The following is a 57,671-nucleotide window of genomic DNA, read 5'->3' as shown; positions in this document are numbered from 1 at the left end:
AAGTACAGCGTGATATCGGTATCATGCCATTCAACATCGTAAAAGCAGACAACGGTGATGCTTGGGTTGAAGTACGTGGCGAAAAGCGTGCTGCACCACAAATCTCTGCTGAAGTTCTTAAGAAAATGAAGAAAACAGCGGAAGATTACCTTGGTGAAAAAGTTACAGAAGCAGTAATCACAGTGCCTGCTTACTTTAACGATTCTCAGCGTCAAGCGACTAAAGATGCTGGCCGTATCGCAGGCCTTGAAGTTAAACGTATCATTAACGAGCCAACAGCGGCTGCACTTGCCTATGGTATGGACAAAAAGCAAGGCGACAACGTTGTTGCTGTATATGACTTAGGTGGTGGTACATTTGACATCTCAATCATCGAGATTGATGAAGTAGAAGGTGAACACACGTTTGAAGTACTGGCAACCAATGGTGATACACACCTTGGTGGTGAAGACTTCGACAACCGTGTAATCAACTACTTAGTAGCTGAATTCAAAAAAGATCAAGGCATTGACCTAAAAACTGACCCGCTAGCGATGCAGCGTGTTAAAGAAGCAGCCGAAAAAGCAAAAATCGAGCTTTCTTCAGCGCAGCAAACAGAGGTTAACCTACCTTATGTCACTGCTGATGCAACAGGTCCTAAGCACATGAATGTGAAGCTAACTCGTGCCAAGCTTGAGTCTCTAGTTGAAGATCTAGTTGACCGCTCAATCGAGCCGCTTAAGCGTGCACTTGCTGATGCTGACTTATCAGTAAACGACGTAAATGACATCATCCTAGTTGGTGGTCAAACACGTATGCCGCTGGTACAGAAGAAAGTAGCTGAGTTCTTTGGTAAAGAAGCGCGTAAAGATGTTAACCCTGATGAAGCGGTAGCTGTAGGTGCTGCGGTTCAAGGTGGCGTACTTGCGGGTGACGTTAAAGACGTATTACTACTAGACGTTTGTCCTCTGTCTCTAGGTATTGAGACTATGGGTCAAGTGATGACAGCTCTTATTGAGAAAAACACGACTATCCCAACCAAGAAGTCGCAAACTTTCTCAACAGCTGAAGATAACCAGTCTGCAGTAACAATACATGTACTACAGGGTGAGCGTAAGCGCGCTAGCGATAACAAGTCACTAGGCCAGTTCAACCTTGAAGGTATTCGCCCTGCTCAGCGTGGCGTGCCACAAATCGAAGTAACATTCGATGTTGATGCTGACGGTATCTTACATGTATCGGCGAAAGATAAGGATACAGGTAAAGAGCAGAAGATCACAATCCAAGCTTCTTCAGGTCTAAGTGACGATGAAGTAGAAAAAATGGTACGTGACGCGGAAGCGAATGCTGAAGAAGATAAAAAGTTCGAAGAGCTAGTTGGTTCACGTAACCAAGCGGATGCACTAGTACATGCTACTCGCAAGCAAATTGAAGAAGCGGGCGAAGAGCTTCCAGCGGATGACAAGACAGCGATTGAAGCGGCATTGTCAGAGCTAGAAACTGCTATTAAAGGCGACAGCAAAGAAGAAATCGAAGCGAAGACACAAGCGCTTGCTGAGAAATCTCAAAAGCTGATGGAAATTGCCCAAGCTAAAGCGGCGCAAGCGCAGCAAGCAGGTGGTGATGCCGGTGCTCAGCAAGGTTCAGCGAAAAAAGACGACGACGTAGTTGACGCTGAATTTGAAGAAGTAAAAGACGACAAGTAATTGTAAGTCTTTGAGCAGGGCGCGCTGGCTGTATGGCTTGACGCGCCCTACGTGTTTATAAAGTTTGACTCGGTAGAGTTTGCAACGACTTTCGTTGCCCAGAAAGAGTAGTGTGATAAAAATGTCTAAACCTGACTATTACGAAGTATTAGGTGTTGCTAAAGACGCCAGTGAACGAGACATTAAAAAGGCGTACAAGCGTCTTGCGATGAAGTATCACCCTGATCGTACTGCCGGTAACGCCGAACTCGAAGCAAAATTTAAAGAAGTAAAAGAAGCTTACGAGATCTTGACTGATAGTCAAAAACGCCAGATGTATGATCAATACGGCCATGCAGCTTTCGAACAAGGCGGTGGTGCTGGTCATGGTGGTTTTGGCGGCGCTGGCGACTTTGGTGATATATTCGGGGACGTATTCGGTGATATCTTTGGCGGTGGTGGCCGTAGACAATCACGTCAACAACGTGGTGCAGATTTAAGATACAACCTAGAACTCAGCTTAGAAGATGCGGTTCGTGGTAAAGAGGTTGATATCCAAGTACCAACTTGGGTGAGCTGTAAGCCATGCGACGGCAGTGGTGCCAAAGCCGGTTCAAAACCAAAAACTTGTACAACCTGTCATGGTGCGGGACAAGTGCAAATGCGCCAGGGCTTCTTTGCGGTTCAACAGACTTGTCCAACCTGTCAAGGTACTGGTCAAATCATCTCTGATCCTTGTGATAGCTGTCATGGTCAAGGTCGAGTTGAAAAAACTAAGACGCTTAACGTTAAAATTCCAGCTGGTGTTGATACGGGTGACCGTGTTCGCTTATCAGGTGAAGGTGAAGCTGGCATGCATGGTGCGCCAGCAGGTGATCTGTATGTTCAAGTGAGTGTACGAGAGCATCCTATCTTCGTTCGCGATGGCAACAACCTATACTGTGAAGTGCCAATTAGCTTTACTACAGCAGCGCTTGGCGGCGAGATCGAGGTACCAACGCTGGATGGTCGAGCTAAGTTGAAGATCCCATCTGAGAGCCAAACAGGCAAGATGTTCCGTATGCGCGGCAAAGGTGTTAAGTCGGTTCGCAGTGGTGCAGTTGGAGATCTAATCTGCAAGGTTGTCATCGAAACGCCAGTTAATCTAAATGACCGCCAAAAAGAATTACTACAAGAATTAGAAGAATCAATGGGTGGCAATAACGGTAAAAACCGTCCAAAAGCCCAAGGTTTTTTTGATGGCGTGAAAAAATTCTTTGACGATTTAACTAAGTAACAAACCTGCTATTTTATAGCCCACGCATGTCGTGGGCTTTTTTATATCCGCATATTTAATACCAATCCGCAATAACACGTAATCATTTTGAAAGATTAAACCTGCCGATAGCTGCGTTAAAAATTTCTCATTTAGAACAACTAAATAACGAAATTTTTGCCTTGCCTACACGGAAGTAGGTACCTTAGCGGTAGCAGGACGCGATAGCGGAACTATCGACAAGGTTTTCTTGCTTCAAAATAGACCACTTAGTTAAGCGGTTTGGTATAAAAGTAAATCATATAGTTAAATTTTTTTTCTAATTAAATTTCTAGCGTAATTACGAAATAAAATACCGCGCTACTTTTTGGTGGTTAATATATATAATTCTTTAAAATAAAGTTCACTTTTGTTTATTTTTATTCGTGTTAATTATTAATAGCTCACTGAAGGAGCATCGAGCGATTACGCTTAAAAACACGTCCTCAAGATTATACTAATGCTGTTAATTAAGTAGCCAATTTTGAGAGTATCTATAGAAATAATTGGGAATGATATCGAGATGAAAAAACTCGGATTAATAATACTTGTAATAACCTACTCTATGTTTGCGAAGGCTGAGACAGTCAATTTTGGTGATTCTGACGTTGCGGATAGCACCCGTTTCGGGCTGCAAAGCATAGCGCCTCCTGCTGAAAAGGATAAGTTGTTCGATTGCTCTGACATTGAAGTTTATGATGAAAATAAAGTATATCGATACTACCGTTGGGTTCAGCATAAAGGCCGCGTATTTTATAAACACGAATATTTCAGTGCTCCGGGTGTTCCGGGACAGTACCACACCGTTTACAGGGGATGGAGAGTCATCTATTGGACATTACTCGGTCAGTGTGAGCGTGAGCCTACACCGACTGCTGATTTTATTTTCGCGACGCATCAGTTAGAAGTGGACTTTATGGACCGTTCTCTTGATGATGAAGGTGTGAATACCATGATGTACCACTGGAACTTTGGTGATGGAAATACCAGCACAGAAAGACATCCGACACACAAATATAGTTTAGCTGGAGAGTACACTGTATCGTTAACTGTCACAGACAATAGTGGCTTACAAGATACTAAAACTGCCTCGCTCACTTGTCTGACAGAAGGTGGCTGTCAGGGCGCTAAAGCTTGGCGTAATGAAGCGATATATCAACAGGATGATGAAGTGCTGTATCAGGGTTATAAATTTAAAGCGCGATTCTGGACGCAATATCAAAATCCTGAGCAAAACTCAGGCTGGCAAGATGCTTGGGCGCAAAGAGGTTATATTTATTAATCTGCACTCTAAGGTAGGAAAGAGCTTCACGTGACTGGGAGCTCTTTAAGACTCTACGATTTGCACATGCATTTCACTTTCACCACAAAAGCAGACAGAATCACTATTGCACTGTACTTGGTTATTTTGTTTGCTTCCCAGTAGTTCACACTTTTGGTCGCATAATTTTCCTATTTTCCAGTCGGTATATTCTGCACTAAGAAAGGCACTAAATAACAATAAAGTGGTTGAGAAAAGTACTAATTTGATGTGAACTAGTCGCATGATGAGCACCACAGAGCGATACAGCGGGTAACGTATAAGCTTAGCCTAGTTTGAGATATTAGATATCGCACTTGTTCTAAAGTAGGTGCAATACTGCGTTGATACATCAATAACCAAATAATTGGAATCCTGACTATGACACCTGCGATAAATCTGCTCAAAAAATCAAATGTTAACTTTACCGTATTGCAATTTGAACATGATCCGAATGATCAAGATTTTGCTAACGAGGCAGCAAACAAACTGGGACTGAATAAAGAGCAAGTGTTCAAGACGTTACTGATAGAAGTCGACGGAAAATTACATGTCGCGGTTTCACCAGCAACTCAGCAAGTCGATCTAAAGGCGTTCGCAAAGCTATGTCATGGTAAAAAAGCAGCGCTTGCAGATCAAAATCAAGCACAAAAAGTGACAGGGTATTTAATCGGTGGAATAAGCCCTTTTGCACAAAAAAAACAGCTTCCTACTAAATTGCACAGTAGTGCCGAGCACTTCGATACTATCTACGTCAGTGCTGGCAAAAGAGGTGTTGAGGTTGCAATCTCTCCTAATGTGCTAATACAAATATGCGCGGCAAAGCTTGGGCAGTTTTGACTATTAACTTAGCTTATTCATAATTTGTTGAATACCCTTAATTAGCATCGTAATCGCCAAACACATCACGGATGATATAAATAGGTTTTCAAAGACGTCAGCAACAAAAGAATTATCATTGCGATAGTAATGAAAAGCATACACAACAGATGCAAAGAGAGTCATATTTGAAAAATTATGTACTTGGTCAGTGCTTAGCGTTTTATACTTAATAGCAAAAGCTTCGCTCAGTAGTAAAAAGAGCACACCGTACACAGGTACATAAAGGTCTGAGGATTGCGCGAATAAAGTCAGAATATAAAATAGTGTTACAAAGAAAAAGAAAAATATACTGATACTTTGACCAAGGATAAACGCTGATGCTAAGTAACCAGTAAAAATACTAATAAAGAGTAATAAAGTCATAACTTTCCATTTTTATGTATATCAGTAACCTACGCAGATATCCCAGAACACACATGTAGGTTTTAACATCGGAACGATGAAGTTGTTTCTTAGGGGGCCTGTTATGTATCAACGCTCATTTTTACGATAGTTTAAATAATGAGCAGATTTATACCCTTCGCCGTAAACCAAAGCAAGCAAAATATTTCCTTTTTATGACTCATAACGGTGGTTTTAGTCAGAAAGGATATGAGCACTAATCACACTCACTGGAGTATTAAAAGTTTTAGTATTATTGCTACCTAGTATGCCTGTGTATTTTCTAAGGGGACTTTTTACAATTCAAAAAATATAAAAATTACGAGAATATTACAATAACTAACTCTGAATTTTAGTCCTTGAAGAGCGCTAATTTTGATGCCACAGGTTTAAAAAGAATCACTTTTTAAACCTAGGTTCAATCATAAGTTTGCACCTGAATTGGGTCCCCTTAGTGAGTCGTTGATGTTTTTATCCCAATTAGCTTACTAGCTTATTCTTAATTTAGACTGGCTTTTTCAGCTAACACGTGTAAGCCATTAATTTTTCGACTTTTTAGTTTAACGAAACGCAACGGCAGTAAAAAAACCGTTAAAAAGTCGAATTGAACAATTGATCTAAAGCGATTTTTATGACGTAATGTAGGTATATCTATCTGGTCGGATGAGTTAATTATGAGCCTGAGAACGAATTTAAGAAAAATCCTCCCTAGCATTTCAATTACAGAACAAGAAGCCCTCGATGCGGGTGATGTTTGGTTAGAGGGATCGATATACCGTGGTAAACCCGACTTTGCGGCCCTACGCGATGTCACTGAAGCCAAGCTAAGTGCGGACGAACAAGCCTTTTTAGATGGCCCAGTGAAAGAACTAATGGCGATGATTGATGATTCGGTTATCCAAAATAGCAAACACCTGCCTGAGCACATCTTAGAATTCTTGAAGAAAGAACGTTTCTTTTCGTTAATTATTCCAAAAGAATATGGCGGTTTGGAATTTAGTCCTTACGCAAACTCGACAATAGTTGGCACCATTGCAACCAAGTCATCAGCGGTCGCTGTAACGGTAATGGTTCCAAACTCATTGGGGCCGGGTGAACTCCTTTTACATTACGGCACTAAAGAACAACAAGCGCATTATTTGCCTCGTCTTGCTAATGGTCGTGACATTCCTTGTTTTGCACTCACCAGCCCAGAAGCGGGTTCTGATGCGGGTGGTATTCCGGATCAGGGGATTGTTAAAAAAGGTCAGTACAACGGTGAAGAAGTACTCGGTCTGGAAATTACTTGGGACAAACGCTACATCACACTGGCGCCAATCGCTACGGTACTAGGTTTAGCTTTTAAAGTGCGCGATCCTGATGGCCTACTTGGTGACAAGCAAGACTTAGGTATTACCTGTGCGCTAATTCCACATGATCATCCAGGTGTTCAGCTTGGTAATCGCCACGATCCCATGGGTATTCGTTTTTACAATGGTACTACTCGCGGTGAGAAAGTATTTATTCCAATGGACTTTATCATTGGTGGTCAGAAAAACATTGGCCGCGGATGGCAAATGTTGGTTAGCTGCCTAGGTGCTGGTCGAGGCATTTCACTTCCTGCTTTAGGTGTTTCAACCAGTCAAGTAGCCCTTAAATCAGCATCGGAATACGCTGCAGTGCGTGAGCAGTTCGGTTTATCTATTGGTCAATTTGAAGGTATTCAAGAAAAGTTGGCTGATATTGCGGGTAAAACGTATCTACAAGAAGCAATGCGCGTGCTAACCACCGAAGGGCTAGGCATGGGCTTAAAACCTTCTGTAGTGACAGCGATTGCTAAATATCACATGACCGAAACAGGCCGTGATGTACTCGATTCTGCAATGGATATTCTGGCAGGCAAGGCAATCCAGAACGGTCCACAAAATACTTTAGCAAGTGGATACGTGGCGCAACCAATCGCGATAACGGTAGAAGGTGCAAACATTCTGACTCGTAACCTGATGATTTTTGGTCAAGGTGTCATGCGTTGTCACCCATATCTGCAAAGCATGGTTGAGTCGATCCACAGCGAAGATAAAAACGCAGATAGCGAATTCCGCAGTATCCTAACAAAGACGGTATCTTATAGTGTTGCCAACAGCTTGCGTGCATTTAAATACGGGATGATGCCATTCACCGCTGAAGCCAAATCTTCGCTTCCTGAAGTTCGTAGCTACGAAAAAGCGGCACATCGTTTGGCGGCTAAACTTGCAGTATATGCAGATTTTTCATTATTGGTACTTGGTGGAAAATTAAAGCAAGCAGAAATGTTATCAGCGCGCCTCGGCGATGTAATGAGTCATTTGTATGCTGCAATGGCTTCAATTAAATATTACGAGCAGAAAGTGGCTGTAGCGCAACGCGAGCAGGCGGCGCCTTATTTCCATTATGCAACGCGCCACGCTTTGATAAGTGCAGAAGAAGCACTGCATAAGTTTTTAGATAACTTCCCAGCGTCAGGTGCGCGTAAGTTGATGCGTGTGATCACCATGCAATTTAGTGGTAAACAGATGCCAAAAATCACTGATGACATGATCCGTGAACTGGCAGCTGCGGCGCAAATGGATACACCGTTTAAAGCGCAGTTGACTCACCTTGTTAAACCGACAGCCGGTGACGGTCACGACATCAATGAACAAGCTTATAAAGCTAAAATGGGTTGCTTAGAATTGCTCGCGAAGGTTAAAAAAGCGCTTCGCAAACGCGAAATCCAAGCCGGAGTTCGCTTTAGTGAAACACTTGATAATGCGTTAATCGCGAACCTAATTAATAAAGATGAGTATGCGAAGCTGATTGATTATAACCGTAAGCGTGAAAAAGCGATTCGAGTGGATGAGTTCGATTTCGACTTAAATCTACTTGATGAGCAGAGCGCGAAAGAGCAAACCAAAGCGGTAAGCTAATTAGCTATCTTCTAATTAAAAAGCACTTAGTAACATAAGTGCTTTTTTTATTTGCACCGTCCTGAAGTAAGTTGACGGGACATACTCATTAGCGATTAAAAGACTCTGTATTTATTGACTCCGGCAAACTATATACACCAGTTGCAGTAAAGGAAGGGATCGCTCCATGTTGTTCTCGGTAACGGTCTAGTATGCTGGTTTCAGGAGTTAACTCATTACAAATGGAGCGTAACAAGTCACAGGTTTTTGGTGCGCTCGACTCATAGTAGTTAGCAAACATTGAGAGATAATCGAGCTCTTTAGTGATCATCCCCGGAATGTGTTTCAGCTTTTCGATATACGTTTGAAATAAAGATTCTACCGAAAGCTGACTTGTAATTGGATAGTCGGCGAGTTGAGTGACCTGACTAAACTGCTCGTTAATGTGCGCTACTTTATGTGTTAAGAAAAGCGGGTGTACACCCTTTGAAGTAATTGCATCTTCGACGGTGCCGACAAATTTGGATAACCGCCTTAGTTCTACCGAAAGATCATCAAGTGCCGTGTTAAATGAACCAGTTTGATCGTCAACGCGAAATTGAGAGTCAATGGCTTGGAAAAAATCGTTAATGTGCTCGTTGCCTTTCTTATGAAACGTTTTTACCGTCACATTATTTGCACCAAACGCTTCTGCATATAGAGCATAAATCTGATATTGTCCCAAAAGAGAACTATCTACATCGTTGAAAAATCTTATGAAATTCATGGTTACTACTTCACCGATGTTGCGTTGGCAATACCATGATTTTAAAAATGATAAGGGTTCACGAATATAAAAGATAACTTTTATTTGGTAGTCTGAGAGCTGTTTCGCAAGTGCTGTTAACGCGTCTTTAGCGCAATATTTTATTGTCCCTACCCGAGAGAAGTCCTCGGACGAGATCAGCACTCGTTGATGGGGGGAGGTGTCTATTTCGTTGCGGAGCTGCATACATTCTTGTTCGAATGAGATAGCGCTACCGTCAGGCTTTTTGCCATTGTACCACCAAGGTGGTGTAACACCATGCTCATCAATAAGGGCTAGCGCTAAATCACTATGACACGTGTTATAGAGATTTTTTCCTGTATTTGGATATAAAAAATCAAGCTGTTGTTTGTGCTCATCACAAATAATTTGTAATGTGGTTGTTGCTGTTTTGAAATTACCAATATGAAGATAAACGGTTTTCATTGTTATTGCTCCTTTAACTGAAAAGGGCCAAGTCAGGTAATAGTTAGATATAACGAATCAATTAAGCCTTCCTATTTCTGACAGACCAAGTAGTATTCGTCCGCTATGTCCATAACAGCGACTTGAATTCATTATATGTTGATGCATGGTATGCATGTCCCTTAGGCAAGATTCTAATTCACACCCTTTGAATACGGATGCAACACCTCGAGCGTGGAAGCAAAGTTCCACAGCTTCTAAGCACATTTTAGATACGTGCGCGCTGAACACACTCAGTTGGAACTTTTGCGTTTTGGATAGCGGTTTTCCTAGTTCGTACGCTTGCCAAACATTTGCGATGACTTGATGTAAATACGCATCCGCAGCATCGGTGTTGGCCTGTGCTCTGCCAATAGCATCTTGAACATGAGGTTCATCTCTTAGCTCTGGCAGTTGTTGAGGCTTACCTTCAACAACAAATAACTGTCCACGAGCAAGACGCGAGTCTATTAGTGCATCAATCGCTTTTTGGGCAATACCAACCGCAACAGCCGCTAAATTGAGCTTGTAACCATTTGGGATCTGATAAAGTACTCCCGGTTGGTAAACCTTATGATGTTGTAAACTAAAGCTATGGGATTGAGGAACGAATATGCCGTCGGTCGTGAAATTATGACTGCCTGTTCCTTCCAGTCCAAGCGCATGCCATGAGTCTAATATGGTGACTTTTTCGGTTGGAATTAAGCACTGTATCGTAAGGGGCAGAGCGCTTTGTTCATCAACATAAACGGGTTTGCCCTGATTATAAACCATGCAACCCGCTGCTAACCATGTTGCATGTTCACAGCCACTAGAAAAATACCAACTGCCGCTGATTTGATAGCCACCTTCTGTTATTTCAGCTTTCCCTGTTGGTGCAGCGGCCCCCGCCGTAATTGTTGATATGTCTTTAAATATTTGTTTTGCAACAGGTTCCTCTAAATAGCTTGCAAAGTAGCCATTGCCTGTTCCTGTTTTTACACACCAACCCACAGAGGGAGATACAGAAGAAATCAGGCTGATAATCCTCATTTGCTGATTGATATCTAACTCTGCACCACCAAAGCTCGCAGGCATGGTCATGCTTAACACACCTGCATTTTTCAGTCCGCACAATATGCTTTCAGGAATAGCTCTGCTTTTAGATATTAGGTCTGATTGCGCTTTTATTGACGGTAGCAATTCTTGTACATTGTGTAAAATAGAATCATAACGTGTATATGATTGCATCTTGCACTCCTTATGTATTAGTTATGGTGTTCTCGTTTGAGCCTTAGGCTTATGAGGGCAATAACTATAGGACTGCACAGATTGAAATCTGTCCCTTGCAATTAAACCGGTCAACGCATCAAGCCGGGAAGTAACAGAAGTCGGGCTGGCATTTGTTTGAAAAATACAGCCTTGAATATGATAGGTTGTCATCGAAAGGCCTCTGGCCTCATATAGGCGGCATAACGCGGGGTCATGGTTAGCTTTTTCACGCATTGAGTAAACAGCTTTTAAGGCATCCGGCATACCAATTTTTGACTTTGTTCCACCACTACCAAGAACATTTTTTACAAGATTTAGGTGTTGGTGTCGCCATTCTTCATAGAAGTTATGAAGCTCAAATGCACAGTTAATGAATCGTTGTGCGACCCAAACATCGGTATTTTCTGCACGACCATGATGCAATGCGGCGATATTCTGCTGCATGCTTGCAGGTCCACCTAGCCAATGCTCTAGCTCTCGCCAAAAACATTTATAAAGATCCTTAAACAAATATTGCGCGATGACAATAGAGTGAGTGCCACTGGCAACGCCTAAGTTTTCTCTAAACAGGTGGTATTCTGCAGTGGTTAAACACTCGGATAACATCGCTTGGCACTTGACAACATTTTCTAGAAATACATTGCAAATATCTAATTGCTCAAAAGCGGTCGATAAATCTTCTTTTCTCAATGATCTTATCGAAGCTTCGAGATAATCATTTGCAGCTGCTGCAAACACTTCAGGAATTTGATGTAGACAGACAAATTCACCGTAGTAACTATCGACATTGAGTTGCGCTGTATTAACTGCCTCAAAGAGGTTTTCAAAAGGAACCATGACATGAAATTCTGGCATTACAGCAGAAACCGGAATGTTACTTAATTCAGCTTCCCACTTCACGGCATCATTTTGCATAAGCCGGAACAGGTGGAGAAGGCTGTAATGTAAATCGTTGTGACTGCTGTTACCAACTATCGTGTTAAGCGTTTCGGCATCCCAACTATCTACTTTTTTCAATAAAACACTTTCTAAGTGTTGGTTGGCATGCAGGTATTCTTTTAAAGCCGTTGAGCTTTCTATAGCGATGGATTTTGCAGAGTCAGGCAGGCCATAATAGGTGGCAAGTTTTTGTACCGAACGGCCAATGGACCTAAGTAATAAGTGAAGATGCTTCAGCCAACGAATATCGACAAAGGCATCGTCTAGCTGTTCAAAAGTTATTTTTTTTCGCGCTTGCTCAGTCCTGTTTGTCATGTGTAGTAAACAGATCTCAACGCCAACATAATGTTCTCTTATGGCTCTATCGTAGCCGATGGTTTCAAGTGTCCATTCATTTCTTACCGCATCCAGCAGATGAATCTTATGAATATCGCTGTAACTTTCGGCTATTTTTCCAAGCTTATTAAAACTGGGCTCAGATGAGGTCGTGACTGTAGGTTGTTTATCCATTTTATGAGTTCCATGTTTAGTTGTCCCAGTGTGGTTGAAGAATTTATGTTTATTTTTCGTTAAAAATAGTCGTGTTTTATGGTGTGTCAAACCGCGACGTGAAAAGTAAGAAGAAATATTAATTTAACTTTCTTTATTGCCAAACATATACAACGCGAGTAGTGCCGTGATAATACACAATGCCCCGAGTATCTGATAAAGGCTGAGTGATTGCTCTAAAATCATCCATGCCAACAAGGCCGCACAAATAGGTCTGAGATACAATGAAAAGGAGATAATTTCATTGCTTAAGTGGGATTGTGCGTAGATGATGGCATTGTGTCCCATGATTTGAGTTACAAATGCAAGTGCAAGTAATATTAAGTAACCATTGATTGAAGTGGGAAAAATAGCTTCGCTGTATAACAGCACCCAAGGAAAAGTTAATATCGCAACGACAAAACAGTTATAAAGCATAATTGTTTTGTAGCTTAAAAAAGAGGTTAGTCTGGCATTAATGTTCAGGTAAGCCGCATAGAATACCGCTGATATCAGTGCCATTATTTCACCAACAAAACCATGAGATAAGCTCATTCGTTCCCATAAAATTAATGAACAGCCCATGGTCGCAGTAACTACACTCAGTGCCTTACTTTTTGAAATTGAAACTTGTCCAAGCAGATACATAAACAACATTGAGAACATAGGTGCAGTATTTGCTAGCAACGCAACGTTAGCGATAGGTGCGTAAATAACTGCCCAGCTTTTCATGAGTAAATCTAAAAAACAAAGGACACAAGAGGTCGCGAGCAAGTATCTTATCTGACTTACCGAGGTAACTGTTTTTCTATTTGAAGTTGAAAGTGTTATGGGAAAGGCTAGCAGCAGAATGCAAGCGATTAACATCCGATGTAATAGGGTCGCATTAGGATCGACTTCGCTAACTACGATAAGTAACGGGGCTATGCTAACACTTGGAATGCTAAATATGAGCGCGCCGTAAGCGATGAGTTTTGTCACAGGTCAACCTCAATGTATCCTTTTGCTTCTAACTACCGCAAAACCCAGGTGCTGATATATGCAGATAGTCGCGACTCAATCGAGGATAAGCATAGCAGGAGATTAGGCTAACTTACTTTTGTGTCGTTATTTTTAGTTCCAGTCTTTCGGGGACATTTAAATTTGATTAAATCTAATAGCTATCAACGAGATGAATCACATATATACTTAGCCAAGTAGCTTGTAATAAGAGTACGGTGATAGTAGTCAAAGCATGAGGAGCAACAAGTGGTCGCAAATATGGACGTAACAAGCAATGCTTTACTGATGACGACTGACGTATTAAAAAGGATATGGCAGGCACAGGTCGAGCAGATTAATGATCCTCTCGTTAAACGACGGGGAGATAATTTTAAGCAGTTACAAGTCACTTCAGATGTTCTTGGAATAGGGACGTCGCAGTTTCAACGGGTGTTATTTGGCAACTTAAATGACTTTGACGCGTTTATCGATAGCCTTTTGGGAATCGCAAATCCTAGTGCGGAACGGTTAAGTTTATTAGCGCATCTGCATTACGGTGGGGCGTTACCTGATTGGTATCGAGACAAGCAAGAACAAGTAAGAACCATGCCTGATGTACTAAACGAGATGGATTTACAGCAATGGCGTGAAAAAGGGTATGTGGTTTTAAAAAATGCGGTTGATTTGAGGGCCGTGACTGACTCAGTTAACGCGTTATGTTCATTATTAAATATCAGTCTAGACAACCCTAATTCTTGGTACGACACAAAAGCGAGTGAAAAACTCGGTGGTATTATGGTGGACTTCATCCAGCATCAGGCACTTGAAGCAAATAGAAATTCACTACGGATCTACAAAGCGTTTAGTCAACTTTGGCAAACTGATGAACTCATATCATCCGCAGATAGATGTAGCTTTAATCCTCCCGAATCCGAGAGCTACACATTTCAAGGCCCAGATCTGCATTGGGATTTAGATTTTTCAAAGTCGCTACAATTTGGTACCCAGGGTTTACTGTATTTGACGGATACCCGCCATGACCAAGGAGCATTCACAGCAGTTCCGGGGTTTCAACATAAGCTTCATGATTGGCTCAAGGACAGTCATATTGACGCTAATCAGGTAGATCCAAATAGTTTGCAGAAGCTTGGTGCTGTTCCTATCGCGGGGGCGGCAGGCGATTTGATAATTTGGCACCAGTTTCTACCTCATGGTAGTAGTCCTAACCGAGCTGCGCGTCCTCGGTTGGTTCAATACATCAATATGTATCCATTGAAATTACATACCAGCAAATGACCGATAAATTAACCACAGTGAATCACGGTTTAGTAAGTGGTGATTCGCGTTGGTAATAGTGCCAATGTTATCATCGATTAAGCGCCTAATGATTAGTAGTTTAGAGAAACAGATAAATGGCAAGGTTGGTAAAGAGATTAGCCCAAGCGGACTTAGCGACACAATCAGTAAACCTTTGGAGTGGTTGCGGTGAAGTTACGTTTATAAAATTCGAACAGCAACACCTTGCTTTGAAGCGGGCGAGGGTGCCAAGTCAGTTGCAACATGCTCGTATCGCGCAGTCAGAAATAGCATTACGGCGCAAAGTACGGTCGTATGAGAATGAACGAAGCTTCTATCATTATTACGCATCTTCACTTCCCAATGAATGTAACGTACCCCAATACCTAGACTCCGCTATCGAAGGAAACACCAGTTATCTTCTGCTTACGGATTTTCAGCAAATGGAGTATCGACAGGAGAAAGTCGTCAATGACAAGCAGATATTGTGGGTACTAAACTGGCTTGCCGAATTTCATGCCCACTTTTTACTTCAACCAACGACTAAAGTGAATAAACAAGGGAACTATTGGCATCTAGATACACGCCCGGATGAGTGGCAGCGCATGCCAAACACGAGACTAAAACAACAAGCCCATATACTTGACCAAGCACTAAAGTGTTGTAAATGGCAAACTTGGCTGCATGGTGATGCGAAGTTGGCTAATTTTGCATTTAACTCAAAGCAAGCGCTCGGATTTGATTTTCAGTATGTTGGCGGGGGGATTGGCGTCTGTGATGTAATGCTGTTCTTTACGTCGGTGTTTAGTGGTGAACAATTAGAGCTACAGGCTAACGAATACCTTGAGCACTATTTTGCTGAGCTGTCACAGGCTATGAGCCATAAACTCACTTCGCATGAGATTGATGAGCTAACTTCGAGTTGGTTAGCGCTATGGCCGACTGTATGGGCTGATTTTCACCGGTTTTTAGTCGGCTGGAAACCGGATCATGTAAAAATTAATGCGTATATGCAAGCGCATACCGACGCTGTTCTAAGGGAGATCTGATTATGCTGTTGGCATTTTTTAGCGCGCTTTGTTGGGCTGGTTTTGATTATCTGCGCAAACGCCTTACGCTTCATTATGATGCCGCGTTAATGTCGGTGTTACTTAGCGCACTAGTATTGCCAGGCTATTTAATATATTGGCTTTATCAAGGTATATATATTCCAAAAGTTGATTACTTTTTGCCTGCTAGTATCAGTGGACTACTCGCGGCGATCGGCAGTGTTTGCTTTATAAAAGCGCTCTCATTGGGCCGGATTGCCGTGATGTTACCAGTTTTGTCTGTTACACCTGCAATTTCCGGAGGTTTTGCATGGGTGTGGCTCGGCGATAGTTTAACTATTGTGCAACTCGCGCTGTTGGCCGGTATTGTCGTAGCTTCATTTTTCTTGCTTGGAGGGAAAGTTAAACTAGAAGAACCGGGAGCGAAATATATTTTGATCACGGTTGTTAGCTGGGGAGTTTGTATTGTATTCGACAAACAAGCACTCAAACATAGTCCGGTGTTGTTCCATGCTGGTTATATTACGCTGATGGTCGTGATAATAAATTTTCTACTTTTTAGGCCAAAGTTCAGCTTATCAAAGTTAAAACCTCATCTAACTTTGTGGTTTATTGCGTCGGTTGCGTTTGCCTCTGCTGTTATTTTTCAGTTGCAGGCACTCCATGAAATACAGCCCGGATTGGTCGAAGGGATAAAACGCGCAATTGGTATTGTTAGTGCTTGTCTTGTTGGCTTTGTTTTATTCTCTGAGTATCTGACAAAACTTCAGCTGCTGATGATTGGTTTGATATTAGTCTGTACGCTGGGTTTGGCGTGGTCATAGCCAGAAATAGTGGTGCCAATGGCACCACTAAACTTTTTGAGTGTGCTTAGTTACATTTGCCCTGCTTGCTCCACACGTTCGAGAAGATATCTGGACGTGCTGAACGAGACCACCATGTTGCAAGGTATTCGTAGTTGTTGTAAGAAACACGATCACCTTGGTTGTAGTGTTTGTTTACATCCCAAGCTGCGATACCTTTACAATCGCCACCATTACCGCCTTTGGTCACTGTTACATTAGTAGACTTAGAAGCTGTCTTGTTATTAGACGTTGTAACGGTAAGCGTTACACGATAAGTGCCTTCGGCCGCATATGTGTGACTAGGACTTTTCTGTGAGCTGCTGTTGCCGTCACCAAAGCTCCAGCTATATGACCCATCAGATGAACGGTTTGTAAAGGTTGCAGTTAAGTCGTTGGTAGTCACTGAGAAATCGGCTTGTACAGGTGTTCCAGTACCAGAACAGCCGTTGTTGTTCAGGTAATCAACAGCCGCTTTCGCTTGCACGATACCATGACCGTATGACGTGTCACGACCTGCTTGGCCTTTGTCTTTTGCTGTAGCGTTTAACACACGACGAATATCTTGAGCTGAACAGCTTGGGTGTTGGCTCCAAACTAGCGCTGCTACACCTGATACGTGTGGCGTTGCCATTGAAGTTCCGCTAATGCTCTTATAAGCATTGTTATTCCACGTTGAGTTAACACCAACACCTGGTGCTGCAATTTCAACTTGGTTGTTGTACTGCGAGAACGAGGCTTTGTTTTCGCTGCTGTCTACTGCTGCAACAGAAACGACAGCATCATAAGATGCTGGGTAGCTTAAAGAACTATTGCCTGAGTTACCTGCTGCGGCAATGTGTAGAAGTCCTCGTTGATAACTTTGTTCAAATGCACTGCGCTCTGCTGTTGAGCTGCCGCTACCACCAAGGCTCATGCTTGTTACGTTGGCGCCAGATTGTTCACATTGCTCGATAGCTTTGATCAGATCAGAACCATAAGCCCAATTACCTTGGTCGTTAAACACTTTGACGATGTGTAAGCCTAACTGACCTGATGGGTTAACACCGACAACACCTTGATTATTGCCGCCAATCGCAGCGATAGTACCAGCTACGTGTGTACCGTGACCATTACCATCGTTACTCCAAACACCTGTATCGTGGCTACCATAGCCGTCATTACCAGTAATACCTGTGCTTGGTAAATCAGGGTGGCCCAACGTGTAGCCTGTATCCATAATACATACTTTACGATTACTGCTACTTGCATCGCTTACCTGATCAGCTTGAACCATTCTGATACCGTAAGGTGTAGACTCGGCAGCAATACCAAAATCATACGGCGCTACAGAGGGCAAGAAGCGCTTAGGATCAGATTCAACGTATGCTACGTCTGCTGAACCAGAAAGCAGTTTAACTTGCTCTGGTGTTGCTTCTACAACGTAAGAGTTTACACTTGGCATCGTCGTGATAGCTTCTGTGCGCAAAGTTTCAAATGCGCTTTGTGCTAATACGCTTGCTTTGTACTGGTTGATTTCGGCTGTGGTGAAGTTTGCCGGAAATACACTTGGTACAGCAGAGTCCTTTAGCGTCACGATCACTCGCTCAGCTTCAGTAGCACTGACAGTGGAGATGCTTGCACAGATCCCTGCGCTAATCATCGAAAGTTTAAGTATTGATTTGAGTGTGTTGCGTTTCATTTTAGTTACCTTCTTTTACATGTTGTTTACCTTTGTAACTAAAACAGGTGTTGGCAGCGCTGTCAATTGATTGTTTTTTAGTCTTGTATAATTGCATTAAATAGACTGGAAATATTCCTTATTTGGGAATTTAATATTCCAATCTGAGATTATCTAGATTATTCCTGTTTGTTTTTTCGACTAATCTGCTTATTTAAACTCTTTACCGAGAAATGAGTGATCGAAGGTGTGTAACGATTTGGGTCCGGTTGTTCAAAAAAGTTTCCATGGACAGCATCATACAATGGGAAGTATTCTGGAGTTAGCTCTTCAAATAGCGGTAAGACTCTCTCTCCAACCGTTTTTTCGGTATCCAAACTCGATATTAAGGTGAGTGCGTAGTTTCCTAAAAGTACATGGCCACCTATAGACACATCGAGTTGTGTGGCGATATCTTTGTCCCAATTTATTCCGCCAATGACGACTTTATCGTCGAGCGAAAGTTCTTTGGCGGCGCGCAGCGCGCCGTAGGCTATTGGGTCATTTGCAGCCCAAATTATATCGATTGAGGGTGATCTTTGCAGCCATGCTTTGGTGACTCTGTAGGCCTCTTTCTCTGACCAGTAACAGTTGACTGCTGCTACCACTTCAGCGTTACCATTTTGCTGTAATGCCTGTTGCATTCCGCTTTGCCTCATCAGCGCTGCTTCGGTGGCGACATCTCCAAGCAGCACAAGAATTTGTGCAGGGCTTTGCGGGCTGTTTGTGCTGTTTTTATGTCGAACTTTGAACAAGGAATTGAGTAATTTTAATCCAGCATAATGATTGTCTGGTTTAATTGTACCAATCACGGGCAGTCCCTGTTTTTGTAGCTTTGATAGGGTGTTGCTGTCGGGCCCATTAAATAAAAACACGATCTTTGTGTGTATTTCTGAGGTGCTTATCAGCATGTTTGTTATCACAGATTTTTCATCAACTACTATTAAGTAATCTTGTTTTACGCTTAGCTGTTGTTTAATGACGGATTTCATTTTTATGTGGTTACGATCAGCATAAATAATACGTAGATCGATATTCAGACTTTTCGCGGTCCCTTGCATTATCTTGCTGACATTACGCCAAAAATCACCAGTAGGATTGTCGGATTGGTATCCTGGGTTAATAAACGTAACTTTAAGGCGTGAAGGTTCAGTGGCAACAGCTTGGTAGCTAAAGATGAGAACAATGAAGATAAACAGTTTATGTAACATAAGCATTTGGGTAATTGAGTCAACTTCAGTGTAGCGAACAATCTGGCATCGTGCGATTCATCTAAGGAGTGAATTCACTTATAATTTGTGATGCATGAAAACTGGAGTGAAAAAATGAAGTACGTTTTCCTTTACATTTTATTGTTTGCGACAAGTGTCACAGTGGCAAGCGAAGGTAGTGAATTGAATAAAACGATGAAAGAAATGGGTCATAGCTACAAGCAGATGATGACCTCGGCTGATATAGGCGACATGCGTCAGGCATTAAGTGAGTTTAAAAATCTGGTCAATAAAAGCAAACAACTTGGCTTCGCAAATAAGCATCAAGAAGAGTCGCAACAAGGCTTGGATAAAGTGCTAGACGTGATCAACAAAGCTGAAGTAAAACTTGCTGAAGGTAAATTATCGCAAGCTAAATTATTACTTGCCGATATTGATACGTTGAGAAAACGCTATCATGAATTACACGAGCCCCCCAGCATTTGGCAGCTATTGTTCGGAAGTTGAACGAATGCGCTAATTGCCAATCAACAATTCCTGAGTCACCTTTGAAATAAATCAGCCAAAAACTTGCAATTTAATTAAAATTAATGCTCGTATCTTGAGCACTTAAACAAAAGGGGCTTACGTATTGTCCGTTTGCTTGGTATAACTACCTATCATTGGGGTTGTAACTTGTTGTTGAGCTATTTGTGCCGCGCTCAGCTTTACAAGTAGTTTATATAGATATTTCTCCATATTTTAATAGGTTAGCTAACCACTTATACCAAACTAAGGCTGACCAGATCGTTGATTTAGATGGATTGAGCAATGACAATGGATAATAAACCTGAGCTAGATAACACAATTTTAGCCAAATTACATAGCAGAGATGATTCGGCTTTACTTAAAGAGATTGATGACATCTCCTGTACTAACAGTGATATCGTGATGCTGCTGGCGCAATATCAAACATTGAGTGAACAAGACGACGAACTGTTCGATGCTTGGTATGATAGCTTGTGTGAAGCTCAATTAAGAGTGCTCAAGGCATTTGAAATTTTACGCTCACACCTTGAGCAAAGGATATAACGGCTATTTAAGCGATAAATCGTACTTTCTTATAAGTGAATCAATGTATTTACTTCTAAGTGACTGAGTCTGTTCAGCCTGAGTATCCGCGGCTAACGCTTTGTTTAAAAGCTTAATGGCGTTATACAACGCAGGGCGTTGTTCAGGCTCAATACAATTGGCGGTTCTGCCTTCGGTAATGTCATCGATGATTGAGCGACCTAAATCTATGTAAACAATTTCTTCAACTAACCCGTTTTGACTGATCACACCGTACTTACCACATAAAAACTGTTGCCATACTTGCTGGACGTGCTCACTAATATCATCACCGAAGCTAGGATCTTCTGAGCAAAAGCCTCTTTCTATACACTTACCAAGGGTGTCACAGTAAGCTTGGTAAAATAACTCGAAAGCGACAGACGACTGCTGAACTTTATGTTTGATAAGTAACTGCCCCCATGTCAGCAACCCTCTGGCGTAGTAGTTGGTATATTCTTCACACTCATACAGACCAAAATAAGAGCTACATTTTATCTGGTTATTTAAGCTGTAACTGGGGTTCGGGAATAAGCTCATTGTTTGCCATTCACCTAACAATGATTCGTCAATTCTTAAGCCAGCGCTCAGCTCATCAGTGGTATAAAAATGTGTGTTTAAAAAGTTAGTGAGACTCATAATAGAATGCTGTATATATAAACAGTATTTGAATTGTGCTGTAACTCTATACAAAACTCAAGCTTTTCTGGAATTGAGTGATAAATTTTATTGAAGCATAAGATTGAGGGTCGGATTTACTGACTTTATGTGATAAAAATAGCGATAACTATTCAAGTGCAAGAAGTACCATGGAAAATATTCAAAAGATAAAAAAAGCAAGTTTAATTACCGCCATAAAAACGCCTTACACCATGAATGGCGAAATTGATTTGGACAGTTACGATCAACTGGTTGAAGCGCAAATAGCAGGCGGTGTGGATGGTATCGTCGTTGGTGGCACGACAGGTGAAGGCCAACTGATGAATTGGGAAGAGCATTTAATGCTAATAGCCCACAGCGCAAATAAGTTTGGTGATAGGCTGTTAATTATAGGAAACACAGGTAGTAACAACACCAGAGAAGCGATTAAAGCTACAGAGTATGGTTTTGCCTCTGGTATGCACTGTGCACTACAAATTAACCCATATTATGGCAAAACTTCGACACCTGGAGTGGTGGCACATCTTAACAAGGTACTTGATGTAGGACCTGCTTTTATTTACAACGTGCCAGGGCGAACAGGTCAAGATCTTACACCAGATATTATTGAACCACTGTCTCAGCATCAACACTTTGTTGGTATGAAAGAGTGTGCTGGTGACGCTCGCATTGCACACTATGAAGCAAAGGGGATCGCGTGCTGGTCCGGTAACGATGACCAAGCGCATGATAGCCGCCATCATAGCCAGTCTCATGGCGTTATTTCGGTAGCTTCAAATTTAATTCCGGGTTTATTTAGACAGTTAATGGATGAACCAAATGCTGAACTTAACCAATCATTACAGCCATTAATGGACTGGTTGTTTTGTGAACCTAACCCCATCGCAATTAACACGGCATTGATCATGACCGGGAAAGTGAATCCTGTGTTTAGACTGCCTTATGTGCCTCTTTCCAAATCTCAGCAGCAGCAGGGCATTGCGCTAATATCGGCACTTAAAGAAAGTGATTATGTAGGACATGCGCCGAAATTAATCGACGAGACGCTTCTTAAACTTTGTTAAAAGTCCGATTGTCCATTATAATCTGCGGCCGTTCTCGATTCGGTCGCAGGTTATCATGGTAAAGTTCACAGCATTTAGTTTTTCTCAGCCGCTTTTAGATGCGTTAAAAGACATCAATTTTCATACACTCACACCCATTCAACAAGCTGCAATTCCAGCAGTGAGACAAGGTAAAGATGTACTCGCAACGGCACAAACCGGCACTGGGAAGACCGCTGCTTTTGCACTGCCAATTATTCAAAAATTACTCGAAACTCAATCTACCGGAATTCCTCGGGCGTTAATATTGGCGCCGACACGAGAACTCGCTGAGCAGATCGCTAACAATTGCATGCAGTTTTGCAAATATACAGACCTTAAAGTTGAGGCCATATTTGGTGGTGTTAACATTAATGGTCAGGCAGAACGAGTAAAAGCGGGCGTAGATATACTAGTCGCAACCCCTGGTAGGTTGTTAGACCATATTCGCTTGGGCAACGTAAACCTTAGTGGCATCAAACACCTGGTACTGGATGAAGCCGATCGCATGTTAGATATGGGATTTGTTGCAGACATGCAGCAAGTGATCGATTTAGTGGATGAAAATAAGCAGCTTTTACTATTTTCAGCGACTTTCCCTTCTGTAGTTAAACAGTTTGCTAAACAGGTTTTATCACACCCCGAATTAATCCAAGTGACGCCAGAAAACACCACAGCTGAAACCGTTCGCCACGTTGTTTATCCGGTTAAAGATGAGCGCAAACGTGAGTTACTTTCGGAGCTCATTGGCAAGAAAAATTGGCAGCAGGTATTGGTGTTTGTCAATATGAAAGAAACTGCTGATAAGCTGGTGGAAGAACTTAAGTTAGATGGTATTGAAGCAAATGTTTGTCATGGTGACAAAAAGCAAGGCGCTCGCCGACGTGCATTACGTGATTTTACCGAAGGTAAAGTCAGAGTGATGGTCGCCACTGAGGTTGCGGCGCGAGGTATAGATATCGTTGGTTTGCCAAGGGTGGTCAATTATGATGTGCCTTATCTTGCCGAAGATTATGTGCATCGCATCGGCAGAACCGGTAGGGCGGGTCAATCTGGTTATGCGATTACTTTTGTAAGCCGTGAAGAGGAAGCCGATTTGATCAACGTCGAGCAGCTCATCGGCCAGCAAATCTCTCGTTATTACTTGCCAGGTTATGAAGTTGCTAATCGTGAAAAATTGGTAGAAACCATTCAGAAAAAGCCTGCACACAAACGTAGAAAAGCGCGCACTAACAAGCCAGCCGGACAAGCGAGTGCCGAAGCAAGATTAAAAAACCGCTCTCGAATAGCCAGAGTAAGAAAACAGAGCAAATAACACTTGTTACAGCCATTTAGACAGACTTAATCGTTGTCTAAATGGTTTTCCCACAGATTATGTAACCAATCATCTCAAGTTAATTTCATATTATTAATATTTTCGAAACTATTCTTTTCTTTGTTTAATCGTGTAAAATATAGAAACAACCATCCTTTTTAGAGCTTTTCTGCGTTCTATATAATTTCATTATGGTAAACAGTGAAGTGATAAGTTGGTCACTAGCTATACGTTGTTACCAAAAAAGGTTGGCAAACACGACATAAAACAAAGCGAGATTTGGAGTTCTCAAAATGAAAAAAACAATAACAGCGCTTACAGTACTTACGATGGCAGGGTGTGCTTCTTTAACGCCTACAAAGGAGCGTTTTGAAGGTTATAAAATCTATGACATCAAGACAACTTATTCTTCTAGCTTAACTTCTAAACTTTCTTCAAGCCTGAAAAGTGCAATGCAGGGAAATGCTGATTCAGTTAGGTTTGAAAATAGCCTTCCACCAGCAACGTTGCCTAATGACGCTGCACGTTTTGAACTTGTTAATCCATTTGCTAACGCAAAAGGTTTAGCAGCGCTTGCTGGCGCGTCAGTAAAAATACCTTCTTGTGAAGGTTCGGTTATCGAAGCAACTTCAAACGATTCATTCGCTGGTGCTGAAGATACAACGTTCTTCACTTGTTTGATGCCGTATAAAGATGGTTACAAAATGAACATCTATTATAGCTTTACTAAAGTTTCAGGTGGTTTTTCTTCACAAGCACTAGGTCGTGCCTTGGCGCAATCTGTGGTAGGTGACAGCAGTCAGTTTATTCCAAGAACAATTGCTGCTTTGGAAGAAGCTGTGACGTCTAACGGAGTGAAATTAGACTTAATTGATAGCTATCCAAACTAAAAATCTTCAAGATTATTTCTATACTACTATCGGCAACCGAATAGAACGGCTGTCGATAGAGTATAACTAATTGATATTTATAACAATCAATGTTAGTTTGTTGTCGTTAAAGTGATCGATGTTGCTGATTACAATGACAAAAACAATGCAGTGAGCGCATAAAGGCTAATCCTCAATGGCCTTATTTGCAATTTGTCACTCGTTGCCAAACCTGCTTCCATTCACTTTTGCTGCTGTTGGCATTTGGTGCATCGTTATAACTCCACCAATTAGCACGATACAGCATGCTATCTTGAACCACTTCCGTGCCTTTTAAAAACGCTTTATTTCTCTGCCATTTATCAAACTGTTGGCAATCTGCACCAGTGCTTAAATTAGTGATGATGGGTGTCCAGTCGTTGTGTTGACGGGCATTATCATGTTCGTCAGCAGTGCCGATATACTTGCCGTTAAACTCTTTACGGGGCGTAGAAAAGTAATTAATTCTGGGGCACTCTTTGGGACCTTTAGCCGAACTGATACAGCTGTAAGACATAATGGTTCTAAAGGACCAATCTTCTGCGTCATAGTAACCATGCGCGTATTGGGCTCTTATTGGAACTGCACCAGTTGACTCCCAATTATGTTCAGCCCCGAATAGGTGGCCCATTTCATGTGGTAAAGTTCCGGTCTGTAAGCAGAACATATTGGTGACAGCCATAGATTTCTCACGAATATCAGCCCCAATTGTTCTTGCAATACCGCAGTAACCTTGACGAAGACTTGTGATCAACATGTCCATATCGGTACCATACTTGTTGCTTTCGGTTAGCTCTGCGTCCATTGCATTACCTGGCCAGATAAAGTCATTGTTGCCAAAAAGATCTTTAAGTTTATTGAAGTTATCACCTTCACTTAGCCAAAAATCGATAGCAGATATAAACGGATTATATTCGTTGTAGTTTACTTGTTTGATATTCGCGATTTCTACCGAAACGTTAATATCGCTATTTTTGTACGCTTGGTTTGTTTTATCTACATAAAACTCAAAATAATGTTTAGGATTGATACCCGCAGCAGACAATATGCTGGCAACATCATTGGTGTAGTATAAAGATAGGCGCAATACACCGCTGTTGTTCATTGCCGTTACACCAGAAATTGAGTTCGTTGCTCGTGCGGGCAAGGAATTTAAGCCATGGTTTAGTTGAGGCATATAATCAAGTTCTGCCTCTTCACTTAAACCCGCAGGGATCTTGTTTTCCATGATAACGAGTTTGTCTCCAATGCTGATCAGTTTGAACTCGCCTTCTGGCGTATAAAGATGTCCCTGAGTATGCCCATCTCTGGATATGCTCACAGCACCTGTGATGTTGCCTTGCGTATCTCTTAAATATAATGTGCCAGATACTTCTTTTATTTCGCTGCTATCGAATTCCAGGGTATACGTAGTTTGCCCTGGCATTGATAAACTATATTCAGTTGTTTGCAAGTGCAAAGTCTTAGCTGGGTTTTGCATAACAGAATATTGAACGTCCTCGCCACCAGAAAGTAGTTTGACGACGTTTTCAATTGACGGATTTGCCAAAGCGGTATGGCTAAAGAACAATCCTGATGTGATTAAAGCTATGGATGTTTTTTTCATTGTGTTTCCTTAGTTTGAGTGTGGTACCTGATAAAGGAAAGTACGCAAGGGTTGTGTTAACATCAAGTAACAATTTGCGATTATGAGAAAATGTACGTTAACAGTTTTGGTGTCTTTATTCCGAAATTCACAATATATATTTGGCAATATATTGTTTTATAAAATTATTATGAAATATAAAATTACTATAGTTTGATAAAGTTAGTATTTAGCGCATTAAAATTTGATGAGGAATGCCGTGTTTATTTGTATTTCTCGATGTAAATATAATTACCATTAAGAAAATCATGAAGTTGCAAATGAATTTTTTTAGACTAAAGATTAAAATCAAAAATTAGAACTAGAACTATGTAAGTTCTACGACTTTTTCTGTGTGATATATGAAATATAACCGTGTTTTGATAAGGAAATAATCTAGTTTATATGAAGGCTATAATCAATCGATATAACAATAGGTGTGGTTAATAAATGAGCGGTGTTTATTCAGATATCATTAATCATGTTGCTCAGTATGTGTATGACAACAGCGAACGAGTAATTAATTTAGATGAGTTAGCTAGCTACACGGGCTATTCTAAATATCACTTCAACCGTATTTTTTATAGTGCAACGGGTTATCAGCTAGGGGAGTTTATACAGCGTCGAAAATTAGAAAAGGCCTTATATTCCATTAAACAAGGCAATCATAATTTGATAGAAGTGGCATTAAGTATAGGCTACGACTCTCCATCATCTTTTTCCAGAGCATTCAAAAAACACTTTGCGTTGACGCCAAGCGATGTGGTCAGCGGCAGATTTCCTAGCAATGATAGAGCAAGTCACTTACTGCCAAAAAAGCCGTCGTTTAATCCGGCATTACAGCCTAAGTGGCATGTGCTACCAGAACAGCGAGTTTATGGGTTGTATGGCTGTGGCTTTAACCAACAGTCATTTTCATTGTTGGCGTCAGAGCTATTTGCTCAGCTAGCAAGTCGGTCTGAACTGGCAAGCTTTACGGCAGTAAAGCCCATTGGGGTTTCAATAGACAATCCGTGGGTAGGTGAGCAGCAAAAAAGCCGATTCTTCTGTGGTTTTTTGGACGGTCTTGCAACATCTCACACTGAGCTTGATAGTTTTAGTTGGCAAGCAGGTAAGTGGGCGAGCTTTAAGCATCTAGGGCCTCACAACTCGATGTGGCGGACTATTTCTCAGATATATGCGCAATGGGTTATTCCGAACCGTATTAAACTAAAAGACCAACAGATCATACAATGCTATCTTAACAATCCCGTTGATACCCCCGCAGAGGACTTACAAACAGAGTTGTATTTCGCTATTGGTTAAAAATCGAGATATCGCACTTTCTGCACAGCAAAGCGCAAACTCCTAAGATATGATGTTGCCAAGTTTATGAAATAGAGAAATATCATGAAGTTAAAACTTGCATACTGGACAGCTGTTACTTTGATTTCCTGTTTACTGATCAACCAAGCGGTTGCTTCGCCTTCGGCGGGAATTAAGCTAAAAACTACCGAAGTTGAGTTTTTCGATACCGTTGAAAACCGACCACTAAAGGTAAAATTGTGGCATCAATCAAGCGACAGATCTTGCCGTGAGCAAGTTTGTTTGCCTGATAATCAAAATGCCAGAAAGATTGCTGTTATTTCTCATGGTGCATTCGGCTCTCCTCATGCTATGAACTGGTTAGGATATGCACTGGCGTCTCAAGGATGGGTTGTAGCGGGTGTTGCACACTACCAAGAGTCTTGGGTATATGGGCCTGAGTCAATTGATCCTTTTGTGGTGATGCGTTTTTGGCAGCGACCACAAGAAGTAAACTTCACCATTGATCGATTGTCAGAGCAAGGTCTGTTTAACAAACCTTTGGTAACGGATAGGGTGCTGATGTTAGGGCACTCTTCTGGGGGATTTACCACGTTAGCAATGGCTGGTGCAAAGTTAGAGGCGGGTAAATCACAAAAATACTGTACTTCGGAGCTAGGGCAAACCGATAAAGGATGCAACTATGGCTCCCAACGGCAAGTCGCACCATTAAGCAAAGCACAATTAAGTCAAATTGGTGAGTATCAAACAAACATGAGAGACCCTCGTATCGCTGCATTGGTTGCATTAGACCCTGCGCTTGGCCATGCTGTTAATCCATCAAGCCTTAGAGAAATTAATGTTCCAACTCTGATCTTTGGCTCCATTGAAAATGATTTTTTACCTTATACCGTCCACGCAAAATATTATGCAGACCATATCAAAACAGCTCAATTGATAGGTGTTGGGCAGGGTGCGGGACATTTCGTTTATATCGATGAGTGCCATAGTGACCGCAAAGTTAAAGGTGTACCATTGTGTAAAGATAGAGACGGTGTGGATCGAAAGGCTATTCAAAAACAAATATTAGGACAAATCTTTGGGTTTCTAAACCAGCACATGGGTTATTAAAAATAACTTTGAGTCAATAACTTATATGTTATTGACTCACCGTTTTTTGATTGGACTATAGCTCAGCTGATTAAAACCCCGGCCGCTTATCAGTCAATACATAAAAATTGTCTTCACTGACTTTCAATAAATGTTCACGGCCATTATGACTGAAGTAACACCCATGACCACGCACAAATTTTCCCACAACGGTGTGGTTGTAGTGCTTACCCTTACAGATGAATACATCGTAGCCACCTTCCTGTCCACCGATAACGGCATCGCTTCTTATTTCGTTGGGTAGGGCACCTGCGACAAACGGTATGCCCAATCTACCTCGCCACTCTAGATCCTTATATCTAACATATAAGGCTTTATATGATGTTGAACCGTACTCACGTCCTCGGTAAGGAACATAACACTTACCATTGGTTAACTTTCCAGGAAGATTACCGTGTTGGCAAACGTACACTGGGGTATTCGCGTCATGTTGACCAGCGTAAACCTTAGTTGAATGTTCGACAACGGATAAATGGTTGTACCTCCAACCAACACTATAAGGCCAGTTACTTGGATCTGAATAGGAAAATGCAGAGCCACATGTTGCGGCAGCGACTGTCGAGATGATTAATCCCAGTAATGTATTTTTCTTCATGATTTCCTCGAGTTAGGCTCAATGGATTATTGTTTTAGTTGATGTGCATCAGGGTTAATCCTGCTACTCGATAGCATCTTTCTGCAACCATGTGATTTGCTCAAGAAAAACGAAGTGAAAATAATGTTAAATTGATTTTACTTTAATGTATAGTGTTGATTGTTAGATTAATTTTTGGTTTTTCTATTTGATAGAGAAGGAGTTTCGGTCGTAATTTTCAATGGGGTGAGGCCATAACAGCCCCACCTAAATGAGGTTTAATATCGACTTTAAAAACGGAAGTCGATTTTTGCGTAGTACGTCATACCGTCAAAACCATAAGGCAGTGCGCGAAGTGGATAACGCATTGCACCGTTGGTAATAAAGTTGAGTACTTCATCTTCCCCTAATTCATCAGGGGTAACATCAAAGAGGTTGTCAATACCAGCTGAGAGGGTTACGTCCTCAGTTAACTGGTAACCCATATTGATATCAACTAACATCGCTGATTCAACCACACTGGTTGGCTTCCAGCTATTGGTTGGGGATAGAAAGTTAGGAATTACGATGTGTTTTCCTGCAAAGTAACTCACTTCTGTTTCACCGAAATAGTTCAGTCTGAGTAGGGCGTTCCATGACTCTTGCTCATAGTCAAAGGTCAACGTTGCTCTTTCTTGTGGCTGACCATGTGTAAGGAAAGAACGTCTCTGTTCATCTAGTGCGATGTTCTCAGGGATCCCTTCTGGTGTATTAACATGATCAATCTCGGTCTCATTCTTATTTGCAGCAAATGTAATATCGAGTTCACCGCCATTTAAGTCCATGCTATAGGACGCGATAAAATCGATCCCTTTGGTTGTAGAGTCCAGTGAGTTTGAGAAAAAGTTACCTTGTACTGCACCGGTTTCTTTTAGTGCAGCGTTTGCTTGTGGGAACCCTTGCAACGCTTCACTATCAACACCGATGAAACTACCTAGGTTGATGCGGTCATAAATTTTAATTTGATAAAAGTCCAAGGTAATTGAAAGGTCATTACTGACATCCCATGCCAAACCTAAGTTGAAATTATCTGAAGACTCTAGATTCAAACCATCGACACCTAACGCAGCTGGAAATGGTGATCCGGCCGTAGCTGTATAAGAAGTTGCAAGTGTGCCGTCACTACCGAGTGTTGTCGTAAATGCGGTATAACCAGACTGCTGTAAAGATGGCGCTCTAAAACCCGTCGATGCTGCAGCTCTAATGGCAAAATCGTCGGTCACTTCGTAGCGAGTTGCCAGCTTCCAAATGGTATCGTCATTTGAATTAGAGACATCCTCATAACGCAGTGCTGCGCTCACTAACCAGTCTTCGTTGAGTAGCGTTTCTGCTTCCACATATAGTGCATGGCTTGACCTGTCTGCTTTGTTTGCCGCATCTGGACGTAAACCTTGATATGCTTGGAAGCCACAATCCGCAAATACCTCTGGATTGATCACCGATGGGAAAGAACGGTCTGAGTTTGATAAGCCACAGGCGTAAGAAGCGACTTCTCCTGGTACGATTTCATAGTTTTCTTTACGATATTCTGCACCGATTGAAAGATAAATTGGCTCAGCACCGCTGATCTCTATAATGCCATTAACGTCTAAGTTGGTTGTCCATTGATCGAACCTGAATCCACCTGAGTAGCCACCTCTAGGCCCTGCATTGTCGGCGATCTCTTGGTCTGATGCATTTGGGTTTTTGGATAGATATTCGGCAGCGTATGACGAGTTAATGGTATTGGAAGAAGAGTAGTCGTATTGATTTTCACCATACACGGTCGATAGATCAAAATTCCAATCCGGGTTAATATCGCCTTTCACTCCTATTGCAAATGAAATGTCTTCCGCTTCGTTATCTATTCTAGGTAAAAAGCCGTCAGGATACACTTGAGGTACATTACGTTCTGCGCGATTAAAGTCACGGTAAAAACCGTTCCCAAACGCCGTTCGGTTTGAGAATCCAGCAAAGGAGTACAGCTCTTTATCTCCAATTGGCAGCGCAGCATTATAGAAAACAGAAATGAATTCGCTATCTGAATTACCTTGACGCCACCTTACTGAATCTGACAATTGACCTGGCTCAATGCTTGAGGAACCGCCTGTATCGCGCTCTGCACGGTTAGTGCCATCGGCATCACGGTATTCTAATGATAGATTGATGTAGCCACCTTCATTGCCCAAATCAAAGCCGCGGTTTAGGCCGAATGAATATGAATCTCCATCTCCCTCACCAGTTGAGCCTGCTTGGAAAAAGCCGCTAGTTGCTCCGGTACTGTCATTTAACGATAAGTTGATGACGCCAGCGATAGCATCTGAACCATATCGTGCAGCCGCACCGTCTCTTAAAATTTCGACATTTTTCAATGCCATAAGTGGGATTGAGTTCATATCCGTACCGGCAGCGCCAGCGCCTACGGTTCCTGAAAGGCCAAATATTGCTTGTGTATGCCGGCGCTTGCCGTTGATAAGCACCAGAGTTTGGTCTGGTTGCAAGCCCCTTAGGGTGGCTGGGCGGAATAGATCCGAACCGTCTGAAACTTGAGTGCGGCTAAAGTTAAAGGATGGGGCCGTTGCTTGCAGACTTTGCCCAAGTTCTGTAAAGCCGCCTTTATTCAATTGCTCGGTATCGAGTATGTCGATAGGTGAAGTCGATTCGGTAGCCGTACGGTTAGATACTTTTGAACCGAGCACTGAAATGGTTTCTATTTTTTCGTTATTACTTGCGTCTTGCGCCATCGCTGATGAACTTGCCAACAAGGCGAGCGCGATAGGAGAGAGTTTTATCGTTGCTGTCATAGTTAGTACTCTGTTGATGGTCATTTTTATGGTGATTTAGATGTTTTGAAAACGTTGTCACAATTTAATGAATACTGCAAATATTTTGTTTTAAATTAGTAATTTATGACTAGTATTTGTACTTTTTATGTAACTTTATTGGACCTAAATTAAAGCAAACTGACGGTCGCAGTGATTTGAGTATTTGCTGTATATCAATCATCGTATTGAACAAATGTACAGAGGGTAGGTGAAAGTAATGTTATTTACAGTGCTGTTAAAAATGCCCTGTACCTCGGATCTTTCAATTTCAGGATCTACACTAAAGTGTAATCTTCAATTTTCAGGATGAATGCATGAAACAGAGTTCAGATTGTTGCCACAAGGAAAAGCCGAATAAAAAAGACTCGCAGGAACGAACAAGCGAGCGCGTCGATTTGCTATTTTGGGGCGCTTTATCGGTAGTAACTACATTAATGCTAGGGGAACAGTTTTTTTCATCCCAACTATCTGATTTTATTTGGCTTAGTAAGTTAACGCAAAGCACGCATCATATGCTTGGTGAAATTTGGTGGGGGGTGGCGATTGGCATGGTCTTCATCGGATTGTTATCACACATACCGAGACAGTTTGTTACCTCTGCTCTTGGTAAAGGGGGAACCTTTTCTGGATTGCTTAGAGCTACGGCCGCTGGTGTTTTGTTGGATTTGTGCTCCCACGGTATCTTGATGATAGGCGCCAAATTGTATGAACGTGGTGCCAGTGCAGGGCAAGTTATTGCTTTTCTGTTAGCCAGTCCATGGAACTCATTTTCATTCACACTAGTGTTAATCGGATTAATAGGGGTGCAATGGACTCTCGTCTATATTGTACTTTCGATGCTGGTGGCGATTACAACAGGGTGGATGTTTGACCTGTTAGTAAAGCGTGATGTACTCCCAGCCAATAAAGTAACAGACGCAGCGCAAGAATTTAAGTTCTGGGATGAAGCAAGGTCTCAGTTGAAGTCGGTTGAGATGAACGTGAGCCTATTTACCAACATAGTAAAGCGTGGCTTAATCGACTCAAAGATGGTGGTTCGCTGGCTGTTGATTGGCGTGCTCATTGCTGCGTTATTACAAGCCTCTTTGGATGAATCAACATTTCAGCAATATTTTGGCCCAACATTATTGGGCCTGTCCATGACTGTATTCGTAGCAACGGTCTTAGAAGTCTGTTCAGAAGGATCTGCACCAATTGCTGCAGATATCGTGGAACGAGGTCAAGCGCCGGGAAATGGTTTTGCCTTTTTGATGGCTGGCGTAGCAACAGATTACACCGAAGTGATGATTCTGAAAGAAACGACAAATAGCTGGAAGCTGGCTTTATTTCTGCCACTTATTTCTGTGCCACAGATCTTACTTTTAGCTTTTATATTAAATAGTTAAGTCCTTACAATCCGGTGTTTTGTTTTTTCTATTTGTGATATCTTTTGGTCGTCGCTCTATTTTGGGTGAAGCAGAATTAAAAAATGGAATAAGGGGTAAAAGTTGGAACTGATTAATTATTTAAATGAGCATTATCTAACTAAGTCAGAGTTGCTCAATATCACCAAAGTGACAGAAGAAACATTTGTTGAACTACAAACTGCTCTGCTAATGCCTCAAGCTTCATATAAACTGAAAGTGAACTTATCCAGTGACTCGTTTTTTGGGCAACATGACGAAACTCACGATATGGAATACTACGCCAAAGGATATGCGACTTGGCTTGGTATTGTTCAAACAATAAAACACGCAGATGAAGCCTATCGTATCTTTGAATCTCGTTACATTAGCCGGATTAATCAGCTTAAAGAACAAGGATACGAATCACCAAATGAAAAGGTTAATCAGGGCTTAACTAATCATATCAAAGAGGAATGGGGGCACTTTCTTAACGGTATTTATGGTTTGTGCACTAAAAGTGGGCTTCCGGAAGATATCGCGTCAAAAGAGTTTGCAATTATCCAAATCAACGAGTTGTTAGAAAAAGAGCGTTTAGATGACTCTGAATTAGCTCGCCTCGAAAAAGCTGTGAACTTACTTGATTCAGCAAGCTCATATTTTGCACCGCACGAACGAGAGAACTGTTCTAGACATCGTTTGATAGATGAAGTACGAAGAAAGTATCAACTAAAAAGTAATATACCTCGGTAAAGAATGAGTCATTAAACTTGCTCTTGACTTACTTTTATTGTCGCTTTTAGCTTTATTAACGGCCCTGATGACAATAAAGAAAGAGAAGATCTATTTTCATGGGTTAAGAGCTGCTAATGACGCCGAAACGTGGAAGTCTATCATTTAGTCGTTTTAGGAAAAAGTGCATGTTAGACAGCACGTTTAGTGTGCTTTTCTATCGTGTCAAAAACGGCATAATGCGCCAACTAAATCTGCATTTCTAAACACCTGTGTTGAATTGGACTCATCTAAAACATGAGGATTATTCAAAGGTTATGTTAGGGTTTTGCATAATTGAAAAAAGGAGATGCTGATATACTCGTCATTTCCCAAACCTAAATTTAGAGATAATGGAATGAGTGAGTTAGTTGTCTTGATCCTATACTGTGCCTTACTTGGTAGCGGAGTTGGCTTTTTAGCTGGCCTATTAGGCATAGGTGGAGGATTAGTTATCGTGCCCGTACTCAGTGGCATTCTGCTACATTTCGGGGTTTTACCCCCTGAACAAGTGGTAATAGCTGCTATTGCTACCTCCTTGGCTTCTATTCTATTCACTTCAACTTCTTCGGCGCTAGCACATCATAAAAACGGCAATGTGCCTTGGGAACTTGCTCCATGGGTTATGGCTGGTGTCGCGCTAGGCGCTCTTATTAGTGGCTTCATCGCTGCGTGGTTACCTGAGCATCTTGTCCGTATCGTGTTCGTAGTGACTGTGGTGCTAATAGCAATCAAAATGTTTGTTAGTAGCAGTAGTGATATTCGACAAGACCATAAAATACCTAACAAAGCAGTGTTAACTATTTTCACTACGATCACTGGCGGACTATCTGCCATGATCGGCATTGGAGGTGGAGCCTTGTTAGTACCGTTGTTAACATTTTTTTCAGTTGATATGAAAAAAGCCATTGGCTGCGCTTCAGCATGTGGCATTGTCATCGCATTATTCGGTACTATCGGATATGTTAGTTCTGGTAGCACCTATTTTAACCTCGTTGATGGATTTGCAGGATTTGTGTATTTGCCCGCGTTAGTCGGCATCATATGCACCTCTTGGTTTACTGCACCACTAGGTGCCAAAGCAACGCATTACCTACCAGTATCCATCATAAAAAAAATCTTTGCGATATTGCTGGTAGTGATGGCAGTGAAGATGATGTTGGGTTAAACCAAACCGGTTTGTAATGTGGACGGATCTCTCATCAGCTGAGGTTGTTTAGTAAATTTGTTATGTAGGTAGCAGAAAAGTGATTTAAAAACATTAAAAGGAGTAACTGATGAAAGGTAAATGTTTGTGTGGAAATATCGAAGTGACAACACCAGATCAAAAAGAACTTGGTTTGTGTCATTGTTCTATGTGCCGGCGTTGGTCAGGTGGACCGTTGTTCGCCGTGCATTGCGGTGCAAATGTTACGTTCACCGGAAGCGACCCTGTCAGATATCAATCGTCAGAGTGGGCAGAACGAGGGTTTTGTGCTAATTGTGGTACGCATCTTTTTTACCACCTGCTACCGAGTAATGAGTACATCCTTCCTGCCGGTTTGTTCCAAGATCAAGACTTTCATTTATCCAATGAAATATTCATTGATGAAAAACCAAATTACTATGAATTAAGCAATAAAACCAAAAAGTTAACAGGGCAGCAGGTTTTTGAACAGTACAATTCAGATAACGAATAAGTTAAGCGATTTGGACTTGCTCTGTGCGTTAAACATTGACACTCATGCTTGATTACGAGTGTCATTATTTATTCTATTTGTTTTGTGTATTAATCACACAACCCCAGTGATTTAGCTTTCAGCGTAGCCTGCGTTCTGTCTCTTACTTCTAACTTTGCCAGTAAACTTGAAACGGTGTTCCGAATAGTACCTTCGGCTTTGTACAATGAAGCGGCGATTTCTTTATTCGAATAGCCTTGAGCAATGAGTTTGAGAATATCTTGCTCTCTGGGGGTTAGGCTTTCCAATAGCGGATCTGGACGTAGTAACGATTGTGATAGCTCGGCCTGAATAACAATGTCGCCTTTATGCACTGAGTGAATCGACGAAACCAACTCCTCTAAATCTACGTCTTTTAATAGGCAACCGCATGCGCCAAGTTCAAGTGCCTGTTTGAGTTTGGCGGTGTCGTTGAAGGTGGTGAGAATGATCACTTTGAAGTCGACCTCGATATCAGCCATGGCCCGAAGCACATCTACACCATCAATCTCAGGCATTCTCATGTCCAACAAAACGATGTCAGCGTCAATCTTGGCTTCTTTCATTTGCCTAACGAAGTGCTTACCGTCATTGAAATCCTGTGTGCATTGCAGGTTCTCACTTAGTGCCAATAGCGCTTTCATTCCTTGCCTGACAAGCGCTTGGTCGTCGACCAAAGCAACTTTTACTGTGTCCATGTTAGTCTCCAAATTCAACCAGCAGTTTCATGCCTTTCTCTGAGTTAATGGTTAGCTTGCCATCAAGGGCTTCAACACGTTCTTTCAGTCCGCAGAGTCCGTTACCCAGGTTGATAGTTGAACTGGTTATGCCGTTGTCTGCAATCGACAGTATTAAGCCATTGTCAGTGCTTAGGCTTATTACCATTTTATCTGCATTGGCGTGTTTTAACGTATTGGTTATCGCTTCTTGGCAACAGCGCAAAATACAGTTGGCATAGCTGAGCTTTTCTAATAATGGGTGATGCTGGTAATTCAGTGTCACCGAAAGTCTGGGGACTGAACTGGTTAGTGCTACCAGTGCACTTTTTAAGTCCAGTTGCTCGTCATTGGTGCGTTTATCCGATACCAAGTCTCGAATGCCTTTAAGGGTATCTTTGGCTTGCAAGTAACAGCTGTCCAGCATTTGTTGTAACGGATCGGGTGCCGTTCTTCTAGCTACATCTAAATTCACTATCAAGCTAGTGATTTGGTGGCCGACATCATCATGGAGCTCCCGAGCAAGTTGCAGTCTTTCTTGTTTAGCAATGGTTTGACTTAGCAGCGCCTGTGTTGCAGAAAGCTGGCTGTGCGCCAACTGCAGTTCTTCTCTGGCTTCTTGCTCTTTTTGCATGCGTTTGCACACCACAAATGCAAATAACTGGAAACAGGCGAACAGGGCTGTGTTCATTAATTGATCACCATCTTGCCAATAAAAATGATGAATACCAAAGTGACTGAATGAGAACAAAAAGATAGTACCAATCGCAATACTGGCTGGTGCGTAAAAGGCTAAAATGCCAATAAACTTAACGTTATAAATCAGATAAATAGAGCTTTGAGTGGTAAAACCAATACTTTGTATCATCAATGCTAGCAGGATCAGCATGATGTACCTGACTTTGTAGCCATACGCATCGGTTGATTCATTAATACACAACAAAACTAAGATAAGTACGCTGAGGTGCTGAAACCAAGGTAACCAGTCTCCGGCTGGAGTGTACATAAGCACGGGGGTGGCGCCAGCAAGCCAAGTAATTATTGTTGTCGCGAGCCAAGAAGGCGGATAGTTAAAGTAACGCATTGTTTTTCTTTTAGAACCTGTTCATTACTTTATATCAAATATTCATGTCATTGTAATGATGACGAATGTCATAATCATCCTCTGCGCACTTCGTTTGATGTCAAGTTATAAGGAAAGTTTAAAGTAAATGGTGTTAATTAGTTGTTTGATTATTTGTTTTTGGTCCTATTGTAGCTATTATGTACACAGCATATGTTATGCAAACAAGGAGGAAAAATGAAATTATTGAAATCAGTACTGCTAACAGGCGTGTTGTTGGCTAATAGCAGTGCATATGCTATCACCGATGAAGTATATGAAACCACTAAACTCAAATTTAATAATGAAAACGTAATGCAATTTCTGCAGTCTTGCAGTGAAGTTAGTCAGATGTATGCGGATTCAGATCCTGGTCGGGCTGATGTCTACTCAGATCTATGTCAGTATAATATGGCAAAGCTTTTAGGGTTGTCTCCATCGGACTATGAGAGATTTGAAGTTCGGGCATCTAAGGATGGATTTTTGCTAGGACTTTTGCAACAAAGTTCACTTAGATTTGTTGAGCCTCAAAATGATTATGCCTATAGCTACGAAGAAAGAATCACTGTAACTTGCGATAGGGCATGCCAAGATAAAGCGCAAAGGCGTGATTTGAGCCTGGTTCTTTATGATTACGCTATCGAGGGGGGGGTATCGCATAGTTGGTGGGCTACTAGCTACTTTGATGTTGAGTTTACCGACAGTGGTAATACGACCGTTAGGAAAGAGGAATGGAGGCTCATGCCTAAAACCCTTAACCATCGTCAAAGAGCGGTATTCGATAAAACTATTTTTGACTACTGCAAGGGAGAGGATATATCTTGTCGCTGATTAATGAAAAGGCTCCTGTGTGAAGCTTTAGAACATAGGTTTTGGTTTACATAGTTATTAATTCTGTATGTGGGGCACTGGTTTTTTAAAGTGCTCTGAATATTGATAGATTATATCGATTTGGAGGGAAGGATTACGGTTGCTTTGATTGATATTTTAAATCCTTGTTACCTCTTGGTCATCACACGACTGAAACTTCTTATTAAGATAAACTTAGAATTAATCATACTCTGATTTGCATTAGAGCCACTTTAGCCAGTAAACTGCCCGCCTTTACACAAACCTGATTATTGCTATGACCGTTTTACCTGCTGTTTCTGACCTTATTTCATTGCTAGTCAACGATGAGCCATTGCCTAACGAATTAAGACGACTCTTTCATGGCCGAGGGCGCTGTCATAAGGGGTTGGAGCAAGTTACGGTAGATTGGCTACAAGGTCATTTACTAGTAAGCCTATTTAAAGAACATGATCCCGAATTCTTGCAGGCGTTACATGCCGCTTTGCTCACATTGCCGTCCACCAAAAGGTTTGACGGTAAAGTACAGTCGATAGCTATTCAACATCGCTATCAAAGAGATGCGGAACTTGAAGTCATTTATGGGGAGCTTGATCCAAAACCTACGGTTGAAGAAAGTGGGCTTAAATTTGGCCTGTCGCTGGGTGCTAGGCAAAACATTGGGTTGTTTTTAGATATGCGTTTTGGTCGTGATTGGGTACGAGAGCATGCTTTGCATAAACGGGTACTAAATCTCTTCTCCTATACCTGTGGCTTTTCGGTGGCTGCGGTTGCTGGTGGCGCTGATAAAGTTGTAAATTTAGATATGGCAAAAGCGGCTTTAAGTCAGGGAAGAACCAATCACAAATTAAATGGTCATGACCTTTCTTCGGTCAGCTTCTTAGCTCACGATTTATTTAAATCTTGGGGAAAAGTACGAAAATTCGGACCTTATGATTTGGTGATCATCGATCCTCCCAGCTTTCAAAAAGGCAGTTTTGCGTTGACCAAAGACTACCAAAGAATTCTCAGGCGCTTACCTGAACTACTGACCGAAAACGCCAAGGTGTTAGCTTGTGTAAACTCTCCAGATGTGACGAGCCAGTTCTTAATAGATGAAATGGCGCGAGAAGCTCCCGCATTACATTTTGTTGAAAGGTTAGATAACCCGCCAGAGTTTGCAGACATTGATGTGGAAAGCGGTTTGAAGTGTCTGGTTTTTTCAAACCAGACAAAATAGCGGTTAGCAATTATCCCGCTCGCTGAGAGCAGCCTTGATTATCAATAAATTTTTCCAGCTGTTCGATAATGGCCGTGGTTAGCCACGCCGGGCCATAATCAGACATATCATTGTGTTTGGCGTTGTCAACCTTGACCACGCAATGGCTTTTATCTAGCTCATTAGCTTGGTAGAGAACGCCAGGATCTGCCGGATAATCACTGGCACGAATAGACAACACTTGAATATTCTTGTCTCTTGGTAATGGCACTCGGCGGTGATCTAATGTGACCAGTTGGGTCGCAAATGTTGCGCCGTGATTGATAAGCCAAGACGAAATATCCCCGCCATTGGAATGGCCAATCAACATTACTTGATCGAAGTTATAATTTGGCATCGCTGATTTTAGTGTACGTTGCACAAAACTTAATGTGTCAGCACCGCGTTGCCAATTCTCCGCCCGTGTTTCATAGAGGTTGCCACTGACTGACAACGGTGGATCATTTGGTAATTCGTGTCTCACGGCCACAACTAAATACCCTTGTTGGGTTAAATAGTCAGCAATAAACGTATATTTTTCGTGGCTTACACCGTATCCTGCGCTGAGTAAAGCCACCGAACAAGGCGTTTTGGTCTTACATCGGCTGGTGTCTTTTGGAAAATACTTTTTAATTGGAATCACTCGGTTTCTGCTGCTGTCAGTGATACTTTCTGCATGACCTAACAACGGTACAACAAGTAATACGGCAAAGAACATTAGTCTGTACAAGGAAATCTCCGTCTATGTGATAAGCATAAAAAAGTGGCGCGTAACCTAACAGCGCCACAATTGGTTGGTAATCTTGAAGCCTAATCAGATTACAATTGTTTTAAGAATTCATTAACAGAAGCGAGTTCTCGGTTTTTCAAATTAAGACAAGTTGTAACGCTTTCTTCCACTTTATCAATGGTTACAGACATGCCATCTACTTCTTTAGCCTTCTCTGCAAAGATTGACTTCATCGTGTTAAGTTCCGCTTTTTCACATTGCGTGAAGTAAAGGCCGGGTAACATTGGCTGTAAGAATGGCGGAAGTTTGGTAAGTACCGCATCCATGTTTTCTAATAGCCACTTGCGGAATAACGCTCTGCGTTCCTCGTCTTGACCAAAACCACCGACAATATAACGAGTATCTGAAGCTGTGATTTTGTCACTCAATAAGTAATCAGCAACCTGCTTTTGCAAATCACCACCAAATAGTCCCATAGCGCTAAGTAGTGCTGTACGTTGGGCTGGGTTTTTAGTTGCCTCGAAGGTACTTTGATATTTTGCCAATAAGTCGGCGTCACCATAATAAGCGGCAATAGAGACGAACATGCTTGCTAAGAAAGGATCTACCTTTGAAGGCTCCTTAAGGTAGATCTTTGCTTGCTCACTTGCGTGTTTGATGATCTCTGCATTATCAGTTTCTATTGCTAGCACCCAAAGTAGCGTTGTTCTTAGTTCTGAAATAGCTGCCGGTTCACCTGCTTTTGCGGTTAGGCCATACTGTTTATAGGCTGGTTCAACATAGGTGGTAAACAGTTTTTTCCAAAGGGCTTTGTTTGAATCGTCTTCGAAGCTTTTCTTTTGCGCTACAAGCGTAGCTAATGCCTTTTTAGCGACTACTGGGTTCGCGTCATCAACAAAGCGCGCCATTATGGTCATCATTTCTTTGGCGTTGATTTTACCAGCGTCCATTAGCTCGGTAGTACCCGCAAGTAAATTAAGTCTCTCTCTGACGTTTAACACTTTAGGGGCATTGTCTAGTAACGCAGCCAGAGATTGACTATCTAACTTCCAACGATAATAACCTAACGTATCTGCGTCTGGATAAATCCACTCAGGTTCAAAGTCGAGCTTGATCGATTTTGATTTATTAGATAACAGGATTGACTTTGTTACTACTTTGTCACCACGACCATATTTAATTGTCATCGGCACATGCCAAGATTGCTCAGGTGCTGTTTGGCCTTCAATGATAAAGCGTTGCTGAGAGATCGTAAGGTTTTTACCTTGACTATTGACGGTCAATAGTGGGAAAGACGATTGGCTCATAAAAGAGCTCAGTACGCTCTCTACGTCTTTACCTGAGACTGCTCCAAGCTCACGCCACAGATCAGCAGCTTCCGCGTTTTTATATGAGTATTTACGAATATAGTTACGCATACCTTGGCGGAAAACGTCTTCACCTAGCCAGTTTTCAACCATGTTTAACACAGCGCTGCCTTTATCGTACGCGAGTCTTAAGCCATTCATAATGTCGGCTTCGGTATTAATCGTACGTCTGACAGGCAGTGTTGACACTTTCGCATCCGTATACATTGCTTTGTTTTGTGGCAAATCTAAATGTGTTTCAAGCTCAGGATAAAGCTGCTTGGTAATTTTTGCCGCCATCCAAGTGGCAAAAGCTTCGTTTAGCCACAAATCATTCCACCACTTCATGGTGACTAAGTTGCCATACCATTGGTGTGCAAGTTCGTGAGCGATTACATTGACGTGATACACCTTTTTGTTACGAGAAGACGCTTCAGGATCGATCAACAGAATATCTTCACGATAGGTGACTAATCCCGCATTTTCCATCGCGCCAAATGGGAACTCAGGAACAGCAACCTGATCTAGCTTTGAATATACATAAGGGAGGTCAAAGTAGTCTTCTAATGCTTTAAGGATTTTTGGCGTTTCCTTAATACTTGAAGCACTAACGCTACTTTTTCCTTCTGGTGTGATCACATTGCCTGGAACTGACATACCAGACACTGGGCTTACTTCAAATGGGCCAACTGACATTGCAATCAGGTAAGAGGGAAGTGGTAACGTTTTCTCGAAATAGTGTGTTGTATTACCATTGCTTTTTTCAGTTTTTATAACCTGAGTATTAGCAAACACTTTTTGTGAGTCAGGTGCGGTAATCGTTAGCTGAAATGGGATTTTATATTCAGGTTCATCGAAGACTGGGAATGCGCGTCGTGCATCACTCATTTGGAACTGAGTGAATAGGTAAGGTGTGCCGCGGTCCACGGTCTTGTATAGGCCCACACTTTGACGGTTGTATGGCGCGTTAAAGTCTACGGTTAATTTATACTTACCTGGTGCAAGCGTTTGTTCACAGCTCAGAATCACTTTACCCGTTTTAAGCATTTCGTTTGCTAAATCACATGATTGTTCGCCAACCAGTTTTGCAAATTCTATGGCATAGTCAAGGCCATTAATTTCAATGGTTTTTGTTGGTTTTAACACTTCTAAGTGAATGATGCTTTGACCGTCAAATCGCTCTTTACTCGGATCTAAGTTTAATTTTACATGGTGTTCTGTTGGCTTTGCGACTTTCGCAAGACGGTGTAGTTTGGATTCTGAAGCTGAAGAAGCCGCAGAAAGTGACAGCAATATCGCTGCACTGATCAATGATTTAGTAAACATAAAATGCCCTTGTTGTTATTGTTAACTAAGCAACGATTCACTTCAGCCCTGTATTTTGAAGTGTCGATGCAGGTCCATAGAGTCTGTTGCGCTATAATACACTTTCAGGTACACATGGTGTATGTGCAAGTGTAACAAAGTTTGTAGTTTAAATGCTTTCACACGTAAGATTAGATAAACAATAACGAACAAAAAGGAAAGAGATATGACATTATCAAAAAAGTCCAAACGGTGTTTTGGTGTTGTGTTTTTGCTAATAATATTGTCCATGTTTGGCTACACGCAAACCGGACATTATCAGTCTCAAGAATTGCTTGGTTTCGTTAATATACTACTCATATCTGCTGTTTTGCTAATCAAGGCGGTTGAGTGGCTGACAGGATATCGAATTACGCCTGAAGATAGATACACCCAGTCTCACCCAAAAGTACAAAATCCAGTTGAGCAGGTGGTGTTTAGTGATACATATATGAGTGTCAATGACGCTAAGTTTCCGCTTTCCAAAGTACGTAAAATCGCATTGGAAGTAGTAGGTAAAGAAGCCTATTTTTCAATGCCGTATAATCAAATATCAGTAGGTGTTATCCCAAGCTTTCGGTTTGATGCAAAGCAGTTGGAAGCTTTTAAAGCACACTTAACAAGTCACATCAGTCACGTCAGTTTTATCAAGTAGAACTTAGGCAGCCACTGTTGGCTGTCTTTCATTTTCATGGTTATTTCAAGCGATAGAATAACATACTTCCCAGTGACATAAATTGTAAACGAATCTTTAATACTCAATAACTACACTCTGTCCCCTAAATGGAGAGTGGTCATGGATGAAAGGCGTGTAAGTTATTGAGGAAATTAATGAAAAAGTTGTTATTTTTGTCTTCCTTTGGTGTATTGAGCCAAATGGCAGTCGCAGAACCTGAAGTACATTATGATGCGTGTAAAAATAATTTCAGCTATTTAGGTGCTGATTATCAAGGTACTACTGATAAAAATAATGCGGGCTCGCAATGGTGTTATCTGAAACAAAGTGTTGAAGGTGCAACTTGGGGACATGTCCGTACAGAAACTATCCCTGAGTTTAAAACAGTCACTGGTAAAGTGTGTAAAGCCCCTTCTGATTATCAAGGTGAAAAGTTCTATGGATGCAGTTCTCGCAACCACACAGCTCCGTGGTGTTATGTGGAAGATGATAGCTGGGAAGAGTGCCAAGTTACACAGCAAGAGCCTGTGCTCGCGCATACATTACCACAACAAAGTAAACGTTTGGATCGTGTAGCGTTGGGATCATGCTTTAAACCCAAAGGGGATATGCCAGAAGCCTTGGCTAAATTGATTTCTCAACAGCCAGATCTGTTTTTATGGCTTGGGGATAACATTTATGCTGACACTACCGATATGGCATTAATGCGTCAGAAGTACGACGACAAAAAAAGAAACAGCGATTATAAAAAGTTTCTTGAAGCGAAGATCCCTGTCATGGCCACTTGGGATGATCACGATTATGGCTGGAACAATGATGGTAAGCACTATCCGGCACGAGTAGAAAGCCAGAAAGAGTTCTTAAGGCACTTTGATGCACCTAAAGATGATCCGAGACTGAACGGTCAAGCTGGGATCTACGAAGCGAAAATGATGGGTCCTGAAGGTGAACGTACCCATGTTATTACACTTGATGCGCGCTATTTCCGTTCACCAACATTTGAAAAATATGGCAAGTGTGAGGGAGACAGTAGCACGGTATTGGGCGAAGCGCAGTGGAAGTGGTTGGAGCAAGAGCTACAAAAGTCGTCTGAAGTAAAATTGATCGCCAGTGGTATTCAGGTACTTCCGCCACTAAATCAAGGTCGTAGTCGCTCAGAGTATTGTGCTTATGGTGATGGTAAGCAATTTGAACAAGTTATTAGTGAACTTGATGAGTCTGAAATGTCAGGTACGGGATATGAGTCTTGGGCAGAGATCCCCTCTGAGCGTGCCAAACTATTAAGATTGGTTCAGCAGTCAATCAATAATGGCAAAACCAAGGCCGTGATTTTCATGTCTGGTGATCAACATTGGGGTGAGTTGCTACAAAAAACGGTGCCTGAGAGCGAAAAGTATGGAGCTGAGGTTAATGTCTATGAAGTGACAGCTTCTGGATTTGGTCAAAATTGGCCATATGATATTGAGAATCCGCTGCGTTTACCCATCTATGCAGACACCAAAGGTGATGGCAACTATACCAAGCAGTGTAAGCTACCGTTCAAATATTTGGGGGAAACTTACGACAGTTGTATCACTCGTGATAATGATAAGCCGTGGTGTTACACCGACGTAGACAGTAATAACGCAGGTATCGCTGGAGAGTGGGGCAATTGTGCACCAAGCGGTGCGACAATTCCAACAGGCAGAGTGGGCGTCGTGAGTGAAAATATTGCTGAACTAAGTACATCAGATCGTCACATTATCAATCAGTCAGGCAGTAATTATGGCTTGGTGGATATTGATTGGAAAAAACGCGAAATTAAAATGTCTATTGAAACTGCGGATGAAGAAGCGGTCTCGACCATTATCTATTTCTAGTATTCAGTAGGTTAGTTTTTCTTGGTCAGCATATTTTGTTATTAAAAAAGCCACCGAATTCGGTGGCTTTGTTTTAGTACAAGAACTAATTGGACAAATTAGCTTTAAAGGTAAGTGATTTCACCTAAATTCAACGCTTCAAGTTCAGCTTGGATTTTCGCTTTGTCACCGACGATAACCCAAGTTAACTTGTTGGTATCAATCAGCTTATTAGCTTCATCTTTTACTTGATCAAGCGTCACTTGCTGTACGTTTTGACCGTAGCTTTCCAAGTCTTTAATCGTTTTACCATCGTTGTAAGCACCTACTAGTGCAGATAGTAGTGAACGTTGCTTCTCGTAAGCACCAGGAAGTTTAGCTACCTTGTTAGAGATAATCTTTGCTAATTCATCACTGGTTGCAGGTTTGTCACCTGTGTATGCAGAAAGCTCTTTTAAGATTTCAGCAACTGACTCTTTAGTCTTGTCGGTTTGTACTGGCGCAAACACTAAAAATGGTGCTTGGCCTTCTGTTGTCATTACAGAAGAGAATACACCGTAAGACCAGCCTTTATCTTCACGTAAGTTCATATTTAAACGAGAAGTAAATGTACCACCTACGATTGAGTTCATTACATCCAGCTCAATGTCTTGATGCTTTTCTAGTTCACCTTTGGTTTTGCCAAGTAAACCAGCAACGATAAGTGATTGTGGTGAATCAGGTTTATCAACAACAAATACACGAGGCTTGTTTGGTACTGCGACTTTGCTTAACGCTTTGCTAGGTTTCGCACTGCTTGGAGCCTTCCACGATGAAAGGGTATCTTCAAGCGAAGCCGTTAACGTCTTCATGTCAATGTCACCGACAACATATAGGCGAGCATTGTCTGGGCGTAGCCATGTGTTCTTAAATGCAACCAAATCTTCGCGAGTTAGCGATGTTACGCTTTCTTCCGTACCTGAACCTGTTAGTGGTTGGCCATATGCATGGTTTTCACCGTAGAGCAGCGGTGGCAAAATACGTAATGCGTTACTTCTTGGGCGAGATTTTTCTTTTTGGATGTTATCAAGCGTTAGTGTTCTTACGCGCTCAAGGTCGTCGTTACTAAACGCTGGGTTTTGTAACACATCTGCAAATAACGCCAAACTCTCTTGCCATTTTATTGAAAGCGCACTCATCGCCAGCGTTGAATAATCAAGTTGCGAATAACCATAAATACTCGCACCAAGTTGTTCTTGCTTGGCGGCTAACTCAAGACTAGAAAGAGACTGGGTACTTTCTGTGAGCATATCCATCGTGAAACTTGCAGTACCTGACTTTTTACCAAAATCAGCAGCAGCACCCGCATCAAAGCTAAGTGATAAGTTAACCATTGGGGTATCAGTACGCTGTGCAAGCACTACTTCAAGACCATTACTTAGCGTTGCGGTTTGTACTTCTGGTAAGTCTAGTTTAGGTAACTCTTTAACTTCAGGAAGTTGGCTACGATCTGCGCCTTTCTCTGCAGATGAATATTGAGCGAATGGTTCAACATTAATGACCAATGCACCATCGGTTAACCAACGCTTACCCGCTTCTTTAATTTGCTTAGGCGTTGCGCCATTTTGAATTTCAAATGAACGCTTATAGTAAGTAGGGTCATCATGGTATAGCTGGCCTCTAGCTAGTAAATCAGATTTACCACCGAAACCGCCAACACCTTCAACTTGCTTAACAAAGCCTGCCGCTCGACTGAATTTAGCGCGATATAATTCGTCTTTAGTTGGGCCATCAGCTAGCAGTTTATTCAGTTCTTCGTCAATGATATTTTCAAGCTTATCTAGATTATGACCTGGTAACGCGTCAGCCATGATTACCACTTGACCAGCTAACGTCCGAGAGTAGTTATAACCAATCACATTTGAAGCAACTTTGTCTTCGTGAACCATACGCTTGTACAAGCGGCTATTTTTGCCATCAGCTAGGACCGAAACAAGTAGATCAAGGTACTCATTATCTAAACTGCCAAGCTCTGCGGTATTCCACGATTTAACCACGCGAGCCGCTGGTACTCTGTCTTGTAACGTAATACGTTTTTCACCAGTGCGTTTTGCAACCCAGCTATCAAGTTGCGCGATAGGTTTACCTGGCTTGATATCGCCAAAGTACTTCTGTGCTTTTTCTTTTGCTGTTGCTAGATCGATATCACCTGCAAGGATCAAAATCGCGTTATTTGGGCCGTAGTAATCTTTAAACCACTGATGCACGTCTTCTAGTGAAGCCGCATTAAGGTCTTCCATTGAGCCGATCACACTCCAAGAGTAAGGGTGCCCTTTAGGGAAAGACTGCTCAGACATGACATTCCACATGGTGCCATACGGCTGGCTTTCACCTTGACGTTTTTCATTTTGTACAACGCCTCGTTGCTCATCCAGTTTTTCTTGAGTAATCGCGCCAAGTAAGTGACCCATTCGGTCTGATTCCATCCACAACGCCATATCTAGAGCTGAGGTTGGCACGTTTTGGAAGTAGTTGGTTCGGTCGCTGTTTGTCGTACCGTTCATTTCGGTCGCACCAGCGCGTTCAAATGGGCCAAAGTATTCATCGTTGTAGTTTTCACTACCATTGAACATTAAGTGCTCAAACAAGTGAGCAAAACCGGTTTTGCCCAACTTTTCATTTTTCGAACCTACGTTATACCAGATATTTACCGCGACAATGGGGGCTTTTTTATCGGTGTGCACAATGACTTTTAAGCCATTATCAAGAGTAAACGAGTCGTAGTTAATATCGACACTTGGAAAGTTTTGTTGTTGAACGGCAGTGTTATTTGTATTACTTGTTGTGGCAGTAGCGCTACAACCTGATAGCGCAAGTGTTACTGCAACGGCTAATGCATTCAATGTAAGTTTATTCATTATAATTGTTCCTTTAAACGGTGCGTCTGGAGAGTATCACAAGTTGTTTTATCCTGACAAAAAGATAGGTCTCTTTTTGTCAAACAAGGGGTGTCTGAAGCTCCTCTAATTTAACCTATATTCCTATCTTAGAGTTCTATTCATGCTCAAAATAAATTCGGTAAGTGCTTGACCAAATTGGAAACTCGACTTCCAAAAGGTAACAGCTGTAGTCTTCTGTATTTAGACCCGCATAGCGAAATAAATAATTTAGCTTTTCGCTGTAACTCGGGGAGTTTAGGAGTAAGTGTGGTCTGGCATTAAGATCGATTAGTCTGAGTTCTGGAAATTCTGGTAAGCGCTCAGTCCACATGTCTGTCGCGCTGAGTTTGCCTTCTTCAACTTTTTGGTTGCCGTGATAGCATCCTACATTTACGGTACTTTTTCTATCCAGCTCTTTTTCAATTAACACTAGCAGGAATAATTTTTTAGCAGGGTTTTTAATCGAAATACTTGTCGAGCTACATTTACTGTCATGGGTTAATGGGTCAACGAGTTCATCTGGATTATTAAAAATAAACGTCGCGTCAAACTCTGGCGCGTCTTTAATTGGGTCAAAAACGAGTCCTGAATTGCTGGGAGAATAACTTGCAAATGCTTCTGTGAGCCCAGGAGTAGAAAGTTCTTTCGCTACTCCGATACTAAAGACATCGGTACTTACTCTGCTGTCGGCAGTGATATTTTGCAAGCCTTCAAAACTCTCGGTGTGCGGATGAGTATAAAACTGTACAAATGGCGGTGCACCAGTGCCTCGTTTAATTCCAGTCTTGCTGATCAAAGCAATTTCTTGCAAAAAGCCCGGGCGATATTGATTTCTTCTTAAAATATACGCACTAAATATGTCTTCCATACTGAAACCTAGCAGCGACTTAGCTGCGTAATAAAGCTGTGCTCTTTTGTCCTTACTGGACAGCTCGGTTTCTTCCGAATCTTTGCTTTCTAATAAACGTTTAAGCTCAGCGTGGCTTCGTGCATATTGTGGAATAACTTTGGCGAATAATTCAGGTATTTGTTGCCACTGAAGGTACAGTTCATTTGATAAATGGGGCTGTAATTGTTCCCCTAGGTCGATAAGTGCCTGATGACCAGGAAGGTGATATAGGACTTGTTCGCCTTGTTTTGATTTATAGGCGTTAAACAAGCGTTGGCTGTTTGAGCGGTGACACCCAACATATCGGGCAAATCCGCCAATGCTATAAGCAGTTTGAGGAAGTGAGCGCATCACAGCTGTTAATGTTTTCTTGATACGCTCACCGATACGGCGTAATTCACTATGCTCTTGTTGACTCAGTCCCATTCCACTGTTTTCCTGATGATAAAGAAGCATATAGATTAACTGGGACTGAGATTAAAAGCTAATAGTGATAACTACTAAAGGCTTAGTTACAAGTACTTACTGCCTGCCAAACACCCCAAGGACCAGATTCAGCTGGTGAATCGCCTTGTGTCCACCACTGTGCTTGGTAAACAATACCATTTTGAGACACTTTATCGCCTTGTAAGTAGACTTCAGTTGCTGACCAGCTAGGTGCACAGCCACCAGTTGTACCAACTCTTACAGACTGAGAAGCAGTATTAGTTTGCCCTTTGTCATCAGTCACAGTTAAGCTAATTGTATATGTACCAGCCGCTGCATAAGTGTGACTAGGAGATACCGAAGCGCTTGTTTGACCGTCACCAAAGTTCCACTGATGCTTTACGATTTGACCGTTATCAGTGCTCGAGTTAGTCAATGCAACGCTTAGACCTGATACGGTTGCTGAGAAAGCGGCTACTGGAGCGGGATCATCCGAGCCGTTACAGTCACCAACTTTTTTCCAAACGTTAGAATACTGATCAGGTCTTGCGCCTGTTGACCACCAGGTAGCTTCATAAACAGAACCTTGGAATGAAACTTTGTCACCAAGCGCATAGTTGACGCTTGCATCCCATGCTGGTGCACATGTTGGTGGTTGGCCAATTTTAACCGAGCTTGATGTGGTATCAGTTTGGCCTTTGGTATCAGTTACCGTCAGAGTTACTGTATACGTGCCATCAGTTTGATAGGTGTGACTAGGATTCGCCTGAGTAGAAGTTGAACCATCACCAAAGTTCCAAGAGCGAGAATCTACGCCTTTGTCATCAGTTGATTTATCTGTAAATTGAACAGATTGACCAGAAATGCTGTAGGTGAAATCCGCTACAGGCTTGTTATCAGTACCACCGCCGTTTGGAGGTGTTACACCTGTTTTTTGTTCAATCCAATCTAGGTAGCTTGTGGTACGCGTAAATGCAGTCGCACCGCTACAAGCAATTCCCCAACTAACGGTACCGATACTGTAGAAATCGCTACCCACTCGCACTGCAAATGGACCACCGCTGTCGCCGTTACAGGCAGATGTACCATTAGGCCCACCACCACAAATAACTGAATTTGGTATGTTAGCTCTTAGTTGGCTGCTACAGCTTGAGTTCGAGATGACTGGCAGATCCACTTCACGAAGTACATCACTTGGACGACCTCGGTTTGAAGTTAAACCCCAGCCTGAAACAGTAACGTCAGCGCCAACGCCTGCATACTGATTGGCAATTGCTGTGGTCGGTAGTTTTGCTGGAGCATATTGGCTTGACGCTGGTGAGGCTAAGCGTAATACGGCAATATCGTAACCTGACTGAATACCGTTTGAACCACGCCAGTATTCGTGGCTAATAATCTGAGATACTCTTAACGTTTCTCCATCACCACGGCTTAATGAATGAGCCCCAACACGTACAGTGAGGCTTGAAGTAGAGGCACTGTCCAAACAGTGTGCGGCTGTTAAAACCCAATTTGGACTAATCAGTGTACCACCACAGCCTTGGCGGCCATTCATCAAAAGTGCAACCTGGTATGGTCTTGAATATGCAGGGGTTTCTACGCCGCCGACAATATTAGGCTTTAGCTCCGGTTGTTCGATATCAAGTTGGCTACTAGCCAACGCAGAGGTAGCTGCGCTCGAAAGCATCGCAGCTGTAATTAGTGCTAATTTCATGTTGTATCCTTAAAGTGAGTTATTGCTCAAAGTCCATCTAGAATTAATCTGAGATACGGTGTGAAATCAACCTTTGGGGTGAAAAAAGATACTGGTTGGACCTCTTTGTTTGTGATCTGTTCCTATTTCATAACCTTTAATTATTATGCACTTAGCTGTAATAATATTTTTACAGTTGGGTTGTTTTTTATTTGTGAGGTTTTTTTGTTTTTGAGTGCTTTTGTTAATTTTGTGGATTTTTTATGTTTCATTTTGGTGGGTTTGAAATATCTTATTTGAAATTTTTGATGTTTTTATTACGAAAACTGGCATTATTCCAATAAAGTAGATTGTTCTGTTTTTGGGGATTTCCCGTTTTATATAACAGTTTTTGGTGTGTTTGATTGATGATATTGACAATTATTCAAGTTCGTTTAACGCAAATTAGGGACTAAAAAGTGGGTTAAGTGCTATTTTAGGTACGTACTGTGATCGGTTTTAGACAAGGAAAAGTGATGAACAAAGTGGCTGAAGATATTTGGGTTGTAGAGGGGGAAGTGGTGTCGTTTTGTAAGATGCCTTATGCCACCAGGATGACGATAGTGCGATTACAAAACGGTGAATTATTTATCCACAGTCCCATAAGACTATCCCGAGAATTACAGTTGAAATTACTCGAGTTAGGCGAAGTTAAATACCTAATTGCGCCAAATCATCTGCATCATTTATTCATTAGCGACTGGCTCGACGCCTACCCTGAAGCGCAAAGTTATGGCACTCAAGAAGTCATTAATAAACGCAAAGATTTGCGGTTTAACGGTTCTTTTAATCTAAACCGAAAGTGGCCATGGGAAGCCGAGCTTTCGCAAGAACTTTTTACCGGTTCTTTTTCAATGCAAGAGTGTGTTTTCTTTCATCCAGCTTCCAAAGTGCTGATTTTGACTGATTTAATCGAGAACTTCTCGGGACAAGAGTTTAACTGGTGGCAAAAGCTAGTCGCTCAGTTTATCGGCATTTTGGCACCCAACGGTAAAACGCCTTTAGATTGGCGGTTAACCTTTATGTTTAATAAGGAAACTGCGCGTCAACATGCGCAAAAGATAATGGCTTGGCAACCAGACATCGTCATTATGTCCCATGGCATGATAGTAACTGACAATGCCGGGGGATTCTTAGCACGTGCCTTTAACTGGTTACGTTGATTAGTGAAGTTTAAGCATTTTTCTTATCAAGAATATGGCGTTTCCGTGTTGTTCGGGTAAAATTGCGCGCGTTTTATCTTATTGCCTATGGTTGATTTTTAGTAGCTCAACATCAAAGACCGTTGCTCGCTATTAAAACAGCTCAGGAAATCTAACTGGGAGCATTCATCAGTTAGGTAACGTAATATGGATAAAGCAAAAGTTTACATGCTAATTCGTTAATATCCGTGAGTAATTCATGCACAAAATCTTATCAACATCATTATTGCAAGGCGAACACGCCGTATCTGAAGCCGTCGCTCTGTTAACACAGGGGGAGTGTGTTGGGTTGCCAACTGAAACAGTATACGGTTTGGCAGCTGATGCAAGTAATGATACTGCTGTGAATAAAATATTCGAAGCGAAAGGACGACCTAAAAACCATCCGTTGATAGTGCATATCCCTGACGTTACCCATATCGAGCGTTGGGCAAAGGATATTCCTGAAGCTGCATATTTACTTGCTGCACATTACTGGCCCGGACCACTGACTTTATTGCTTAAAAAAGCTGACCATATCTCCAATGTGGTTACCGGTGGATTAGACACAATAGGCTTGCGCGTACCTGCTCATCCACTATTTTTGCAGGTATTAACGGAGCTAAACGGTGGGCTTGCAGCGCCTTCGGCAAATCGCTACAAGCAATTGAGCCCGACTATCGCAGAGCAGGTGTTGGAAGGGTTGGATGGCCGTATTGCAGCAGTTTTAGAAGGCGGTGCTTGTGAGCATGGATTAGAATCGACCATTATTGATTTACTATCAGCGACGCCTCGCATTTTAAGGGCAGGTCCAATTGCCCAAGCACAACTTGAGAACGTACTTGGCTGTCCAGTTGCAGTGCCGTATGAGCATGTTGAGGTAGTTCCTGGTAATGTTAAAGCTCACTATCAACCAAATACTCCACTTGCAGTTTTGAGTCCCGCAGAGTTACTTACAGAAGTGTACAATGGAAAGATTGCAGATACTCAATACGTGCTGTCTTCAAGCAAGGTGAAAGAGCAGGTTATGCAAGCTGCTATCTCTGACAAGCAGTGGCGATTTTTAGGGGAAGATGCGGCGACATACGGAAGTAAGTTATACGTTACTTTATATGAATTAGATAAACTGCATGCAAAAAGAATTGTGGTTGAACAACCACCAGTCACTGAGCAGTGGCGAGCAGTCAATGATCGCCTGTCTCGTGCTGCAAGCAGCACAACTGATGGTTAACGCTGTTATTTAACCTCAGCTGCGCATAAGCAAATTTGCCTAATAAAGCTATTTTGCACACACTCTTCGTTGTTTTTGCGAGGTAATAGCTGGCTATTACCTCGCAAAAACACCTTGATATTGAGCGAAATACCATCATTGGATGTTAAAAACTAAGTGCCATCTCAATTTTGGATTACCAAAACCCTGATACGCAGCTGAGGTTATTTAGGAAAATAGGTATAGATATTCCGCTTAGCAATCGAGTTATTCATGCTGGTGGTGTAAGTCGCCACCAACTCAAAGCCAGACTTTTGAAACAGATGATTGACCGCTCCTGCATCTTCTCGACAGCGTGTGTGGATTGGCTGGGATGCTTTAGCTAACGTGTCTGCAAGTAATATCTTTCCTAAGCCTTTGCCTCGGATCTGGCCATCAACCATAAAGTTGGAAATATACAGCCCAGTGTGCAAGTTAAACTGATCTCTGTCTTTGAAATGCTCAATTGGTGTTACGGATAAACTGGCGATAATATTTTTGCCAGATTCATCAATAAGAATGCGCACTTCCCCTTCCGTAATTTCTTTTTTCATTAATGCAGTGATTGTATTTCGGTCAATCACTTCGTTCCTTGGCGGCGCGGAAAAGGTATTGATATAAAGTGTCGTTAGCTGTTCAATTTGATCATTATCGATGTGGGAGAGTAATATTACCGACATAAGGCTTCCTTAGTCTGAGGTATTTGCGGTTTGATATGAGTTTAAAATATGCGTAATTTGTCTGGTAAAAATATCACTGGCATTGTCACTCAGTACGGTGTTTTTGGCAACGGCATGTCCTAAATAGAGACTATACAAGTGATAAGCTAAATCTTGGGGATCTATGTCACGGGTTAGTTGTTTTGCTTCAATGCACAAGCTTATCTTGTGTTTGATATAAGCAAACAAACGATTGTGTTGCTCTGTTACCTTTTCCCTAATGGGGCTTTCTAGATGACAATTAAACTCAACCAAAGCTTTAACAAACGGGCAGCTCATATGTGCTTCGTTGTATTTTTCTTGGGTCCACTCAGCCCAAATAGTAAATAGCTTTTTTAGTTGCACTAGCGGATCAGGATCACGTGCGGGCTCAACGACATGCTCAAAAAACTGGGCTTCACAGTAATCAAGTATCGCCATTTGCATGTCTTCTTTATTTTCAAAATGGGAAATAAGGCCGGTGCGCGATAAACTGCATCGTTTAGCCATATTTCCAATAGTGACTTCGGCAAGACCATATTGACTGGCAAATTTCATGCCCTGTTCCAAAATTGCTTGTCTTGTTCTTTCGCCTTTGTTCATCTATCTATGACACTAGTTTGGTGATGTGCTTGATTACCGAAGTATCTCCTAAAATGCGGCGATGTCCAAGTCCCGAGGTAGAGAACAGTGGTGTTGAATGCTGTTCGACGAGTAATTGTACGTCAGCAAATGGTGCAAATTTATCTTGCTCATCATGGATAAAATTAGGTTTGAATTTGCTAATAGCTTGTCCGAAACGCGTGTCCAATGCTGGCCATTTAGTATTGTACTTGGCGGTGATCCGCTCTAATACCTGTTTGAGCATCAACTCGGAAATTCCAGACTGCTTTACTCGAGAGAACATTAATTCAAAAAACTGCACAGGCGTTGCAATATTAACGAGTCGTCTACCCATTAAGCGGTAGTCTGGTAAATTCATTATTGCGACAGCGCCCATTGAATGACCTATCAATGCGACAATATCGTGACGTTCATGTTCGAGGCGTTCGATTAACACATCAAGTGCTTCAACAAAGGCCAACAAATGAGCACGTTTTCCAGCAGATAATCCATGACCCACATGGTCGATGGCGACTACACAGTATCCAGAACTGACCAGCTCAGGGATCAAAGCATCAAAGCAACTGCTATTATCTGACCAACCATGGCTAAGTATCACGGTTTTTTTGCCTACCCCAAACACATTAATGTGAACTCGACCTAGTGAAGTCATAATATTTATTTCATTGTTAGGCCTCTTGTAGTTAAAACTATAATTCCTTTTCCCGTGAGGGCTCATCAACAGCAGTTGTCCAAGCCTAGAGGTCACAGATGGCATCGTTCGGCACATGGTGCCAGTTACACTCAGACTAAAACGATTAAGTAGGCCTTCGTTTCCATTATTAAAATAACTAAATTTCATTTTGCACCATAAAAGAACACTTGTACTATTTACAAAATAGTACAAGTGTTCTTTTATGTAAATAGTTATTTTAGACTCTTCAGCTAGGAGCGTTACCAAGTGCTTAGACATAAAGTCGAGACAACAAAAAAGCGGGCAAAAGCCCGCTTGGTTAGTTTTGTGTAGGTCTATTAGTAACTAGCGACTAGGCTCACACCTGAGAAGCTTGTGTAGCCGATAAGCTTAATATAATAAGTACCACCTTGGCCTGACGTCAGACTACAGCTTTCGCTGTTACCGTTACGGTAAGGACGACAGTCGTAAGTACTTTTCGTTGGTTCAGCACCTTTTCTCACATATAAATCTGCATCACCACTACCACCAGATATATTCACTGCCAAAGTCACATTTGCAGGCACATCAATGGTGTAAACAAGTTCGCCGCTTGCAGCAGCAGAGAGGTTGGTAACAGGTACGCCATTGTCTAGGCAGTTGTTACCAGTACAACCACCTGGATTTGAACTATAAGTACCAACTAAAGTTGCACCAGAATAAGCGCTATAACCGTCTAGCATAACGAACCAGTCGCCAGCCGTTGGATTGTTAAAGCTACAAGTTTCATTGTTACCGTTTTGGTAAGGGCGACACTGATAAGTGCTCTTACTTGGCTTAGAACCTTGTTGTACGTATAAGTCTGCGTCACCGGTACCGCCTGATAGGTTGAACTCTAGAGACGATGCACCACTTGGTACAGTTAACTTATAAAAAGTCTGAGAACCTGAAGCACCAGCAGCACTCTTGCCTTGACCATTAGTCAGCTCAATGATTTCAGGATCTGGCGGAGTTGTGCCATCAGCTAAGCTAAATAGTAATTCGTTTGGTGATCCGCTTTTCGCGTCACTTACTTTGTTTTTAGATGAGCGAGCACTTAGTAACGCATCAACTTGACTTGGAGACAAACTAGGATCTTCATCCAAGTATAGCGCTACCGCACCAGCTACGTGAGGCGCAGCCATGGAAGTACCACTGATGGTATTTGTTGCTGTATCTGAGTTGTACCATGCTGATTTAATGCTTGAACCTGGTGCATAAATATCAAGGCAAGTACCATAGTTTGAGAAGCTAGAACGTGAATCGCTGCTTGTTGTTGAGCCAACAGTAATCGCATCTGCGGCGCGCGCTGGCGAATAGTTACAAGCATTACTGTTGTCGTTACCAGCTGCAACGACAAAGCTTACGCCCGATGCAACTGCTGAGTTTACAGCATCATCGACCGCTTGTGATGCGCCACCGCCTAAGCTCATGTTAGCAACAGAAGGGCCTGATGCATTGTTTTTCACCCAGTCAATACCCGCGATTACACCAGAGAAAGTACCAGAGCCATCACAGCCTAATACGCGAACACCCACCACGTTGACATTTTTTGCA

Annotated in this window: 48 protein-coding genes (2 of these 48 running past the window's edge); 25 read left to right on the top strand and 23 right to left on the bottom strand. The window is 42.0% G+C overall.

The genetic code is table 11. The annotated features are described in order from the left end of the window. The 3 genes from dnaK to ACSLBF_RS21360 form a co-directional block, all read left to right on the top strand. On the top strand, positions 1 to 1,685 hold the 3' portion of the coding sequence (gene dnaK / locus ACSLBF_RS21370; RefSeq protein WP_440056665.1) for a molecular chaperone DnaK. It extends 241 nt beyond the left edge of the window; the window shows 1,685 of its 1,926 coding nt (coding positions 242–1,926); its start codon lies beyond the left edge, outside the window; the stop codon is at positions 1,683 to 1,685. A gap of 121 nt (positions 1,686 to 1,806) precedes the next feature. Next, the gene (gene dnaJ, locus ACSLBF_RS21365) at positions 1,807 to 2,940 is read left to right on the top strand and encodes a molecular chaperone DnaJ (RefSeq protein ID WP_440056664.1); all 1,134 of its coding nucleotides are present in this window, start codon (positions 1,807 to 1,809) and stop codon (positions 2,938 to 2,940) included. A gap of 541 nt (positions 2,941 to 3,481) precedes the next feature. Then, entirely contained in the window at positions 3,482 to 4,240 is a 759-nt protein-coding gene (locus ACSLBF_RS21360) for a PKD domain-containing protein (RefSeq protein WP_440056663.1), read from the top strand. A 45-nt stretch (positions 4,241 to 4,285) separates the two neighbouring features. Here ACSLBF_RS21360 and ACSLBF_RS21355 read toward each other — a convergent pair whose 3' ends face one another. Continuing rightward, entirely contained in the window at positions 4,286 to 4,504 is a 219-nt protein-coding gene (locus ACSLBF_RS21355; RefSeq protein ID WP_440056662.1) for a hypothetical protein, read from the bottom strand. A 135-nt stretch (positions 4,505 to 4,639) separates the two neighbouring features. Between ACSLBF_RS21355 and ybaK the strand changes: the two genes are divergently transcribed. Next, entirely contained in the window at positions 4,640 to 5,098 is a 459-nt protein-coding gene (gene ybaK / locus ACSLBF_RS21350) for a Cys-tRNA(Pro) deacylase (protein ID WP_440056661.1), read from the top strand. 3 nt (positions 5,099 to 5,101) lie between these two features. Here the strand turns inward: ybaK and ACSLBF_RS21345 are convergent, their stop codons facing one another. Beyond that, positions 5,102 to 5,503: a hypothetical protein gene (locus ACSLBF_RS21345; protein WP_440056660.1), complete on the bottom strand. Its 402-nt coding sequence runs from the start codon at positions 5,501 to 5,503 to the stop codon at positions 5,102 to 5,104. Between the two features lie 692 nt (positions 5,504 to 6,195). On the opposite strand from ACSLBF_RS21345, the gene ACSLBF_RS21340 reads away from it, so the two are divergent. After that, complete coding sequence (locus ACSLBF_RS21340) at positions 6,196 to 8,445, top strand: acyl-CoA dehydrogenase (protein ID WP_440056659.1); 2,250 nt, start codon at positions 6,196 to 6,198, stop codon at positions 8,443 to 8,445. A gap of 88 nt (positions 8,446 to 8,533) precedes the next feature. On the opposite strand, the gene ACSLBF_RS21335 is transcribed toward ACSLBF_RS21340, so the two are convergent. The 4 genes from ACSLBF_RS21335 to ACSLBF_RS21320 form a co-directional block, all read right to left on the bottom strand. Continuing rightward, positions 8,534 to 9,655, bottom strand: coding sequence for a hypothetical protein (locus tag ACSLBF_RS21335; protein WP_440056658.1), 1,122 nt, complete (start codon positions 9,653 to 9,655; stop codon positions 8,534 to 8,536). Between the two features lie 57 nt (positions 9,656 to 9,712). Further along, a complete protein-coding gene (locus tag ACSLBF_RS21330; protein WP_440056657.1) occupies positions 9,713 to 10,903 on the bottom strand; it encodes a hypothetical protein in 1,191 nt (396 codons plus the stop codon). 21 nt (positions 10,904 to 10,924) lie between these two features. Then, a complete protein-coding gene (locus ACSLBF_RS21325) occupies positions 10,925 to 12,373 on the bottom strand; it encodes a hypothetical protein (RefSeq protein ID WP_440056656.1) in 1,449 nt (482 codons plus the stop codon). A 123-nt stretch (positions 12,374 to 12,496) separates the two neighbouring features. Beyond that, positions 12,497 to 13,372 carry a DMT family transporter gene (locus ACSLBF_RS21320; RefSeq protein WP_440056655.1) on the bottom strand — a complete coding sequence of 292 codons (876 nt, stop codon included), beginning with the start codon at positions 13,370 to 13,372 and terminating at the stop codon, positions 12,497 to 12,499. A 267-nt stretch (positions 13,373 to 13,639) separates the two neighbouring features. Between ACSLBF_RS21320 and ACSLBF_RS21315 the strand changes: the two genes are divergently transcribed. From ACSLBF_RS21315 to ACSLBF_RS21305, 3 genes are all read left to right on the top strand, one after another. Continuing rightward, entirely contained in the window at positions 13,640 to 14,668 is a 1,029-nt protein-coding gene (locus ACSLBF_RS21315; RefSeq protein WP_440056654.1) for a phytanoyl-CoA dioxygenase family protein, read from the top strand. Positions 14,669 to 14,784: 116 nt separating this feature from the next. Next, complete coding sequence (locus tag ACSLBF_RS21310; protein ID WP_440056653.1) at positions 14,785 to 15,717, top strand: phosphotransferase; 933 nt, start codon at positions 14,785 to 14,787, stop codon at positions 15,715 to 15,717. Positions 15,718 to 15,719: 2 nt separating this feature from the next. Continuing rightward, positions 15,720 to 16,541: an EamA family transporter gene (locus ACSLBF_RS21305; RefSeq protein ID WP_440056652.1), complete on the top strand. Its 822-nt coding sequence runs from the start codon at positions 15,720 to 15,722 to the stop codon at positions 16,539 to 16,541. 46 nt (positions 16,542 to 16,587) lie between these two features. Here ACSLBF_RS21305 and ACSLBF_RS21300 read toward each other — a convergent pair whose 3' ends face one another. Together ACSLBF_RS21300 and ACSLBF_RS21295 are read right to left on the bottom strand one after the other, a co-directional pair. Further along, positions 16,588 to 18,240, bottom strand: a complete 1,653-nt coding sequence (locus ACSLBF_RS21300; protein ID WP_440056650.1) for a S8 family serine peptidase — start codon at positions 18,238 to 18,240, stop codon at positions 16,588 to 16,590. Positions 18,241 to 18,398: 158 nt separating this feature from the next. Beyond that, positions 18,399 to 19,469, bottom strand: a complete 1,071-nt coding sequence (locus ACSLBF_RS21295; protein ID WP_440056649.1) for an ABC transporter substrate-binding protein — start codon at positions 19,467 to 19,469, stop codon at positions 18,399 to 18,401. Positions 19,470 to 19,583: 114 nt separating this feature from the next. Between ACSLBF_RS21295 and ACSLBF_RS21290 the strand changes: the two genes are divergently transcribed. Continuing rightward, on the top strand, positions 19,584 to 19,976 hold the full coding sequence (locus tag ACSLBF_RS21290; RefSeq protein ID WP_440056648.1) for a cytochrome b562: 393 nt from the start codon (positions 19,584 to 19,586) through the stop codon (positions 19,974 to 19,976). Positions 19,977 to 20,285: 309 nt separating this feature from the next. After that, a complete protein-coding gene (locus ACSLBF_RS21285; protein WP_440056647.1) occupies positions 20,286 to 20,540 on the top strand; it encodes a hypothetical protein in 255 nt (84 codons plus the stop codon). Positions 20,541 to 20,543: 3 nt separating this feature from the next. Here ACSLBF_RS21285 and ACSLBF_RS21280 read toward each other — a convergent pair whose 3' ends face one another. Next, positions 20,544 to 21,197, bottom strand: a complete 654-nt coding sequence (locus ACSLBF_RS21280) for a DUF6058 family natural product biosynthesis protein (protein ID WP_440056646.1) — start codon at positions 21,195 to 21,197, stop codon at positions 20,544 to 20,546. 170 nt (positions 21,198 to 21,367) lie between these two features. Between ACSLBF_RS21280 and dapA the strand changes: the two genes are divergently transcribed. The 3 genes from dapA (at position 21,368) to ACSLBF_RS21265 (ending at position 24,505) form a co-directional block, all read left to right on the top strand. Beyond that, positions 21,368 to 22,282: a 4-hydroxy-tetrahydrodipicolinate synthase gene (dapA, locus tag ACSLBF_RS21275; protein WP_440056645.1), complete on the top strand. Its 915-nt coding sequence runs from the start codon at positions 21,368 to 21,370 to the stop codon at positions 22,280 to 22,282. Between the two features lie 55 nt (positions 22,283 to 22,337). Further along, positions 22,338 to 23,615, top strand: a complete 1,278-nt coding sequence (locus ACSLBF_RS21270; RefSeq protein ID WP_440056644.1) for a DEAD/DEAH box helicase — start codon at positions 22,338 to 22,340, stop codon at positions 23,613 to 23,615. A 293-nt stretch (positions 23,616 to 23,908) separates the two neighbouring features. Further along, positions 23,909 to 24,505 carry a hypothetical protein gene (locus ACSLBF_RS21265; protein WP_440056643.1) on the top strand — a complete coding sequence of 199 codons (597 nt, stop codon included), beginning with the start codon at positions 23,909 to 23,911 and terminating at the stop codon, positions 24,503 to 24,505. 181 nt (positions 24,506 to 24,686) lie between these two features. Here the strand turns inward: ACSLBF_RS21265 and ACSLBF_RS21260 are convergent, their stop codons facing one another. After that, positions 24,687 to 26,129: a zinc-dependent metalloprotease family protein gene (locus ACSLBF_RS21260; protein ID WP_440056642.1), complete on the bottom strand. Its 1,443-nt coding sequence runs from the start codon at positions 26,127 to 26,129 to the stop codon at positions 24,687 to 24,689. A gap of 468 nt (positions 26,130 to 26,597) precedes the next feature. Here ACSLBF_RS21260 and ACSLBF_RS21255 point away from each other — a divergent pair, with 468 nt between their 5' ends. Both ACSLBF_RS21255 and ACSLBF_RS21250 read left to right on the top strand, forming a co-directional pair. Continuing rightward, positions 26,598 to 27,452 (top strand): helix-turn-helix domain-containing protein, encoded by an 855-nt coding sequence (locus ACSLBF_RS21255; protein ID WP_440056641.1) that lies wholly within the window; start codon positions 26,598 to 26,600, stop codon positions 27,450 to 27,452. An 84-nt stretch (positions 27,453 to 27,536) separates the two neighbouring features. Further along, entirely contained in the window at positions 27,537 to 28,562 is a 1,026-nt protein-coding gene (locus ACSLBF_RS21250; RefSeq protein WP_440056640.1) for an alpha/beta hydrolase family protein, read from the top strand. 70 nt (positions 28,563 to 28,632) lie between these two features. Here ACSLBF_RS21250 and ACSLBF_RS21245 read toward each other — a convergent pair whose 3' ends face one another. Both ACSLBF_RS21245 and ACSLBF_RS21240 read right to left on the bottom strand, forming a co-directional pair. Further along, positions 28,633 to 29,196, bottom strand: a complete 564-nt coding sequence (locus tag ACSLBF_RS21245) for a DM9 repeat-containing protein (RefSeq protein ID WP_440056638.1) — start codon at positions 29,194 to 29,196, stop codon at positions 28,633 to 28,635. 269 nt (positions 29,197 to 29,465) lie between these two features. Then, positions 29,466 to 32,021, bottom strand: coding sequence for a TonB-dependent receptor plug domain-containing protein (locus ACSLBF_RS21240; RefSeq protein WP_440056637.1), 2,556 nt, complete (start codon positions 32,019 to 32,021; stop codon positions 29,466 to 29,468). Positions 32,022 to 32,332: 311 nt separating this feature from the next. Here ACSLBF_RS21240 and ACSLBF_RS21235 point away from each other — a divergent pair, with 311 nt between their 5' ends. From ACSLBF_RS21235 to ACSLBF_RS21220, 4 genes are all read left to right on the top strand, one after another. Continuing rightward, on the top strand, positions 32,333 to 33,403 hold the full coding sequence (locus ACSLBF_RS21235; protein ID WP_440056636.1) for a permease: 1,071 nt from the start codon (positions 32,333 to 32,335) through the stop codon (positions 33,401 to 33,403). A gap of 102 nt (positions 33,404 to 33,505) precedes the next feature. Beyond that, positions 33,506 to 34,153: a DUF6058 family natural product biosynthesis protein gene (locus tag ACSLBF_RS21230; RefSeq protein WP_440056635.1), complete on the top strand. Its 648-nt coding sequence runs from the start codon at positions 33,506 to 33,508 to the stop codon at positions 34,151 to 34,153. A gap of 376 nt (positions 34,154 to 34,529) precedes the next feature. Then, a complete protein-coding gene (locus ACSLBF_RS21225; RefSeq protein ID WP_440056634.1) occupies positions 34,530 to 35,339 on the top strand; it encodes a sulfite exporter TauE/SafE family protein in 810 nt (269 codons plus the stop codon). Between the two features lie 109 nt (positions 35,340 to 35,448). Next, a complete protein-coding gene (locus ACSLBF_RS21220) occupies positions 35,449 to 35,850 on the top strand; it encodes a GFA family protein (RefSeq protein ID WP_440056633.1) in 402 nt (133 codons plus the stop codon). Between the two features lie 89 nt (positions 35,851 to 35,939). Here ACSLBF_RS21220 and ACSLBF_RS21215 read toward each other — a convergent pair whose 3' ends face one another. Both ACSLBF_RS21215 and ACSLBF_RS21210 read right to left on the bottom strand, forming a co-directional pair. After that, complete coding sequence (locus tag ACSLBF_RS21215) at positions 35,940 to 36,566, bottom strand: response regulator (protein WP_440056632.1); 627 nt, start codon at positions 36,564 to 36,566, stop codon at positions 35,940 to 35,942. 1 nt (position 36,567) lies between these two features. Further along, complete coding sequence (locus ACSLBF_RS21210) at positions 36,568 to 37,668, bottom strand: sensor histidine kinase (RefSeq protein ID WP_440056631.1); 1,101 nt, start codon at positions 37,666 to 37,668, stop codon at positions 36,568 to 36,570. Between the two features lie 216 nt (positions 37,669 to 37,884). Between ACSLBF_RS21210 and ACSLBF_RS21205 the strand changes: the two genes are divergently transcribed. Together ACSLBF_RS21205 and ACSLBF_RS21200 are read left to right on the top strand one after the other, a co-directional pair. Beyond that, positions 37,885 to 38,517, top strand: a complete 633-nt coding sequence (locus tag ACSLBF_RS21205) for a hypothetical protein (protein ID WP_440056630.1) — start codon at positions 37,885 to 37,887, stop codon at positions 38,515 to 38,517. A 295-nt stretch (positions 38,518 to 38,812) separates the two neighbouring features. After that, complete coding sequence (locus ACSLBF_RS21200) at positions 38,813 to 39,754, top strand: class I SAM-dependent methyltransferase (RefSeq protein ID WP_440056628.1); 942 nt, start codon at positions 38,813 to 38,815, stop codon at positions 39,752 to 39,754. A 10-nt stretch (positions 39,755 to 39,764) separates the two neighbouring features. Here ACSLBF_RS21200 and ACSLBF_RS21195 read toward each other — a convergent pair whose 3' ends face one another. Together ACSLBF_RS21195 and ACSLBF_RS21190 are read right to left on the bottom strand one after the other, a co-directional pair. After that, positions 39,765 to 40,502, bottom strand: coding sequence for an alpha/beta hydrolase (locus ACSLBF_RS21195; protein WP_440056627.1), 738 nt, complete (start codon positions 40,500 to 40,502; stop codon positions 39,765 to 39,767). A gap of 89 nt (positions 40,503 to 40,591) precedes the next feature. Continuing rightward, positions 40,592 to 43,174, bottom strand: a complete 2,583-nt coding sequence (locus tag ACSLBF_RS21190) for a M1 family metallopeptidase (protein WP_440056626.1) — start codon at positions 43,172 to 43,174, stop codon at positions 40,592 to 40,594. A 205-nt stretch (positions 43,175 to 43,379) separates the two neighbouring features. Between ACSLBF_RS21190 and ACSLBF_RS21185 the strand changes: the two genes are divergently transcribed. Both ACSLBF_RS21185 and ACSLBF_RS21180 read left to right on the top strand, forming a co-directional pair. Next, complete coding sequence (locus ACSLBF_RS21185) at positions 43,380 to 43,847, top strand: hypothetical protein (RefSeq protein ID WP_440056625.1); 468 nt, start codon at positions 43,380 to 43,382, stop codon at positions 43,845 to 43,847. Between the two features lie 176 nt (positions 43,848 to 44,023). Next, the gene (locus tag ACSLBF_RS21180; protein ID WP_440056624.1) at positions 44,024 to 45,727 is read left to right on the top strand and encodes an alkaline phosphatase D family protein; all 1,704 of its coding nucleotides are present in this window, start codon (positions 44,024 to 44,026) and stop codon (positions 45,725 to 45,727) included. Between the two features lie 104 nt (positions 45,728 to 45,831). On the opposite strand, the gene ACSLBF_RS21175 is transcribed toward ACSLBF_RS21180, so the two are convergent. From ACSLBF_RS21175 to ACSLBF_RS21165, 3 genes are all read right to left on the bottom strand, one after another. Beyond that, a complete protein-coding gene (locus tag ACSLBF_RS21175; protein WP_440056623.1) occupies positions 45,832 to 48,603 on the bottom strand; it encodes a M16 family metallopeptidase in 2,772 nt (923 codons plus the stop codon). A 136-nt stretch (positions 48,604 to 48,739) separates the two neighbouring features. Beyond that, positions 48,740 to 49,939 (bottom strand): hypothetical protein, encoded by a 1,200-nt coding sequence (locus ACSLBF_RS21170; RefSeq protein ID WP_440056622.1) that lies wholly within the window; start codon positions 49,937 to 49,939, stop codon positions 48,740 to 48,742. 82 nt (positions 49,940 to 50,021) lie between these two features. Next, positions 50,022 to 51,653, bottom strand: coding sequence for a trypsin-like serine protease (locus ACSLBF_RS21165; protein WP_440056621.1), 1,632 nt, complete (start codon positions 51,651 to 51,653; stop codon positions 50,022 to 50,024). Positions 51,654 to 52,147: 494 nt separating this feature from the next. On the opposite strand from ACSLBF_RS21165, the gene ACSLBF_RS21160 reads away from it, so the two are divergent. Next, entirely contained in the window at positions 52,148 to 52,834 is a 687-nt protein-coding gene (locus ACSLBF_RS21160; RefSeq protein ID WP_440057049.1) for a DUF4336 domain-containing protein, read from the top strand. A 238-nt stretch (positions 52,835 to 53,072) separates the two neighbouring features. Next, entirely contained in the window at positions 53,073 to 54,083 is a 1,011-nt protein-coding gene (locus ACSLBF_RS21155) for an L-threonylcarbamoyladenylate synthase (protein ID WP_440056620.1), read from the top strand. Positions 54,084 to 54,286: 203 nt separating this feature from the next. Here ACSLBF_RS21155 and ACSLBF_RS21150 read toward each other — a convergent pair whose 3' ends face one another. The 4 genes from ACSLBF_RS21150 to ACSLBF_RS21135 form a co-directional block, all read right to left on the bottom strand. Further along, on the bottom strand, positions 54,287 to 54,781 hold the full coding sequence (locus tag ACSLBF_RS21150) for a GNAT family N-acetyltransferase (protein WP_440056619.1): 495 nt from the start codon (positions 54,779 to 54,781) through the stop codon (positions 54,287 to 54,289). 9 nt (positions 54,782 to 54,790) lie between these two features. Beyond that, positions 54,791 to 55,357: a TetR/AcrR family transcriptional regulator gene (locus tag ACSLBF_RS21145; RefSeq protein WP_440056618.1), complete on the bottom strand. Its 567-nt coding sequence runs from the start codon at positions 55,355 to 55,357 to the stop codon at positions 54,791 to 54,793. 49 nt (positions 55,358 to 55,406) lie between these two features. Further along, positions 55,407 to 56,075 (bottom strand): alpha/beta hydrolase, encoded by a 669-nt coding sequence (locus ACSLBF_RS21140; RefSeq protein ID WP_440056617.1) that lies wholly within the window; start codon positions 56,073 to 56,075, stop codon positions 55,407 to 55,409. A 359-nt stretch (positions 56,076 to 56,434) separates the two neighbouring features. Beyond that, on the bottom strand, positions 56,435 to 57,671 hold the 3' portion of the coding sequence (locus tag ACSLBF_RS21135; protein ID WP_440056616.1) for a S8 family peptidase. It continues 626 nt past the right edge of the window; only the last 1,237 of its 1,863 coding nucleotides appear in the window; its start codon lies off the right edge, out of view; the stop codon is at positions 56,435 to 56,437.

Source organism: Pseudoalteromonas sp. T1lg65 (genome assembly GCF_051930985.1).
GTDB lineage: Bacteria > Pseudomonadota > Gammaproteobacteria > Enterobacterales > Alteromonadaceae > Pseudoalteromonas.
This window is presented reverse-complemented; position numbering and strand designations above follow the sequence as displayed.

Coding starts and splice junctions, on each gene's coding strand:
- dnaJ (WP_440056664.1), top strand. CDS start 1,807: ATGTCTAAACCTGACTATTACGAAGTATTAGGTGTTGCTAAAGACGCC.
- ACSLBF_RS21360 (WP_440056663.1), top strand. CDS start 3,482: ATGAAAAAACTCGGATTAATAATACTTGTAATAACCTACTCTATGTTT.
- ACSLBF_RS21355 (WP_440056662.1), bottom strand. CDS start 4,504: ATGCGACTAGTTCACATCAAATTAGTACTTTTCTCAACCACTTTATTG.
- ybaK (WP_440056661.1), top strand. CDS start 4,640: ATGACACCTGCGATAAATCTGCTCAAAAAATCAAATGTTAACTTTACC.
- ACSLBF_RS21345 (WP_440056660.1), bottom strand. CDS start 5,503: ATGACTTTATTACTCTTTATTAGTATTTTTACTGGTTACTTAGCATCA.
- ACSLBF_RS21340 (WP_440056659.1), top strand. CDS start 6,196: ATGAGCCTGAGAACGAATTTAAGAAAAATCCTCCCTAGCATTTCAATT.
- ACSLBF_RS21335 (WP_440056658.1), bottom strand. CDS start 9,655: ATGAAAACCGTTTATCTTCATATTGGTAATTTCAAAACAGCAACAACC.
- ACSLBF_RS21330 (WP_440056657.1), bottom strand. CDS start 10,903: ATGCAATCATATACACGTTATGATTCTATTTTACACAATGTACAAGAA.
- ACSLBF_RS21325 (WP_440056656.1), bottom strand. CDS start 12,373: ATGGATAAACAACCTACAGTCACGACCTCATCTGAGCCCAGTTTTAAT.
- ACSLBF_RS21310 (WP_440056653.1), top strand. CDS start 14,785: ATGGCAAGGTTGGTAAAGAGATTAGCCCAAGCGGACTTAGCGACACAA.
- ACSLBF_RS21305 (WP_440056652.1), top strand. CDS start 15,720: ATGCTGTTGGCATTTTTTAGCGCGCTTTGTTGGGCTGGTTTTGATTAT.
- ACSLBF_RS21300 (WP_440056650.1), bottom strand. CDS start 18,240: ATGAAACGCAACACACTCAAATCAATACTTAAACTTTCGATGATTAGC.
- ACSLBF_RS21295 (WP_440056649.1), bottom strand. CDS start 19,469: ATGTTACATAAACTGTTTATCTTCATTGTTCTCATCTTTAGCTACCAA.
- ACSLBF_RS21290 (WP_440056648.1), top strand. CDS start 19,584: ATGAAGTACGTTTTCCTTTACATTTTATTGTTTGCGACAAGTGTCACA.
- ACSLBF_RS21285 (WP_440056647.1), top strand. CDS start 20,286: ATGGATAATAAACCTGAGCTAGATAACACAATTTTAGCCAAATTACAT.
- ACSLBF_RS21280 (WP_440056646.1), bottom strand. CDS start 21,197: ATGAGTCTCACTAACTTTTTAAACACACATTTTTATACCACTGATGAG.
- dapA (WP_440056645.1), top strand. CDS start 21,368: ATGGAAAATATTCAAAAGATAAAAAAAGCAAGTTTAATTACCGCCATA.
- ACSLBF_RS21270 (WP_440056644.1), top strand. CDS start 22,338: ATGGTAAAGTTCACAGCATTTAGTTTTTCTCAGCCGCTTTTAGATGCG.
- ACSLBF_RS21265 (WP_440056643.1), top strand. CDS start 23,909: ATGAAAAAAACAATAACAGCGCTTACAGTACTTACGATGGCAGGGTGT.
- ACSLBF_RS21260 (WP_440056642.1), bottom strand. CDS start 26,129: ATGAAAAAAACATCCATAGCTTTAATCACATCAGGATTGTTCTTTAGC.
- ACSLBF_RS21255 (WP_440056641.1), top strand. CDS start 26,598: ATGAGCGGTGTTTATTCAGATATCATTAATCATGTTGCTCAGTATGTG.
- ACSLBF_RS21250 (WP_440056640.1), top strand. CDS start 27,537: ATGAAGTTAAAACTTGCATACTGGACAGCTGTTACTTTGATTTCCTGT.
- ACSLBF_RS21245 (WP_440056638.1), bottom strand. CDS start 29,196: ATGAAGAAAAATACATTACTGGGATTAATCATCTCGACAGTCGCTGCC.
- ACSLBF_RS21240 (WP_440056637.1), bottom strand. CDS start 32,021: ATGACCATCAACAGAGTACTAACTATGACAGCAACGATAAAACTCTCT.
- ACSLBF_RS21235 (WP_440056636.1), top strand. CDS start 32,333: ATGAAACAGAGTTCAGATTGTTGCCACAAGGAAAAGCCGAATAAAAAA.
- ACSLBF_RS21225 (WP_440056634.1), top strand. CDS start 34,530: ATGAGTGAGTTAGTTGTCTTGATCCTATACTGTGCCTTACTTGGTAGC.
- ACSLBF_RS21220 (WP_440056633.1), top strand. CDS start 35,449: ATGAAAGGTAAATGTTTGTGTGGAAATATCGAAGTGACAACACCAGAT.
- ACSLBF_RS21215 (WP_440056632.1), bottom strand. CDS start 36,566: ATGGACACAGTAAAAGTTGCTTTGGTCGACGACCAAGCGCTTGTCAGG.
- ACSLBF_RS21210 (WP_440056631.1), bottom strand. CDS start 37,668: ATGCGTTACTTTAACTATCCGCCTTCTTGGCTCGCGACAACAATAATT.
- ACSLBF_RS21205 (WP_440056630.1), top strand. CDS start 37,885: ATGAAATTATTGAAATCAGTACTGCTAACAGGCGTGTTGTTGGCTAAT.
- ACSLBF_RS21200 (WP_440056628.1), top strand. CDS start 38,813: ATGACCGTTTTACCTGCTGTTTCTGACCTTATTTCATTGCTAGTCAAC.
- ACSLBF_RS21190 (WP_440056626.1), bottom strand. CDS start 43,174: ATGTTTACTAAATCATTGATCAGTGCAGCGATATTGCTGTCACTTTCT.
- ACSLBF_RS21185 (WP_440056625.1), top strand. CDS start 43,380: ATGACATTATCAAAAAAGTCCAAACGGTGTTTTGGTGTTGTGTTTTTG.
- ACSLBF_RS21180 (WP_440056624.1), top strand. CDS start 44,024: ATGAAAAAGTTGTTATTTTTGTCTTCCTTTGGTGTATTGAGCCAAATG.
- ACSLBF_RS21175 (WP_440056623.1), bottom strand. CDS start 48,603: ATGAATAAACTTACATTGAATGCATTAGCCGTTGCAGTAACACTTGCG.
- ACSLBF_RS21170 (WP_440056622.1), bottom strand. CDS start 49,939: ATGGGACTGAGTCAACAAGAGCATAGTGAATTACGCCGTATCGGTGAG.
- ACSLBF_RS21165 (WP_440056621.1), bottom strand. CDS start 51,653: ATGAAATTAGCACTAATTACAGCTGCGATGCTTTCGAGCGCAGCTACC.
- ACSLBF_RS21160 (WP_440057049.1), top strand. CDS start 52,148: ATGAACAAAGTGGCTGAAGATATTTGGGTTGTAGAGGGGGAAGTGGTG.
- ACSLBF_RS21155 (WP_440056620.1), top strand. CDS start 53,073: ATGCACAAAATCTTATCAACATCATTATTGCAAGGCGAACACGCCGTA.
- ACSLBF_RS21150 (WP_440056619.1), bottom strand. CDS start 54,781: ATGTCGGTAATATTACTCTCCCACATCGATAATGATCAAATTGAACAG.
- ACSLBF_RS21145 (WP_440056618.1), bottom strand. CDS start 55,357: ATGAAATTTGCCAGTCAATATGGTCTTGCCGAAGTCACTATTGGAAAT.
- ACSLBF_RS21140 (WP_440056617.1), bottom strand. CDS start 56,075: ATGACTTCACTAGGTCGAGTTCACATTAATGTGTTTGGGGTAGGCAAA.